The organism is Microbulbifer thermotolerans, assembly GCF_001617625.1.
Classification (GTDB): domain Bacteria; phylum Pseudomonadota; class Gammaproteobacteria; order Pseudomonadales; family Cellvibrionaceae; genus Microbulbifer; species Microbulbifer thermotolerans.
This window is the reverse complement of record NZ_CP014864.1, coordinates 1,654,925-1,712,121: the sequence shown is the minus strand read 5'-3', so window position 1 is coordinate 1,712,121 and position 57,197 is coordinate 1,654,925. Positions and strand designations below refer to the sequence as shown.

At 55.6% G+C, this 57,197-nt stretch carries 52 protein-coding genes, 1 tRNA gene and 2 pseudogenes (1 of these 55 cut by a window edge); 17 read left to right on the top strand and 38 right to left on the bottom strand.

Going from position 1 to position 57,197, the window contains the following annotated elements:
• Positions 1 to 427: 427 nt before the first annotated feature.
• From A3224_RS07240 to A3224_RS07230, 3 genes are all read right to left on the bottom strand, one after another.
• Positions 428 to 1,585: an acyl-CoA dehydrogenase family protein gene (locus tag A3224_RS07240; protein ID WP_067152979.1), complete on the bottom strand. Its 1,158-nt coding sequence runs from the start codon at positions 1,583 to 1,585 to the stop codon at positions 428 to 430.
• A gap of 34 nt (positions 1,586 to 1,619) precedes the next feature.
• Complete coding sequence (locus A3224_RS07235; protein ID WP_067152977.1) at positions 1,620 to 2,537, bottom strand: DMT family transporter; 918 nt, start codon at positions 2,535 to 2,537, stop codon at positions 1,620 to 1,622.
• Between the two features lie 70 nt (positions 2,538 to 2,607).
• The gene (locus A3224_RS07230) at positions 2,608 to 3,117 is read right to left on the bottom strand and encodes an Lrp/AsnC ligand binding domain-containing protein (RefSeq protein WP_067152975.1); all 510 of its coding nucleotides are present in this window, start codon (positions 3,115 to 3,117) and stop codon (positions 2,608 to 2,610) included.
• 142 nt (positions 3,118 to 3,259) lie between these two features.
• On the opposite strand from A3224_RS07230, the gene putA reads away from it, so the two are divergent.
• Entirely contained in the window at positions 3,260 to 6,406 is a 3,147-nt protein-coding gene (gene putA, locus A3224_RS07225; protein ID WP_067152973.1) for a bifunctional proline dehydrogenase/L-glutamate gamma-semialdehyde dehydrogenase PutA, read from the top strand.
• Positions 6,407 to 6,880: 474 nt separating this feature from the next.
• On the opposite strand, the gene A3224_RS16540 is transcribed toward putA, so the two are convergent.
• On the bottom strand, positions 6,881 to 7,147 hold the full coding sequence (locus A3224_RS16540) for a hypothetical protein (protein WP_082817433.1): 267 nt from the start codon (positions 7,145 to 7,147) through the stop codon (positions 6,881 to 6,883).
• 189 nt (positions 7,148 to 7,336) lie between these two features.
• Positions 7,337 to 7,834, bottom strand: a complete 498-nt coding sequence (locus A3224_RS07220; RefSeq protein ID WP_067152971.1) for a hypothetical protein — start codon at positions 7,832 to 7,834, stop codon at positions 7,337 to 7,339.
• Between the two features lie 290 nt (positions 7,835 to 8,124).
• Here A3224_RS07220 and A3224_RS16535 point away from each other — a divergent pair, with 290 nt between their 5' ends.
• A complete protein-coding gene (locus A3224_RS16535) occupies positions 8,125 to 8,469 on the top strand; it encodes a hypothetical protein (RefSeq protein WP_082817432.1) in 345 nt (114 codons plus the stop codon).
• An 83-nt stretch (positions 8,470 to 8,552) separates the two neighbouring features.
• On the opposite strand, the pseudogene A3224_RS17710 reads toward A3224_RS16535, so the two are convergent.
• Positions 8,553 to 8,946: pseudogene (locus tag A3224_RS17710) on the bottom strand (IS30 family transposase); the annotation flags it as partial.
• Between the two features lie 237 nt (positions 8,947 to 9,183).
• Here A3224_RS17710 and A3224_RS07210 point away from each other — a divergent pair.
• Entirely contained in the window at positions 9,184 to 9,708 is a 525-nt protein-coding gene (locus tag A3224_RS07210; protein ID WP_067152967.1) for an HD domain-containing protein, read from the top strand.
• 325 nt (positions 9,709 to 10,033) lie between these two features.
• Positions 10,034 to 10,309 (top strand): PepSY domain-containing protein, encoded by a 276-nt coding sequence (locus A3224_RS07205; RefSeq protein ID WP_067152965.1) that lies wholly within the window; start codon positions 10,034 to 10,036, stop codon positions 10,307 to 10,309.
• Positions 10,310 to 10,394: 85 nt separating this feature from the next.
• Here the strand turns inward: A3224_RS07205 and A3224_RS07200 are convergent, their stop codons facing one another.
• Positions 10,395 to 10,895 (bottom strand): lactoylglutathione lyase family protein, encoded by a 501-nt coding sequence (locus tag A3224_RS07200; RefSeq protein ID WP_067152963.1) that lies wholly within the window; start codon positions 10,893 to 10,895, stop codon positions 10,395 to 10,397.
• A 94-nt stretch (positions 10,896 to 10,989) separates the two neighbouring features.
• On the opposite strand from A3224_RS07200, the gene A3224_RS07195 reads away from it, so the two are divergent.
• Positions 10,990 to 11,865 (top strand): LysR family transcriptional regulator, encoded by an 876-nt coding sequence (locus A3224_RS07195; protein WP_067152961.1) that lies wholly within the window; start codon positions 10,990 to 10,992, stop codon positions 11,863 to 11,865.
• 147 nt (positions 11,866 to 12,012) lie between these two features.
• Here A3224_RS07195 and A3224_RS07190 read toward each other — a convergent pair whose 3' ends face one another.
• Both A3224_RS07190 and A3224_RS07185 read right to left on the bottom strand, forming a co-directional pair.
• Positions 12,013 to 12,405: a hypothetical protein gene (locus A3224_RS07190; RefSeq protein ID WP_067152959.1), complete on the bottom strand. Its 393-nt coding sequence runs from the start codon at positions 12,403 to 12,405 to the stop codon at positions 12,013 to 12,015.
• 218 nt (positions 12,406 to 12,623) lie between these two features.
• Positions 12,624 to 16,139, bottom strand: coding sequence for an indolepyruvate ferredoxin oxidoreductase family protein (locus A3224_RS07185; RefSeq protein ID WP_067152957.1), 3,516 nt, complete (start codon positions 16,137 to 16,139; stop codon positions 12,624 to 12,626).
• Between the two features lie 255 nt (positions 16,140 to 16,394).
• Here A3224_RS07185 and A3224_RS07180 point away from each other — a divergent pair, with 255 nt between their 5' ends.
• A complete protein-coding gene (locus tag A3224_RS07180) occupies positions 16,395 to 16,889 on the top strand; it encodes an Lrp/AsnC family transcriptional regulator (RefSeq protein ID WP_269454584.1) in 495 nt (164 codons plus the stop codon).
• 141 nt (positions 16,890 to 17,030) lie between these two features.
• Here the strand turns inward: A3224_RS07180 and cobN are convergent, their stop codons facing one another.
• Genes cobN through A3224_RS07165 form a run of 3 tightly spaced genes read right to left on the bottom strand, consistent with a single transcriptional unit; the run spans position 17,031 to position 21,873 of the window.
• The gene (cobN, locus tag A3224_RS07175) at positions 17,031 to 20,981 is read right to left on the bottom strand and encodes a cobaltochelatase subunit CobN (RefSeq protein ID WP_067152953.1); all 3,951 of its coding nucleotides are present in this window, start codon (positions 20,979 to 20,981) and stop codon (positions 17,031 to 17,033) included.
• Entirely contained in the window at positions 20,978 to 21,343 is a 366-nt protein-coding gene (locus tag A3224_RS07170; RefSeq protein ID WP_067152951.1) for a DUF2149 domain-containing protein, read from the bottom strand. Before A3224_RS07170 ends, cobN begins: the two co-directional genes overlap by 4 nt.
• Positions 21,343 to 21,873, bottom strand: coding sequence for a MotA/TolQ/ExbB proton channel family protein (locus tag A3224_RS07165; RefSeq protein WP_067152949.1), 531 nt, complete (start codon positions 21,871 to 21,873; stop codon positions 21,343 to 21,345). The genes A3224_RS07170 and A3224_RS07165 overlap by 1 nt, the downstream gene beginning before the upstream one ends.
• A gap of 219 nt (positions 21,874 to 22,092) precedes the next feature.
• Here A3224_RS07165 and A3224_RS07160 point away from each other — a divergent pair, with 219 nt between their 5' ends.
• Positions 22,093 to 24,279 carry a TonB-dependent hemoglobin/transferrin/lactoferrin family receptor gene (locus A3224_RS07160; protein WP_067157638.1) on the top strand — a complete coding sequence of 729 codons (2,187 nt, stop codon included), beginning with the start codon at positions 22,093 to 22,095 and terminating at the stop codon, positions 24,277 to 24,279.
• Between the two features lie 102 nt (positions 24,280 to 24,381).
• On the opposite strand, the gene A3224_RS07155 is transcribed toward A3224_RS07160, so the two are convergent.
• The 5 genes from A3224_RS07155 to A3224_RS07135 form a co-directional block, all read right to left on the bottom strand.
• Positions 24,382 to 24,588, bottom strand: coding sequence for a DUF2905 domain-containing protein (locus A3224_RS07155; RefSeq protein WP_067152947.1), 207 nt, complete (start codon positions 24,586 to 24,588; stop codon positions 24,382 to 24,384).
• A gap of 107 nt (positions 24,589 to 24,695) precedes the next feature.
• Positions 24,696 to 26,921 carry a M3 family metallopeptidase gene (locus A3224_RS07150; RefSeq protein WP_067152945.1) on the bottom strand — a complete coding sequence of 742 codons (2,226 nt, stop codon included), beginning with the start codon at positions 26,919 to 26,921 and terminating at the stop codon, positions 24,696 to 24,698.
• 486 nt (positions 26,922 to 27,407) lie between these two features.
• Positions 27,408 to 28,799 carry a class II 3-deoxy-7-phosphoheptulonate synthase gene (locus tag A3224_RS07145; RefSeq protein ID WP_067152943.1) on the bottom strand — a complete coding sequence of 464 codons (1,392 nt, stop codon included), beginning with the start codon at positions 28,797 to 28,799 and terminating at the stop codon, positions 27,408 to 27,410.
• 162 nt (positions 28,800 to 28,961) lie between these two features.
• Positions 28,962 to 30,152, bottom strand: a complete 1,191-nt coding sequence (locus A3224_RS07140) for an amino acid aminotransferase (RefSeq protein WP_067152940.1) — start codon at positions 30,150 to 30,152, stop codon at positions 28,962 to 28,964.
• 32 nt (positions 30,153 to 30,184) lie between these two features.
• Positions 30,185 to 30,697 (bottom strand): MarR family winged helix-turn-helix transcriptional regulator, encoded by a 513-nt coding sequence (locus tag A3224_RS07135; protein WP_082817431.1) that lies wholly within the window; start codon positions 30,695 to 30,697, stop codon positions 30,185 to 30,187.
• A 449-nt stretch (positions 30,698 to 31,146) separates the two neighbouring features.
• Between A3224_RS07135 and maiA the strand changes: the two genes are divergently transcribed.
• The gene (maiA, locus tag A3224_RS07130) at positions 31,147 to 31,776 is read left to right on the top strand and encodes a maleylacetoacetate isomerase (protein WP_067152938.1); all 630 of its coding nucleotides are present in this window, start codon (positions 31,147 to 31,149) and stop codon (positions 31,774 to 31,776) included.
• A gap of 161 nt (positions 31,777 to 31,937) precedes the next feature.
• Positions 31,938 to 32,411, top strand: a complete 474-nt coding sequence (locus A3224_RS07125; RefSeq protein ID WP_067152936.1) for an LEA type 2 family protein — start codon at positions 31,938 to 31,940, stop codon at positions 32,409 to 32,411.
• 30 nt (positions 32,412 to 32,441) lie between these two features.
• Here A3224_RS07125 and A3224_RS07120 read toward each other — a convergent pair whose 3' ends face one another.
• The 4 genes from A3224_RS07120 to A3224_RS07105 are packed head-to-tail and all read right to left on the bottom strand — an operon-like array spanning position 32,442 to position 34,529.
• Complete coding sequence (locus A3224_RS07120) at positions 32,442 to 32,816, bottom strand: hypothetical protein (RefSeq protein WP_067152933.1); 375 nt, start codon at positions 32,814 to 32,816, stop codon at positions 32,442 to 32,444.
• Entirely contained in the window at positions 32,809 to 33,363 is a 555-nt protein-coding gene (locus tag A3224_RS07115; protein WP_067152931.1) for a sigma-70 family RNA polymerase sigma factor, read from the bottom strand. The genes A3224_RS07120 and A3224_RS07115 overlap by 8 nt, the downstream gene beginning before the upstream one ends.
• Positions 33,364 to 33,375: 12 nt before the next feature.
• Positions 33,376 to 34,203, bottom strand: coding sequence for a DUF6249 domain-containing protein (locus A3224_RS07110; protein ID WP_231902490.1), 828 nt, complete (start codon positions 34,201 to 34,203; stop codon positions 33,376 to 33,378).
• A gap of 53 nt (positions 34,204 to 34,256) precedes the next feature.
• A complete protein-coding gene (locus tag A3224_RS07105; RefSeq protein WP_067152926.1) occupies positions 34,257 to 34,529 on the bottom strand; it encodes a hypothetical protein in 273 nt (90 codons plus the stop codon).
• A 152-nt stretch (positions 34,530 to 34,681) separates the two neighbouring features.
• On the opposite strand from A3224_RS07105, the gene A3224_RS07100 reads away from it, so the two are divergent.
• The 3 genes from A3224_RS07100 (at position 34,682) to A3224_RS07090 (ending at position 36,490) form a co-directional block, all read left to right on the top strand.
• The gene (locus A3224_RS07100; RefSeq protein WP_067152923.1) at positions 34,682 to 35,284 is read left to right on the top strand and encodes a DUF924 family protein; all 603 of its coding nucleotides are present in this window, start codon (positions 34,682 to 34,684) and stop codon (positions 35,282 to 35,284) included.
• Positions 35,284 to 35,901 carry a LysE family translocator gene (locus A3224_RS07095; protein ID WP_067152921.1) on the top strand — a complete coding sequence of 206 codons (618 nt, stop codon included), beginning with the start codon at positions 35,284 to 35,286 and terminating at the stop codon, positions 35,899 to 35,901. Before A3224_RS07100 ends, A3224_RS07095 begins: the two co-directional genes overlap by 1 nt.
• A 286-nt stretch (positions 35,902 to 36,187) precedes the next feature.
• A complete protein-coding gene (locus A3224_RS07090) occupies positions 36,188 to 36,490 on the top strand; it encodes a YebG family protein (protein ID WP_067152918.1) in 303 nt (100 codons plus the stop codon).
• Between the two features lie 191 nt (positions 36,491 to 36,681).
• On the opposite strand, the gene A3224_RS07085 is transcribed toward A3224_RS07090, so the two are convergent.
• From A3224_RS07085 to A3224_RS07075, 3 genes are all read right to left on the bottom strand, one after another.
• On the bottom strand, positions 36,682 to 37,983 hold the full coding sequence (locus tag A3224_RS07085) for an amidohydrolase family protein (protein WP_067152916.1): 1,302 nt from the start codon (positions 37,981 to 37,983) through the stop codon (positions 36,682 to 36,684).
• Positions 37,980 to 39,392 carry an amidohydrolase gene (locus tag A3224_RS07080; protein WP_067152914.1) on the bottom strand — a complete coding sequence of 471 codons (1,413 nt, stop codon included), beginning with the start codon at positions 39,390 to 39,392 and terminating at the stop codon, positions 37,980 to 37,982. Before A3224_RS07080 ends, A3224_RS07085 begins: the two co-directional genes overlap by 4 nt.
• 83 nt (positions 39,393 to 39,475) lie before the next feature.
• Positions 39,476 to 39,793, bottom strand: coding sequence for a helix-turn-helix domain-containing protein (locus A3224_RS07075; RefSeq protein ID WP_082817430.1), 318 nt, complete (start codon positions 39,791 to 39,793; stop codon positions 39,476 to 39,478).
• A gap of 156 nt (positions 39,794 to 39,949) precedes the next feature.
• On the opposite strand from A3224_RS07075, the gene A3224_RS07070 reads away from it, so the two are divergent.
• Entirely contained in the window at positions 39,950 to 41,572 is a 1,623-nt protein-coding gene (locus A3224_RS07070; protein ID WP_082817429.1) for a hybrid sensor histidine kinase/response regulator, read from the top strand.
• A gap of 39 nt (positions 41,573 to 41,611) precedes the next feature.
• Here A3224_RS07070 and A3224_RS07065 read toward each other — a convergent pair whose 3' ends face one another.
• The 5 genes from A3224_RS07065 to A3224_RS07040 all read right to left on the bottom strand — a co-directional run bounded on the left by A3224_RS07065 (position 41,612) and on the right by A3224_RS07040 (position 47,903).
• A complete protein-coding gene (locus tag A3224_RS07065) occupies positions 41,612 to 41,911 on the bottom strand; it encodes a hypothetical protein (RefSeq protein WP_067152910.1) in 300 nt (99 codons plus the stop codon).
• Positions 41,912 to 42,186: 275 nt separating this feature from the next.
• Positions 42,187 to 42,531, bottom strand: coding sequence for a GmrSD restriction endonuclease domain-containing protein (locus tag A3224_RS17235; protein ID WP_067152908.1), 345 nt, complete (start codon positions 42,529 to 42,531; stop codon positions 42,187 to 42,189).
• A gap of 581 nt (positions 42,532 to 43,112) precedes the next feature.
• Positions 43,113 to 46,214 carry an efflux RND transporter permease subunit gene (locus A3224_RS07050; protein ID WP_067152904.1) on the bottom strand — a complete coding sequence of 1,034 codons (3,102 nt, stop codon included), beginning with the start codon at positions 46,212 to 46,214 and terminating at the stop codon, positions 43,113 to 43,115.
• Positions 46,215 to 46,260: 46 nt separating this feature from the next.
• Entirely contained in the window at positions 46,261 to 47,322 is a 1,062-nt protein-coding gene (locus A3224_RS07045) for an efflux RND transporter periplasmic adaptor subunit (RefSeq protein WP_082817428.1), read from the bottom strand.
• A 50-nt stretch (positions 47,323 to 47,372) separates the two neighbouring features.
• Positions 47,373 to 47,903 (bottom strand): TetR/AcrR family transcriptional regulator, encoded by a 531-nt coding sequence (locus A3224_RS07040; RefSeq protein ID WP_067152900.1) that lies wholly within the window; start codon positions 47,901 to 47,903, stop codon positions 47,373 to 47,375.
• An 86-nt stretch (positions 47,904 to 47,989) separates the two neighbouring features.
• Between A3224_RS07040 and A3224_RS17625 the strand changes: the two are divergent.
• The 4 genes and pseudogenes from A3224_RS17625 to A3224_RS07025 all read left to right on the top strand — a co-directional run.
• Positions 47,990 to 48,172, top strand: a pseudogene (locus A3224_RS17625) (hypothetical protein); the annotation flags it as partial.
• 60 nt (positions 48,173 to 48,232) lie between these two features.
• A complete protein-coding gene (locus A3224_RS07035; RefSeq protein WP_231902489.1) occupies positions 48,233 to 48,505 on the top strand; it encodes a YchJ family protein in 273 nt (90 codons plus the stop codon).
• A 100-nt stretch (positions 48,506 to 48,605) separates the two neighbouring features.
• Positions 48,606 to 49,268, top strand: a complete 663-nt coding sequence (locus tag A3224_RS07030; protein ID WP_231902488.1) for a pseudouridine synthase — start codon at positions 48,606 to 48,608, stop codon at positions 49,266 to 49,268.
• 79 nt (positions 49,269 to 49,347) lie between these two features.
• Complete coding sequence (locus A3224_RS07025) at positions 49,348 to 49,776, top strand: DUF1810 domain-containing protein (RefSeq protein WP_067152894.1); 429 nt, start codon at positions 49,348 to 49,350, stop codon at positions 49,774 to 49,776.
• A 127-nt stretch (positions 49,777 to 49,903) separates the two neighbouring features.
• Here the strand turns inward: A3224_RS07025 and A3224_RS07020 are convergent.
• The 9 genes from A3224_RS07020 to thrS all read right to left on the bottom strand — a co-directional run.
• Positions 49,904 to 49,980, bottom strand: a tRNA-Pro gene (locus A3224_RS07020).
• A 138-nt stretch (positions 49,981 to 50,118) separates the two neighbouring features.
• Complete coding sequence (locus A3224_RS07015; RefSeq protein WP_067152892.1) at positions 50,119 to 50,475, bottom strand: MerR family transcriptional regulator; 357 nt, start codon at positions 50,473 to 50,475, stop codon at positions 50,119 to 50,121.
• Entirely contained in the window at positions 50,453 to 50,761 is a 309-nt protein-coding gene (gene ihfA / locus A3224_RS07010) for an integration host factor subunit alpha (RefSeq protein ID WP_067152890.1), read from the bottom strand. The genes A3224_RS07015 and ihfA overlap by 23 nt, the downstream gene beginning before the upstream one ends.
• 129 nt (positions 50,762 to 50,890) lie before the next feature.
• Entirely contained in the window at positions 50,891 to 53,278 is a 2,388-nt protein-coding gene (gene pheT, locus A3224_RS07005) for a phenylalanine--tRNA ligase subunit beta (RefSeq protein ID WP_067152888.1), read from the bottom strand.
• 89 nt (positions 53,279 to 53,367) lie between these two features.
• Entirely contained in the window at positions 53,368 to 54,381 is a 1,014-nt protein-coding gene (pheS, locus tag A3224_RS07000) for a phenylalanine--tRNA ligase subunit alpha (RefSeq protein ID WP_067152887.1), read from the bottom strand.
• Positions 54,382 to 54,564: 183 nt separating this feature from the next.
• Complete coding sequence (gene rplT, locus A3224_RS06995) at positions 54,565 to 54,924, bottom strand: 50S ribosomal protein L20 (protein ID WP_067152885.1); 360 nt, start codon at positions 54,922 to 54,924, stop codon at positions 54,565 to 54,567.
• Positions 54,925 to 54,960: 36 nt separating this feature from the next.
• Entirely contained in the window at positions 54,961 to 55,155 is a 195-nt protein-coding gene (gene rpmI / locus A3224_RS06990; RefSeq protein ID WP_067152883.1) for a 50S ribosomal protein L35, read from the bottom strand.
• A gap of 146 nt (positions 55,156 to 55,301) precedes the next feature.
• Entirely contained in the window at positions 55,302 to 55,802 is a 501-nt protein-coding gene (gene infC / locus A3224_RS06985) for a translation initiation factor IF-3 (protein ID WP_437180640.1), read from the bottom strand.
• A 60-nt stretch (positions 55,803 to 55,862) separates the two neighbouring features.
• On the bottom strand, positions 55,863 to 57,197 hold the 3' portion of the coding sequence (gene thrS / locus A3224_RS06980; protein WP_067152879.1) for a threonine--tRNA ligase. Its footprint extends 597 nt past the window's final position; only the last 1,335 of its 1,932 coding nucleotides appear in the window; the start codon falls outside the window, past its right edge; the stop codon is at positions 55,863 to 55,865.

The window sequence follows — 57,197 nt, the reverse complement described above, 5'->3', positions numbered from 1 at the left end:
ATATCCAACTGTGCATATAAGTGCTAAAGAACCACTGATTCAACCGACTTGCGACGGTAAAAATACGTTGAGGCCCAATGAATAGCCCGGATGATAGGCTTGGCATTTTGAAACCGTCGAATACAGGGACGGGAGCTGCAAGGATGTTCTCGTGTGGTTTTGAAATGCTCATCCCTTTGTCTGAGCACCTTAAGATTCTTTACCGTCAAAAAGTGAAGTAGCCAGGGGCACCCCGGCGCCCACCTCTCTTCCAATGGAAAAGCGCAATGCCATCAAGCATAGAAAAGATTTTCAGGGTAAAACGGAGGATGGGCGCTATGCGGATCTTTTAACTGACAATTTTCAAAAGTGAGCACGGCGGAAAGAGACCCGCCGCGCTCTCTGCTATGCCCCGCGAGCATAGGGGAAAGCCCCAAAGGGCGCGCGGTCAGCGCACCCCTTCCAGCAAGTGCCGCGCAATAATCAGCCGCTGTATCTCACTGGTGCCTTCATAGATAGTAGTGATACGCACATCGCGGGACATGCGCTCCAGGGGAAATTCTCGTGTATAACCAACCCCACCGTGCATTTGCAGAGCTACGTAACAGGCCTCATTGGCTTTCTCAGAGGCATAGAGTTTTGCCATGGATGCCCGCGGACCAAAGTCCATGCCGGCATCCTTCTGCCACGCCGCCTGCATCAGCAACAGGCGCGCCGCTTCCATTTCTGTGTACTTGTCTGCCAGCTGCCACTGCAGTCCCTGGAACTGCGCTAGCTTCTTGCCAAATTGCTCGCGCTCCTGGATATAGTTGCGGGCGCAATCCAGCGCTTCCAGCCCTATGCCCAGTGCCAGCGAGCCTATGCCTATCCGCCCCCCAGCCAGCTCTCCCGCCGCGATACGAAAGCCGCGGTTTTCCTCCCCGAGCAGGTTTGCGGCCGGAATGCGGCATTCCTCAAACACCACCTCGTTGGTGACGGATGCCTTCTGCCCCATTTTTTCTTCCGCCTTGCCGATCACCAGTCCCGGCGTGCCCGCCTCCACCAGAAAGCAGGAGATCCCCTTGCCTTTGGGCGCTTCAGGGTCGGTCACGGCCCAAACCACAAACACACCGGCATACTCGGCACTACTGATAAACAACTTGCTGCCATTCAGCACATAGTGATCACCGTCTCTGACCGCCCGGGTACGCATGGCGGCGGCATCGGAACCGGAACCCGACTCTGTCAAACAAAAAGAGCCTGCAGCGTATTCGCCGCTGCAGATTTTCGGCAGGTATTTGCTTTTCTGTGCTTCATTACCCTGTGCCTGGATGACTTCCGCCACCATATTGGTAACGGAAGTAGTAGTGGCGGTAGAAGCGCATCCCCGGGCCAATTCGGTAATAGCGAGACTGAAAGCGACGGTGCCGGCACCAGTACCACCGTATTCCGGGTCGATGTTGATCCCCATAAAACCGAGCTCCGCCAGTTGCTTGAGCTTTTCCAGCAGGAGCTGGCGATTGCCAGTCTTGTCCAACTCGGCGGCGACGGGCTTTAGTTCGCTTTCAGCAAACTGGCGCGCCGCCTCCTGGATCATCAGCTGTTCATCGGTAAGTGCGAAATCCATACAGTACCTACTTATTCTTAGTTGCCTACTGATTTCAGAAATGTAGTTTGTCGATCAGCCGGCGCAACATGCCCTGCTGAATTGCTACGCCGAGCATAATCAAAAACAGACCGACAATGGTTGCCATATGAATCCGTTCCCCGACCAAAAGCGCAATGAATAGCAACGAAAGCGGCGGCGACAGATAAATCAAGTTACTGATGCGCGCCGTATCGGTGCAGAGCGTCATTGCCCCCTGCCACAACAGAAAGGCAATCCCCATTTCAAACAACCCCACATAAAGGGCGCCGAACCAACCCGCCAACGGCGGCCACTGCCAGCTGCCCTGCACTGCCAGGGCGGCCGCCAGCCACGGCAATCCACACAGAAAGCTGAGCAGCAGATTGATCTCCGCACTGCCGCCGATACGGGTATTCAGCAGCCAGTAGCAACACCAGATCAGTGTGCTAAACAGGGCCAGCGCCACTCCCAGGGGCTGATCGAAGTGCATGCCCAGCAGGTCGCCGCGGGAAGTGATAACCAGGACACCGCTATAGCACACCAGCGCGGCCAGCAGATCGCGACGTCGCAGCTGCTGTTTCAACACCGGCACCGAAAGCAGGGCTAACAGAATGCCCCAGGTATAGTTGAGCGGCTGCGCCTGTTGGGCGGGCAATAAGTCGTAGGCATTGAACAGCACCAAGTAATAAAGGAAAGGGTTACAAAACCCCAGAGCGAGGTACCAACGCCGGTTCCGCCGCCAAGCGCCGGGCACCTGACCCCACTTGTGCCGCCAGCTAACCACTGCCGCCATCAAAAAAGTGGACGTCAGTGCGGCAATGGTCACCAACTGTAGAGGCGACACATAGCGCAGAGATAATTTGAAGGCGCTGGCAACAGTGGACCAGCAGAGAACCGCCGCCAGCGCCATCAGGTAGGCGCGGCGGCTGCGGTAGACCGGGGTATCAGTCATGGGCAGTTACTTCAGCTCGGCTAGCCGGTACGCGTTGGAGAGCGTCCGTGTACTGCCAGCGGCAGTGGGCTCAGCGCTTGCTGCCCTTAGCCTTGGGTTCGGGGTCCGGCACCGCAACAGCGGTATCCGTCTTGACCTCTTCGATCACCACATAGGTGTGGGTTTCGCGCACACCGGGAATGGAGGCCAGCTTTTCGCCGAGGAAGCGGCGGTAGCCGAGCATATCCTTAATACGAATTTTCACCAGGTAATCGAATCCCCCGGCGACCATATGGCATTCCTGCACCTCTTCCAGGTTGGACACATGCTCGTTGAAGGCCTCCAGGGCTTCAGTGGCAGTATCGGTCAGCGTCACCTGGATATAGACCACCAAGCCGGCGTGCACCTTCAGCGGGTCCAGCAAGGCCACATAGTCGCGGATAAACCCCTCGCGCTCCAGGCGTTTGACCCGCTCAAGACAGGGGGTGGGACTCAGATTCACCCGGCGCGCCAACTCTACGTTCGGCAGGCGCCCATGGCGCTGGAGGATGCGCAGTATCTGCCGGTCGATACGGTCCAGATCTTCCAACTTTCGAGACATAGCAACATACCCTACTAGCAACAAGCCAATTCGGCGCTATATTTAACCACAACTAGCGGCAAAATGGCGATTAATTCTGAGGAGTTTCGCACATAATCTGGTTTTTTCTACTGGCCCCAGTTAACAGAGTTCGGGAGAAAGTATGTCTACAAACTTCGCCGGAGATCTGCACGCAGCCCGCCAACGGGCCCGCGAATATCTGCACGCCGATGAAAACCAGTGTGTCGGTGAGCTGCTGGCCGCACCGCGTCCCGGTGACGCGCTGCGCCAGAAGATTCTGCGCACCGCCCGCGAGCTGGTTCGCCACTCCCGCCAGCACCGCAGCAAACGCGGCACCCTGGACGCCTTTCTGCAACAATTTGGCCTCTCCAACAAGGAGGGTGTCGCCCTGATGTGCCTGGCGGAATCCCTGCTCCGGGTACCGGATGCGGATACCGCCGACAAACTGATCGCCGAGAAAGTGCACTCCGGCAATTGGGCCAGCCACCGTGGCCAATCCGACTCTCTGTTCGTCAACGCCTCCACCTGGGGCCTGATGCTGACCGGCAGCATCGTGGAATTGGACCCGGACATCACAGAAAAACCCGCATCCTGGGTGAAACGCCTGGTCAGCCGCCTGGGTGAGCCAATGGTGCGCGCCTCCATGATGCAGGCAATGAAAATTATGGGCGGTCAATACGTGCTGGGCCGCACAATCGAAGAAGCCCTTAAGCGTGGCCCGGCGGAAAACCTGCCCGGCACCCGCTTCTCCTTTGATATGCTCGGTGAAGGCGCCCGCACCATGGCGGATGCGGAACGTTACTTCGACGCCTACATGAGCGCCATCGAGACCATCGGCAAAAACAACGACAAACGCGACGTCGTCGAAGCCAACGGTATCTCCATTAAGCTTTCCGCCCTGCACCCCCGCTACAGCGCCCTGCAGCGCGAGCGGGTGATGAACGAACTACTACCGCAGGTAAAAGCGCTTTGCGCCGCCGCGGCCAAGTACGACATGGGCCTCAATATCGACGCCGAGGAAGCAGACCGCCTGGATATCTCCCTGGACATTTTCGAAGCCCTGGCACGGGATCCGGAGCTGAAAGGCTGGCAGGGACTAGGCTTTGTAATGCAAGCCTACCAAAAGCGCGCGCCGCACGTGGCGGACTGGCTCATTGCACTGGGCCGCGACACCGGGCGCAAACTGATGGTGCGCCTGGTTAAAGGCGCCTACTGGGACTCAGAAATCAAACATGCCCAACAAATGGGCCTCACCGATTACCCGGTTTACACCCGCAAATGCCACACCGATCTCTCTTACCAGGTGTGCGCCAAAAAATTGCTGGAAGCCCGCGACGCCATCTACCCGCAGTTCGCCACCCACAACGCCTATACAGTGGGCCTGATTCTGGAGCTGGCCGGTGACCGCGACGATTACGAATTCCAACGTCTGCACGGCATGGGGCACCTGCTGTATGCACAAGTGGAAGCGGTACATGGCAAACGCGTACCCGTACGTGTCTACGCTCCCGTGGGCGCACACCGGGACCTTCTGCCCTACCTGGTACGCCGACTACTGGAAAACGGGGCCAACAGCTCTTTCGTCAACCGCTTTATGGATGAAAAAACCCCGGTCGAAGAGCTGGTACAGGACACCATCGAACTGAGCGAAGCCTGCAACCCCTATCGCCACCCGCAAATCCCAGTACCGGAAGATATCTATATGGGCGCTGAAGCGCTGCCTCGCAAAAACTCACACGGTCTGGAACTAACGGACCCCATCGCCACCAAGCCTCTGCTGGAGGCCGTGGAAGCCATACGCGGCAAGCAGTTTAAAGGCGGCCCCATCATCGACGGAGTGATGGGCGAAGCGGACCTGCCGGTACACAACCCGGCCACTGGGGACTTGGTCGGCTATACGGCCAACACCGACAAACATCTGATCGACCGCGCCTATACCGCCGCGGTAGAGGCGCAAACAGCTTGGGACCGCCTGGGCGGTAACGAGCGAGCGAAAATTCTCGACCGGATTGCCGAACTCTACGAAAAGCACATCCACGATCTGACCGCCCTGATCTGCATGGAAGCCGGCCGCACCCTGAATGACGGTATCAGCGAAGTGCGCGAAGCGGTAGACTTCTGTCGCTACTACGCCAACGGTGCGCGCCAGCATTTCAGCGAACCTCAGCCCCTGCCCGGCCCCACCGGCGAAAGCAACCAGCTGTACCTGTGCGGCCGCGGTGTTTTTGTCGCCATCAGCCCTTGGAACTTCCCCCTGGCCATTTTTACCGGCCAGGTCGTTGCGGCACTGGCGTCGGGCAACGCCGTACTGGCCAAGCCGGCGGAGCAGACCCCACTGATCGCCGCCCGTGCCGTACAGCTAATGCATGAAGCCGGCGTACCCGAAAAAGTGCTGCACTTGATTACCGGCACCGGCGCCGCCGTGGGCAAACCCCTGATCGAAGACCCGCGCCTCTCCGGCGTGGCTTTCACTGGCTCCACCGAAACAGCGCGCCTGATCAACCAGCAACTGGCAATGAAAGAAGGCCCGATTACCCCACTAATCGCCGAAACCGGGGGCCAAAACGTGATGATCGTGGACTCCACCGCCCTGCCCGAACAGGTAGTGGACGACGTCATCCAATCCGCCTTCCTCAGCGCCGGCCAGCGCTGCTCTGCCCTGCGCATCCTCTGTGTACAGGACGTGATCGCCGACAACCTGCTGGAAATGCTCAAAGGCGCCTGCAAAGAACTGACCCTGGGCGACCCCTCCAAGCTGGAAACCGACATAGGCCCGGTAATCGACGAAAAAGCCCTCAGCATGCTGGAAAGACACCGCGCGCGCATGCAAAAAGAGGCCAAACCGCTGTTCACCTTCGACGACAGTAAAAAACCAGCCAAAGGCACCTTCTTCGGCCCACAGGTGGTGGAAATCGAGGACTTCTCCCTACTCGAGCGAGAAGTGTTCGGCCCTTTCCTGCACGTAGTGCGCTTTAAGGCAGAAGAACTAGAAGACGTCATTCGCCGTATCAACGCTACCGGCTACGGCCTCACCTTCGGCCTGCACTCTCGCATCGAAGGCCGCGCACACGCGGTATTCAAGCGCGTGAAAGTCGGCAACTGCTACGTAAACCGCGATATGGTCGGCGCAGTGGTAGGCGTCAACCCCTTCGGTGGCCAGGGTCTCTCCGGCACCGGCCCCAAAGCCGGCGGCCCCCACTACCTGTTCCGCTTCGCCAACGAAAAAACCAAAACCATCAACACCGTGGCCACCGGCGGCAACACTCAACTGTTTACCCTGGGCCAGTAATCTCCCAGGGCTCTGCCCTCTGCGGGCAAATCCAATCCATGGGGCGAACCTTGTGTTCGCCCTTTTTTATTGGCAGCACAGCAACCGTCACATCAAAAAACTATAACTAATCTGCTTTCAGGAGGCAGACTCTTCACTCCCAGACCTGAAGCCCACCCCATTATCTGGCTCAGAACCAACTACCATTATCAAATGAATCCATCAGAGCCCCATTAACTATTTCCATCTCGCAACCACAAATATTTATGGGGCAAAATATTATGGAGCCTCTGGTTAATGACTCCTGGACGACAAAAAGGTATATCACCCAAATGAAAAGCTCAGGTGGTGGGATGGATATTTCGAAACCGCCGGATACAAGGAGGTATCCGGCGGAGCTACAGAGAAGTACTCGTGCGTTTTCGAAATATCCACCCCATTACCTGAGCGCCCCGGAACCAACGACTATACTCAGGTAAATTAATCAGAGACTCCCTAAGCCTCTTCAAATTCCAATGAAATTCCAGACCTGGATTCTGACCTTAACTTTATTTTATCTTCAAAAGGCCACTTTATTGAAATACACCTAACAAAACTACCCGCATCACAGAATGCAACCACCTCCCCCTCTATGCTTTTATCCCACGAAGATCCGTTCCAATTTGCAAAATCATAACATCCCGCCTCAGGACCCATTCGAACAGCAATAAAATACAAACCCTTCAGAAAAGGAGTACCATATTTCCATTCAATTTCCAGCATAAAACCCTCAATTTCTTCTGAAGAATCTAAAAATCACACTGAACTGCCTTGAGGCTCTTCTCTTTTAAATAGCGACAAGACAGCCACAACCGGCATTCAGCAAGGGCTACCAATCCAGGAAAATTCAATATCCTTGCTATGCAGATACCATCTCGATATCACCCAACCATTTGCAAAGAGAGGATAGAATTAAGATTTCTCATTAACCTTGAGCACCCCACCCTGATCCTCCCACCGTACTTGCACTTCAAGCGGGCTGAATTGATAGAGGTAATCGGAGATATCTCGCCCCTCAAACTTTCGTTGAACAAAGTCGTACACCTGAGGTTCCAGAATGGGGCCGAGGTGGATATAACCCTGGGGTTCCCCCCGCTTAACAAAGAGCACAGAGCAAGGCGTAGCGATAACGTTGAGCTCGATCGGCAATTCGGAAGAATCTGCCAGTGAATTCAGGACAAAAAAGGCCCAGTTGTCCCCTGCTGAGACCGCGAAGTCATTCAGGTAATAGGAGAAGTCACCGTAGGTTTCATCAGTCTTATTGAGACTACTATTGAGGGTAACTACGATGGCTTTACCGGACGCCCAGGCTTCCGCCATTGACCGGCTGGCGGTGTCGGCCGAAGCGCAGGCAGTTACCAAAAGCGCCAGACTCAGGATAATTGATGAATGCAGCATTTTCATAGTCATTTCAAACTCTTTAGCGGGATCAGCTGGCCTCAGATACCCCCCCCCAACTTCATACGCCGACTCCAAAGGGGGCAGCCGAGATATTGTATATTCAGCAGAACACCTTGACCGGGACACTAGTCTCACCTTCTGCCAAGATTGGGATGATCAGCTTTTCGAAAGATTGTCTCTTCATACCTATCACCTTCACTGGTGATGAACATTACTAGGATCGAGATGGATTAGAAAGTGGTGAGCAAATCATGATTTCCTGTCTTTTTTCTACATCTCTCTTATGCGACAATTAGGCGATGAAGAAATTAATAACTACATTCCTATTTCCGATTGCAGCTTCAGCGGCAGATTTGGAAACAAAAAGCTTCCTTGTCAGCATAAAGTCAAATTGTGGCGAAGGCGATGTTTCTTGCAACCAACTGATTTACAAAGGTACCAGCAAGAAAAGTGGAAACACCATTACTTTAAAAGGAAGCTCTTGGCATACCTTATGCTCTGATGGCGTTACCCCTTGCCGCTTTCTCGGCTATAAGTTCAAGAACGGAAACATCACTTATTATGTACATCAAGATGGTTTGCTGGAAGTGGTACATGATCGAGGCAAAATCTTAGTTAGCGAGCAAGGGAAGTGGCAAGAGTAGCGTCATCAAATAAAAAGCAGCCAAAGACACGCTGGTGCGTAAAGAAATTATGGCACATGCTTTCAAGCAATAAGTGCAATTTTTTATGCAGCGAGCAAATCGTCTCGCCGCCTAATAAATAACTCATCCGGAGGCCGGCCGCCTCTACTTGCTCTTGGTCTACCGTTTAACCACTCCATAACGAATTGAACTTCCTCATCTGTCACCTTGGTAAAATCTGCATCCTTCGGAAAGTACTGCCGAATGCGGCCATTGATACTTTCGTTGATCCCCCTCTCACAGGATGCATAGAGGTGAGCCAAGATAGATGTCCGCTTCTAATCCTTTCGCTATCACACCGTACTCAGAAAACTCTAGCCCATTGTCAAACGTGATCGTTTTGATCTTATCTTTCAGGTGTATCGTGTGATCAACTGCGGCCCCGGATAACAGACCAGCTCTTTTCCCAGTTAAGCGAACAACAACTGTGTAAATAGTATCCTCCCTGTCCAGTGTTACGGCGTAGACCACGGCTGATTGTGGAAGGGTGTCACCCCAGGTTTTTGGCAATCTCAACTTGAGAGTGCCCGGCTGTTTTCAGGCTGTAGATCTGCTATCGTTCATTCTCGGCCAGCTGGTTGTAGTTCATCAGTGCTTTTCTCGTGGTGGGGAAAGGCGTAGCTCTACCAACTGGCCGTTCCCTTACCAATTGCACTTATTATCCGAAAGCGAGAAATGATTAATTCAATAGAAGAGGCTTATCAGCTGTTAGACAGCATGAATGCCCCAAACCGCCTGAAAACTCATGTAAGGCTGGTTGGAGAAGCTGCAGAGATACTAATTCAAAAATGTGAAGATCTCGGTTTGAATCTAGATTTCAATTTTATTCACATGGGCGTAGCCATTCACGATATTGGAAAAATCGTTCACCACCAAGAAATGACAGGCCCAGGATCTAATCATGAGCCGGAAGGCGAAAGAATTTTACTAAACAAAGGTGTTTCACCTAAACTGGCTAGAGTTTGTTTATCCCATGCCAGGTGGCAGGAAATGGAGTGTTCCACGGAAGAGCTCATTATCGCGCTTGCGGATAGCCTGTGGAAAGGTAGGCGCGCTGAATTGCTTGAACTCGAAATCATTGATCGGTTTGCCAGAAAATTAAATCTTGACCGCTGGGAAATTTTTTCAGAACTGGATTTGGCATTTGAGGATATTGCATCCGGTGGACATGAGAGATTAGAGCGTAGTATTAGTGGTTAATTAAATAGCCTTTGACGAATTCGAGAGCGAATATAGTAAATTTATGAGTGCACAGACAACGAGAGAAACAACGGGAGCATAAACTGCTCCCCGCATCGACTTATTCATATTTTGGCCACTTCTAGTCTCTTACCGATTTTTGGCCACTAACGCATCTTTAGCTATCAGGGCATTGACGCAGGTGTCGTGGAAGTCCCAAAGTGTAAGGTCAAATCAACTCACATAAGCTCCAAAGAGGCAGCTTTCTATTATCCGCTTTGATAATCTGTGGCGCTTGTATCTGCTAAACTCTTCTCTGCTTTGTATTTAAAACGAGGAAATTCAGATGAGAGCCCGACTACTATGCAAGATACTTGTTATTACCTTCGTTTCTTTCGTTCTCACTATTCCCCAGGCTTTCGCAGGCGAGCGTCCTCCGGCAGGAGCTAAGCCTTTAGTTGAAATCATCCAGAAATTGGAAGCGGAGGGGTACTCGCCAATCACCGAGATATCGATGGACAACGGGGTTTGGGAAGTGGAGGCATACAAGGGTAACGAAGCGCGTGAGCTGAAGGTTAACCCCCTAACTGGTCAGATTGTTTCAGACCGAAAAGACGACTGAAACTCCACAAGTGCCAGGAAGCGCTGATTGAACCGCACGAACACTACAGCAGCTTCCTGACACTCAAGATCGAGTTACCCCTCGATCAATATGCACCCTCGCTATAAATCAGCTCATAGCTATGGCTATAGATTTCTACGATGTTTCCAAACGGGTCTTCCATATAAATCATACGATAGGGCTTCTTTCCGGGATAATAGTAGCGCGGTTTCTCCATACGTTTTTTTCCACCAGCAGCGACGATGCGTTCAGCCAGATCTTCAAGATTCGGGTCTTGTACACAAAAGTGGAAAACGCCGGTTTTCCAATATTCGAAGTTATCATCTGGGTTGGTCTGATTTTTAAACTGGAATAGCTCCACGCCAATACGGTCTCCCGTAGACAGATGCGCAATTCGGAAGCTTTCCCACCCTTTACCGAATACATCTGTGCACATTTCGCCAATAGGACTGTCGTCCTCCACGATATCTGTCGGCGCCATAATCAGGTACCAGCCCATCACCTGGGTATAGAATTCAACCGCTTTCTCCAAATCCGGGACCGAGATTCCTATATGTGAAAAGGTTCTTGGATACACATTGTTCATCGCTAGTCTCCCTGTATTGACAATAAGGGTAGGCTACGCGCAGTATTTGATTACGCAAAATTATTATTGCTTATTTAAACAAGTACATTATGTGATGCTAAATACCACTTGGTTACGCACCTATTGCACCCTGGTCGAGGTAGGTCATTTCACTCGTACTGCTGAGCGGCTCCATATGACGCAGTCGGGCGTGAGCCAGCAGGTGCGCAAGCTGGAAGAGCAATTAGGTGTCGAGTTGCTGGTTCGGCGAGGAAAAGGGTTTTCTCTTTCCGACGCTGGAGAGCGGTTATATAACGAAGCACGAGATATCTTGTACGCCTTGTCGGCACTGGAGCAGCGCATTGGTGAAGATCCCCCGTACAAGGGCCTGGTGCGCCTGATGTCTCCGGGCAGTGTAGGGCTCAAGCTTTACCCTCATTTGCTTGCACTGCAGCAGCAGCACCAGGAACTCATTATCGACTACCGGTTTGCACCGAATTCCGACATCGAGCACGCGGTTGCCGACTCCAAAGTGGATATTGGACTTATGACTTCATGCTCCAACCTGGCTGATGTCACTTGCCAAGCTGTTGCCACTGAACCGCTGCTGCTGGTCACACCGGAAGATGTAATGGAGCCGGATTGGAAGACCTTGATGGCACTGGGTTTTATAGACCACCCGGACGGCAGCCACCACGCTGGACTACTGCTCAGCGCCAATTACCCTGAATTCCAACACTATGGGCAATTTCAAAAGAAAGGGTTTTCAAATCAGATAAGCCTGATTCTTGAGCCGGTTAGTATGGGGTTGGGTTTTACTGTGCTGCCCGCTTATGCTGTTGAGGCCTTTCCCAAGCCCGGCAGGATAAAGGTCCATAGTCTAGCCCAACCTGTCAGCGAGACGCTCTACCTTTGTCTTCAACGCCGTAAAACCCTACCGAAAAGAGTGGAAACAGCAATCTCTGAAGCCAAGCAGTTATGGTCTTTCTAAGGAGCTTCTGATTCATTCACACGGGACCAGCAATTTCAACGCACACAAAAAAAGCCGGGGCTATACCCCGGCGCAGACCAGATCCTGTGAGGTTGCCGAATATCAAAGGAGGCTCGTGTTCCTTTGACCTCCCGTGGTCGAAAAAGATCAATTCAATACGCGATATCCGCGACTGAGCAGACAGTTTTTGGTAATCCGGTCTGCTTCGACGTGCGCACTGCCCACACCGGAGACGCCACCGAGTACTGCGCCGGCACCGGCACCGGCCGCAGCTGCACTGCTGGTGTCACCGATAATGGCCCCCAGGGCACCGCCAAGGAGGGCACCGCCGGCGGCCCGTGTTATACCCCGGCGCCCTTCATCGGCACGGGTGGCATAAGCCAAGCTTTTGCAGTCCGCCAGGTCTACCTGATACTGACGCATATTCACGCCATAGGTGTCGATCACTATGCCTCCGGCACCAGGCACCTGCTCCGGTTGCGCGGCACAGCCGATGATCAATGTCGCACTGAGGCCTAAGGCGGCAGCAACAAACTTCATCTGATACTCCTCTCAAGCTCAATTTTTCAGCGCAGTGGGCGCGCCGCTGAATGTCGCGTCGTTCTTCATTAGGTTTAGCTGCTGGTTGAAGTTGGCGCCAGCTGAGGAGAGGAAAAAGATTGACTGAAGGTCCGCAGACGAATTGCTGGAAATGTCAGAATGGATCGGTGGCCGCACAGCCTGTCCATAAGCCGCGCGGCCCCGACGTTACCGCAACGCTATGAGGAAACGGTAGCCAGTGACACCCCGCCATCTCCATCGGCGAAATAGCTCGCCAATTGTTGCCAACGCGCCCGCACCTGAGCCAGTTTTTGCGCGCGCACATGGCCGTAGCCACGCACCTGAAGCGGCAGTGCGAGCAATTCAGCGGCGAGCCCGGCGTTGTCGCTGTTCAGGCGCTGGGCCACGGCGTTGACCGAGCGGTGTACCTGTCGGGCCCAGTCGCGCTCGACACGCCGCTCACGGGTATAGCCAAAGGGGTCAAAGATAGTTCCGCGCAGCCTTTTGCCCTTCGCAAGCAGAGGCATCAGCTTGCCCATCCAGGGACCGAATTGCATTTTCTTCACGCGGCCACTGGCATCCGGGCGTGCCAGCAGCGGCGGTGCCATATGGAATTTCAGTTTGTAATCGCCGGTAAAGGTCTCTTGCAGCTGATGCTGAAAATCCTCGCCACAATAGAGGCGCGCAACCTCGTACTCATCCTTGTAGGCCATAGCCTTGTAGAGGCTGTTGGCGGCAACCCGGGTAAGCGACCCATCGCAGTTCGGCAGTTTTTTCTCCGATTCATACAAGCGCTCGATACTGCGGGAGAAATGGCGCGCGTAAGCGGCGCTCTGGTACTCGGTCAGCTCCGCACTCAACCGCGCAATCAATTGTTCGACGGTTTCTTGCGGTTCTACCAGCTTCACCGGCTGTGCCGGTACCGCCAGCTGCTCCACCGTCTGAGGATCGACTGCCAGCAGGCGACCAGCGCGGAAAGCGCGCAGGTTGTTTTCCACCGCCACGCCATTTAACTCTACTGCCCGCTCCAATGCCGCCGCACCAATGGGCAGTAGGCCTTTCTGGCATGCATAACCCAAAATCATTAGGTTACTGGCAACGGTATCGCCAAACAGAGCCTGGGCGTATTTGTTCGCGTCGAAAGCGAAATACTCCGCACACAGGGATTGGATACTCTGCTGGGTGGCATCAGCGGGAAACGCCAGCTCATTGTCACGAATAAAGGCGGCCACCGGAACTTCAGCGGTATTGACCAGCGCGCGCATTCTGCCGGAAGCAAACTTCGGCCGCTGACTGGCTGCGGTGACCATATCGCAACCCAGCAGCAGTTCCGCGGCACCGTCGCGAATGCGCGCAGTGGTGATTTGTTCCGGGCCCGCAGCGACCTTCACATGCGCCACCACTGCGCCGTTCTTTTGCGAGAGGCCGGTGAAATACAGGGTGGTACTGCCCTTCTCTTCCAAATGCGCCGCCATACCAAGCAACGCGGCTACGGTCAGCACACCACTGCCGCCGATGCCGGCCACGAGGATACTGAGGGGTTTGTCCAGATCCGCCTGCGGCGCCGCTGGCAGGCTGGAGATGGCTTCGTCCAATGACTCCGCCAAAGACTGCACCGGCGGCTTTTTCAGTTCTCCGCCCTCAACCGTGACAAAACTCGGACAAAAGCCATCTGCGCAGCGCATATCCTTGTTGCAACTGGACTGGTTCACTTGGCGTTTACGGCCAAAAGCAGTCTCCAATGGCTCGATGGCTATACAGCTGGACTGCACACTGCAATCGCCGCAGCCTTCACAGACGCGATGGTTGATCAGCAATCGGGTGGGCGGGTCGGCCATCTGCTTTTTCTTGCGCCGGCGGCGCTTTTCCGCCGCGCATACCTGTTCGTAGATAATCGCCGTCACGCCCTGGGTTTCACGCAGGCGGCGCTGCAGGCTATCCAGTTCCGAGCGTGGCTGTATTTCCACCGCCGCAGGCAGCTGGTTGCGATGCTTGTGCCAGTAGCCGGGATTTTCACTGACCAGTACCACTTCGCGCACGCCTTCGGCGAGCAGCTGCGCTGCCAGGCTGGGGGCAGTCACTTCGCCATCGGCGGGCTGACCACCGGTCATCGCCACTGCGTCGTTGAGCAGAATTTTGTAAGTGATATTGACTTTACTGGCCACTGCCTGGCGGATCGCCAGCAGGCCCGAATGATTGTAGGTACCGTCGCCCATATTCTGAAAAATATGGCCCGCGGAGGAGAAGCGGTGTAGCCCCACCCATTGGGCACCCTCACCTCCCATATGGGAGTAAGTGTCGGTGCGCAGGCCTTTGCCTAAAGCCATGATATGGCAGCCGATACCGGCGCTGCCGAGGCTGCCCTCTGGCAGTTTGGTGGAGGTATTGTGTGGGCAACCGGCACAGAAAATCGGCTCGCGGGCGAGCAGTCCCTCGGCTCTGGCAGGAACATCGCCGCCGAGCTTTTCCGCCAGGGGCACAATTCTCTCCGCCAGTTCGGTGTCCGCCAGCCAGCGGGCGATGGCCTTGGCCACCTGATCCGGGCCGAACCCCCAAATAGCCGGCAGCAGGTCTGCGCCATTGAGATCTTTTTTGCCCACCACTTTGGGGCGGCGGTTGTCTTCCCAGCTGTAAAGAAGGTTTTTCAGCTGGTCTTCCACCAGCGGGCGCTTTTCTTCCACAACCAGCAATCGCTCCATTCCATCGGCAAAGGCACTCATGCCCCTGGACTCCAGCGGCCAGCTCATGGCGACTTTGTAAATGGAGATGCCTGCATCCAAAAGGTCCTTTTCTCTCAACCCCAGTAATTCCAGCGCTTCCAGCAAATCGCCGTGCGCCTTGCCCACTGTGACTATGCCAAAACGTTTTCGCGGGGCGGAGACGATGGTTTTGTCGAATCCGTTGGCATAGGCAAAGGCCTGCGCCGCCGGCAGGCGCTCTTCCAGCATGCGCCGCTCGTACTCAAGGCGCTCTGCGGGCCAGTTCAGGTGTGGATCGTAGTTGAGGCCGTGGGCGGGAATCGGGAAATCTGCCGGAACCGTAAACCGCGGTAGCGTTGGCACCATTAGGGAAGCACCGGCCTCGACGGTTTCGGTGATCGTCTTGAAGCCAACCCAGAGGCCAGAGAAACGCGACAGGGCTATCCCCGCCACACCGAGAGTCAGATACTCGTCGATGGTGGCTGGGAACAACAGGGGCATCATAACCGATTCAAAGATTTGATCGGTGTTATGAGAGAACATAGAGGACTCGGCGGTGTGGTCGTCCCCACACAGGGCGAGAACACCGCCCAGTCTTGATGTGCCCTGGATATTGGCCTGGCGGAATACGTCGGCGCTGCGGTCCACGCCGTGGCCCTTGCCGTACCAGATGGCAAAGACACCGTCCCGGGTGGCCTGTTGGCGGTAGTGATCCAGTAACTGGGTACCCCAGATATTGGTTGCGCCCAAGTCTTCGTTGATGCCCGGTTCAAAGTGGATGTCCCGCTCCGCCAATAGCGCCTTGTGCCGCCAAAGTGCCTGGTCGTATCCGCCCAGTGGGGAACCCCGATAGCCGGAGATAAAACCGGCAGTGTTGTGTCCGTCCCGCTCGTCCATCTGCTTTTGCATTAAGGGCAAGCGCACCAGGGCATCAATACCGGTCAAAAACACCCGGCCCGCTTCGCGGGTAAACGCGGCCTTTAGGGAGTATTCGTTATCGAAACCCAGTTCCTGATCCGTTTCGACCATTGCCATGGGTGCCACCTCGTCAGCGTATTTATTATCCGTTTGTTATACGCCGGTAAAATTAACACCCTCCGACCAAGCAGGTCATACCAAAATAGGCACCAATAAGGCATAATACCGGCATAAGTCACCAAAGACCGGCCTAGAACAGCAACGAATCACTCAATTTGCACCATTTTAGGGAATGTAGCTCAAACCCGGTTTTCCGCTTCCGGCCCCGGGCCACCCTGGCAGCAAGCCCGGTGCCCTCACCCAACGAGAGAGATGAATAGAACAATGGCCTATATATTGGATGCCACTGATAAAAAGATTCTGGAGATACTGCAGCAAGACGCCACCATCCCCAATATCGAGCTCGCGGAGAAGGTTTGCCTTTCGCCCTCTCCCTGCTCCCGCCGGGTGAAGAACCTACACGAACAAGGCTTTATCAAGCGTGCCGTGACCTTGCTGGAGCCGGAGAAGGTGGGCCTGCCAGTGAGCGTGTTTATTCAGGTAACCCTGAACCACCAAGTGAAGCGGGAGCTGCAGGATTTTGAGTCGGTCATCGCCCAGTGGCCCGAGGTGATGGAGTGCTATCTGATGACCGGTGACTTTGACTATTTATTGCGCGTAGTAGTGCCGGACCTGCAGGCCTATCAGGAATTTCTGGATAAAAAGCTCACCGAATTGCCGGGTATCGACCATATCAAGAGCAGCTTTTCCCTCAAGCAGGTGCGCTACCGCACCGAGTTGCCTCTGGACCAACTGCTGGGGAAATAGTTTTCTGAAGTTCCGCAACGTACCGCTTAGCGCGCAGGCGGCGTAGCCATTGCGATCCTACACGGGCAAACCCGCGCATCCGGCATAAGCACCACAACCGGTGCACTCGGCGCCGATTGTGGCCCAGGGCCTGCCGGGGAATTAGGCCGCGGCAGGCCGCCGCTCGACCAGGCCGCTGATAAAGCCGGCGAGCAGAATTCCGAGCAACAGCAGCCACAGATGAACCCTGGAATCACTGTCTGCCGAGGGCTGCGCCACCTCTTCCAGCTTTTGTCCACTGACCTGCTGGGTCGGCGCCGCGGCCGCTTGCGGAGCCGGGGACACATCAGCTGCCTGAGCGGTCGCCAGGGGCGCCAGGCCGAAACCTGCAGCCTGCGCGTCGACAAATGCCTTGAATTTCTCGTTGTCGGTGGCCACGTCGAACGCTTCCGCTAACTCTGCGTAAGTTTCCACCATTTTCTTGACCGTCTCCGCGTCCGCTGCCCAGTAACCTTTGCGCACGGATTCCAGCATGCGCTCCAGAATTTGCGCCAGGGCTTCGGCATTGTGGGTCTCGAAAAACTCGCGCATCTCCAGCTGGTATTTGTCGTTCACGTAGACTTCAAACATTTCCTGCCACTGATCGTCGCGCACCGCTTCCGGCGTCATGACTTCCCAACCCCACATGTTATTAACCCTGTCCAGTATCGCCGTGGCACCGGCGTAGCCGGATTCCTGCATGGCCTGAATCCAACGCGGGTGGAAATAGCGGCTACGCATTTCCTGATTGATAAACTCATCCAGTGTCTGGGTTTTGATGTCGTCCGTGCGACGCAGGTTGGACACATACATTTCCGGTGTTTTGCCATCCAGGTTGCGTACCGCCAGACCGACGCCGCCAAAATACTGGAAAGGGTCATCGTTAGTCATCAGCGCGTAAAGGTTGGTGGAGCGGGAAAAAATCACCCCATCCGTGCCAGACAGCACTCTGCCGTAAAGACCTGCGTCTCTTTGGTCTTCGCTCCAGCGCGACTCGTCTTTGCCGTAGGCAAAACCCATGCGACGCATATAGAGATCCGCCAGCTTGTCGTCCGTCTCCCAGGTATCGGAGGCCAGGCTGGCACCGCTCAGGCCAGTACCGTAGGCACCTGTCTCATTAGAAAAAATACGCACCGACGACAGGTACTGCGCATCCTCCTCGCTCTTGCCCTCTTGCAGCAATTCCTTCTTCAGGGACTGGCTGTGTCGATAGACAAAGTTGTTGTCGTCTTTCATCTGCGCCACCTTGTCGATGGCCTCTGCCAGCCACAGGATCACGTTGGGAAACGCATCCCGGTAGAGCCCTGTGGCTGAGATCACCACATCGATGCGCGGCCGCTTCAGCTCTGAATAGGGAATGACCTCGGTACCGATCACATTGCCCTGTTGATTCCACTTGGGCTTTAAGCCCAGGGCGTGCAGTATCTGCGCTTCCAGGGCGCCCTGGTGACGCATGGTTTCCAGGGACCAGAGCGTAAAGGCCAATTTATCCGGGTAGCGGCCGTGTTTGGCACGGTAGTCGGCAATGGTTTCTTCCATCAGTTGCACCCCGGCTTCATAAGCCGCTTTGGACGGTACCTTGGCCGGGTTGAAACCGATCAGGTTGCGCCCTGTGGGTACTGCCTTGGGGTTGCGTATCGGGTCACCACCGTGGCTGACCGGGATATAGCCGCCGTTCAGAGCCGACATCAGGTTTTCCAGCTCGGCAATACTGGCGAAGTTGTCTGCGTACTCGCGACCCGCTTGCAGTTGATTCCTCAGATTTTCCGACAAGTGCGGCAGTTCGCCACCGGAAAGGTAGGTATCCAACAGTTGATAGCCGGGCTGGGCTTGCAGCGCTACCACATTGCGTTCGTCCCTGGCCCTCTCTGCGGGCAGACTCAGACCATTTGCCCGCTCGTATTCGGCGGCGGCCTTGATATAGCCATCCCCCAGCATCTGCAACAGCGTACTGGTGACATGCTCGGGCTTGGGCAGTTGGCCAAAGCGGTGCACCCCCAGGGGCTGACTCATTTCCGCCAGTTGATTCAGATAATCCTGCAGATGGTTGAGCTGCGTATCGAAGTCTTTATTTAAGGCTTCCTTGGACAGCCCCAAGTCCGCGAGCATATTGAGTTTTTCTGCCAGGGCCGCGATCCGGTTGCGGGTATTTTGTCTCGTCTGCCCTTCCCCCAACACCTGATAGCTGCTGATCAGCTCCGAAAGCTCCGCCACCTCGGCGTACAGACCGGCCTTGGCAAAACCGGGCGTCAGGTGGCTGATCATGGTGGCGCGCCCGCGTCGCTTGGCCTGCATCGCCTCGCCCACATTGTCGATGATGTAGGGGTAAAAAACCGGAATATCACCCACGGCGAGGTTGGGGGCATCGTACACCGAAAGACCCCGCTCCTTGCCCGTCAGCCACTCCTGGGAACCGTGTGTGCCAAGGTGAATATAGGCGTGGGCACCAAAGGTCCGGCGCGCGTAGAGATAGACCGCCAGATAAGCGTGATTAACCGGAGTTTTCATATCGTGATACAGGGAGGCATGGTCTTTCGCATTGTCCGCGCGCAGCCCCTGTGGCAGAACAATCAGGTTGCCGAGCTTCATGCGCGGTATCACGAAAGCCGGCTCGCCGTTGTGCTCGGCGAGCATGGCGTTGTCTTCTGGTTTTCCCCATCGTTCGACAATGGGATCACGCACCTGCGCAGGCAGGGTGTCAAACCATTCCCGATAGGTGAACAAGGGCATCCAGTCCGCCAAGCCCTTGTCAACGAGGGCGGTGGTATCTTCGCGGCGATAATAAGGGCGCAACAGCTGCCCAGCCCAGTCAATCAAGGTGTCTGAATCCCGCAATTCGATCTGGTAACCGCGCGCTTTCATCTCTCTGGCAATGGCTTCAATTGACGACGGCACGTCCAAAAAGGCAGCGCCTATATTCTTTTCCCCCGGAGGGTAATTCCAAATAAAGGTAGCCACCTTTTTCTCGGCGTTGGGAATATGCGCCAGACGCGCGTGGTTCCAGGCGCGCTCCACCAGCGCGTTCAACTGATCCTTCATTACCGCCTTGATGCCCTTGTCGTTGGCGGCGATCAGCACCGGATCGATGCTGCCGGTATCTTCCGGCATGACCAGGAAAAACGGCGTCAAAGAGGGGGATACACCGCTGTTATCCGCCGCATAAGCCGCTTCATCACCCTGTGTGTAGTTGAGTGCGTGGATCACCGGCACGCCGAGTTTCTCAAATTCGGCGCGGCGTTTGGTCACATAGTGCAGCGCCCGATAGTTGATCATCAGATCGATCCGGGTCCGGCCTTTGTCATCCTGCAACAGTTCCGGATAGTTGAGCGGCAGGTCTTCACCCTCAAAGAAAAAGCCAAATGCTTTGGCGCCCTTATCTTGTAGCCCGGCAATTAGTGCGTCCACCACTTGCCGCTGCTCGTAGTCAATAACGGAACGGTGAATGGCGACGGCAATCACCGGCTGTTCATCTCCGGCCTTGAGCCAGTTGAAGAAGGCGGTTTCCTTGTCTGTCATCAGATTGGGGTAGTCCGGATGGTAAAGTCCCACCTCCGGGACTTCTATAGGGACAGGCACCGATACGTCCGTAAGAGCAAAAACCTCTGATGACAGGTAGCGCATCAGATTGCGGTAATTCTTGCGCCCCGCATTGTTAAAGTAACCACCGATGCGACTGCGCTGTTCACCATTCAGGCCCTGATTCATCGCACTGTTTTCCAAGTCACCCAGGGAGATGACCGGAACCTGCGGGTACTTTTCCAGCAGCGGTCGGAATTTGGCAAACAGGTACTGGGACAAGGCTGGATTAATGCCATCGAGCATTATCAAGTCCGCAGAAGACCAGGCTTGCTCAATCTGTTCCTCACTTTTGCCCTTGCTCTGGAATACCTCGAGCGTAAATGGCTGGTCCGCCGATACTTCCTTCAGCAGTTCCCCTTTGGCCACCGCCGTGTGGCCGGACATCATCAGCAATACTTTGATTGAATTGGCCGCGCCGGATTCATTCGCCTGGGCCAACAGGGGCGACAGCAGTCCAAACAGTAATCCCAAGCAATACAGACTGTATTTTCTCATTGCGATTTACCTCCAGCGCCCTGGGATGTACCAGCCCCCGCACTTCCCTTTTTATTGTTTTCCGGTACATAAACCAGGCTGCCGTCGGCCATCTGGTAGGCAACTCCGGCACGAGTGCCTTCGCCGGAGCCAATCTCTCCTGTGGACTTATACTGTTTGATCTCCTTGCCGTCCTTAACGATCACTTCCATTTCTGGCTCACCGGCATTTTTAATAACCGTAACCTTTTCGCTGGAAAAGATATTGAGCGGATTTTGTGCAATGGCGATCAGTAGTGCGGCAATGATCACCAGAAACACATCAATCAAATTAACCGCGCTCAGAATCGGATTCAGCTCCTCATCCTCCTCCAGAAAACGCATCAGGCGGCCTCCTTCAGTTTGCGGATGTTGATCAGTTCTGAGGCAAACCAGCGCTTTTTCACGGACGCCGGCCAGAAGGTCAAGGTAGAAATGGCCAGTCCCCAGATCACCGCGGCGAAGGCGATAATCAGATTTTCACTGATCCCCTGTATATTGCCGTCCGCCAGCGCGCGCAGTGCCGGCCCCATCGGGACCATGGTCGCAATCAGGCCCAGCATGGGCGCTATGCGTGTAGCCAGGCGCAGCAGTTCCAGCCTCTTCAATGCGAAAACTTCCAGCTCATCTTCGCTCGCCTGGGGATTGCGCACATAGTAATTGTGTACTTGGTAGCCGGGCAGCCATTGCGCCTCCCCGCGCTGAAGAGCCCGTTCATAGGCCACCGCGTTCTTCCTGCGCAACATCCAAAGGGAGATGAAACGGCCGCAGGCGTAAAGGGAATAGACAAATAACCCCAGAATGGCCAGTAGTACGGGGGCCATAAAGAGGTCGGCCACGCTGGCCATCAGATTTTCAATTGCCTGAATGTTCAAAGAGCACCTCGCCAGCTTTATTGGTATGCATTGGACGGGGGCGCAACTTACCGAAAGCTACACGCCGGGTCAATCCAAATCTTTTTGATAATTGTTCTCATTTAGCTTTACATTGGTATACGCATATCTATAATTCGCCGCTATCGGGGCCGCAAACTGCGACTCTCTGCCGCAATCGGCCTCCAAAACGCTCACATAATGATCAACAAGGACCTGACCATGAAACGCCATCCCCTCGCCGCAGCCCTGTTTGGGCTGCTCTCCGCCCCCGGCCTTTACGCAGAGGAAACCAGCTCGGCTGACGATGATCTGGAGCTGGTTGTTGTCAGCGGTCGCGCGGAAAAACCGTTGAAAGATGTCACCGGCAGCATCTCTGTCGTCACTGGAGATGAGATTGAAAAGCTGCAAATGAACGATATGAACCAACTGTTCAAATATGAGCCGGGAGTGGAAGTCACCGGCCGCACCGGCGGCGCCCAGAATATTTTGGTTCGCGGCATGGGGGCCGACCGGGTATTGATGATCAAAGACGGTATGCGGATGAACGAGGGTTATGGTGCCAACGGCCTTAACGATGTCGTGGGACGCGGCATGATCGAGACGGACACACTGAAACAGGTTGAGGTCGCCAAGGGGGCTGCCTCTTCCCTGTACGGCTCCGATGCCCTGGCGGGCATCGTAGTCTTCACCACCAAAGATGCCAGCGATTACCTGGCAGATGGGGAGCAGTTCGGCGGCGCCATCAAAACCGGTTATGACGGTATCAGCAGCCAGACACACGTGTCCCCGACCCTGGCCTTCCGCACAGGCAACTTCGAACAATTGCTGCACCTGACCTACCGCGACGGTAGCGAGGAGCAAAACTACGCGGAAACCCGCGATCCCTTCGAAATCGAATCCGACAGCTTACTTTACAAGGCCAAATACCACCTCCAGGGAGAGGACTTTCTCAGTTTCAGTGCGGAGCAATGGAAGCAGGAAAGCCTCGGTGAGGCGGCGGACGGGTTACTTTACTATTTCCGCGGCCTGGCCGATTACGGATACAACATTGTCGACGAGCACTCAATATCTGAGAAAGAAACCCATGCATACCAGCTCCGCTATCACAGCGAAACTGCAACACCACTATACGATCAACTGAATATCAGTCTGTACCGGAACAAGTCCGAACAGACAGACGAGCAGTACGGTCAACTGGACATCAATGCACCAATGTTTGGCGTGATGGAGCTGCGGGACATGTGGGAAACCGGTGTTTACACTCAGACAACCCACGGTTTCCTGTCGAATGCCTTCAAGACCCTCAATGAAAGACACACCCTTGGTTATGGGTTAGACCTGGAAACCACAGAGAGCATCCGCGAAGTGCACGAATTTCGAGAGGCTCTGACTACCGGCACCTCCACACCTCAAATCACCTTGGATGAAACCTCGGAAAAATTCCCAAAGAACGATGTCGATAGAGCCGGACTGTTTGTGAACGATGAGATCACTCTCGCTGGCAGCGCTCTAACCGTAACACCGGGCCTGCGCTATGACTGGTACGAAATGGACCCGAACGGCGCCCTCAAGTCCGACGGCACCCCCTATGCCACCATCGAAGAAAGTAATGTTTCGTTTAACCTCGGCGCACTCTACCGCCTCAGCCCAAGGCTCACCGCTTTCGCCCAATACGGCCAGGGCTTCAAAGTCCCCGCCTATGACTTGGCGTACCTAGAGCACTACCTGCAACCCACGGCATCCTATATTTATGAAGTCGTGCCGGCGGACGACCTGTCCCCGGAAACCAGTGATACTGTCGAGCTGGGCCTGCGTGGCCATATTGGCAATATCGCTTTCAGCTCCGCCCTTTTCTACTCCAGTTACGACGACTTTCTAGAAGTCCAGCTGATCGACAGTGACACCTTCTTCAATAGTGACGGTAGCTTTTCCCACGTCTATGAAACTTATCAGTACCGGAATATCGACTCGGTAACCATCAAAGGCATAGAGGTCGCCGCCACCTGGTATTTGACCCCGGCAGTAGAGCTGTTTGCCAACGCCAGCTATCAGCGCGGGGAGAACGACACAACTGGTGAATACCTGCAGTCCATCAGTCCCCTCTCCGGGGTTCTGGGCGCAGCCTACAGCGGCGACCAGATCTCCAGTCAACTGATTCTGCGCTGGGCGGACCACATGGATCGGGTCAACGAGGGCGAAGCGGAAACAGCAGGGTATGGAGTAGTGGATTGGACCGTCGGCTATCAGCCAACGGCACAGCTCTCCTTCCATCTAATGGCCAACAACTTATTGGATAAGGAATATGTGCCCTACCTCAATGTGGCAGGATGGGATGAGGATGCAGATCTGTCCGTCAACTCGGCTGCAGGCCGCACCTTTGCCGCTTCGGTGAAGTACGAGTTCTGATTCCGGGCGACAGAAACGAGAGAGGGCCAACTAGACGGCATCTCCATGCCGTCGAAGTGGCCCTCACAAAATGGGTTGAAATGGTAAAGCGAACGCCCGGCGTCAGCGCCGAAAAAGATTGATAATCACGCTCAACACCAAGCTCAGCACAAGCATTGACACTACCGGAAAATAAATCCGACTGCGTCCGGATTCTATCCGCACATCACCCGGCAGGCGCCCAAACCAGCTGAAGAGACCGGGAAAAAAATGCAGTAACACACCGGTGGCGAGCATAACGCAACCGGCAATCATCAGCCATTTCGCCATGTTCACTCCCTGTCGAATGCGCTGTGCAAGAACCGCTGATCTCTACCCGCGAGCGCCCCGAACCAGTCGTGGCGCCCACAAGGCTGTATCAGCGATTTCCTAACCCATTATTCCTGGGCGGCAACCGTATCGGCCTGCTTCTCCGGTACCGGAAAACCGCGGTCCCGCATCAATGCGTCAATACGGGCATCCCGGCCCCGGAATGCGCGGTAGGCTTCCGCCGGATCTATGGCGTTGCGTGGAGCAAAGAGGTATTTCACCAGTTTCGCAGCCACTTCTTTGTCGTAGAAGCCACCTTCAGACTCCGCAAAAGCTTCTGCAGCATCGGAGGTCAGCACATCCGCCCACAGATAACCGTAGTAACCGGCAGAGTAACCTTCACCAGAGAAAATATGCCCAAAATGCGGGGAGCGGTGGCGCATCACCAATTCGTCCGGCATACCGAGTGCCTCCAGAGTTTCACGCTCGAAGGCATCCGGATCGATATCTTTGGGATCGGACGTATGGAACTTCATATCCACCAGCGCGGAAGCGAGGTACTCCGTGGTTGCAAATCCCTGGTTGAAAGTCGCCGCCTTCTTAATTTTGGCCACCAGCTCAGACGGAATCGGCTCGCCAGTTTTGTAGTGCACCAGATACTTGTCGATCACCGCATCGGTAGACAGCCAGCGCTCCAACAGCTGCGACTGAAATTCCGTGTAATCCCGCACACCGCTGTTGAGGGTCGGATAAGCCACGTTGGAAGAGAGGAAATGCAGAGCGTGGCCGAACTCGTGGAAAAAGGTTTCCGCGTCGTCCCAGCTTACCAGCACCGGCTCCCCCGGAGCACCTTTGATAAAGTTGGAATTGTTGGAGGCCAGTACGGTTTGCTTGCCGTCGAAAGTGGTGTGATCCCTGTACATGGTGGCCCAGGCACCGGAACGCTTACCGGCACGGGCGAAGGGATCGAGGTACCACAGACCGATATGCTCACCGCTGGTCTTGTCTTTTACTTCCCAAACTTTAACGTCTTCGTGGAACACCGGTACACTGCCTTCTTCTACCGGCGTGAAGCTGAAATTAAACAGTTCACCGGCAACAAAGAACATAGCTTCGCGCAGTTTATCCAGTTGCAGGTACTGCTTGACCTCGTCCGAGTTCAGATCGTACTTGGCCTTGCGGACCTTCTCGGCGTAGTAACGGTAATCCCAGGGCTCGATGGTAATATCAGCACCTTCCGCATCTGCTACCGCCTGCATATCGGCAACTTCTTCCTTAACGCGGGCAATCGCCGCCGGCCAAACCGCCTCCATCAGTGCCATGGCGCGTTCCGGAGTCTTCGCCATGCGATTTTGCAGACGCCATTGGGCGTAGTTGTCGAACCCTAACAGCCCAACGCGCTCATCGCGCAGTTTCAGAATTTCGGCAATGATAGCGTTGTTATCGTGCGCATCGCCGTTATCTCCCCGGCTGTAATAGTTCTTCCACACCTTCTCGCGTAGCGCGCGGTTGTCAGAATATGTAAGGAAGGGGTCCATTGAGGAGCGCGTATTGGTGATCGCGTATTTGCCCTTCTGACCTTTTTCCTCTGCCAACGCCGCCGCCGCGGCGACAAAGGATTCGGGAAGGCCGCTCAACTGATCTTTAGTGAGAAAAATATCGTACCCCTCTTCGTCTGCCAGCACATTGTTGGCAAATTGGGTATACAACTCCGCCAAGCGTTGGTTGATTTCCGCATAGCGCTTTTTCGCCTCCCCCTTCAGGGTCGCGCCGTTCATGGCGAAATCGTCGTAAATCAACTCCACCACACGCTTCTGCTCGGCGTTCAGATCGAGATTTTCCCGCTGGTCATAAACTGCTTTCACACGTTGGAACAGCTGGTCATTCTGCGTGATTTTTGATTGGAACTCCGCCAACTTAGGCGCTATTTCACGCTGAATAGCGCGGAATTCCGGAGACGACAGATTGGAGCTCCAAATACCGTAGTAGACAAATACCCGGTCAAGATCCGAACCACTGCGCTCCAGTGCTTCAATCGTGTTGGCAAAAGTCGGCGCTGAGGGATTGCTGACAATTGCCTCAATATTCGCCAGCTGATTCGCCATTGCGATTTCCAGTGCCGGTTTCAAATCTTCCAGGCGCATGGTGTCAAATGCCGGCACGCCACCGTATGGCCCCGTCCATTCCTTGAGCAGGCTATTAGCGGCAACGGCGCCACCATCGGCCTTGGCCCCTGCAGTCTGCTTAGTTTGTACTTGGTTATCCGCGGACGGGTTTTGACCTGTGTCCTTGCCACAACCCGCGGCAGCTGCCAAAGCGGCGGCGATAGACACAGCGATCAGCGTCTGGCGCATCGACAATCTCCTCTCAGATATTTTCTTTTGAAACTGTTAAACGACCGAGTGTAACCCCAGTTATGGCGCCGTGGTCAATCCCCGCCGCCAATCTCCTTCTCCGATAACGGTATAAGGACTGTTTTTGTCGATAAACGCCCTGCCCTGATTAACGCGTTTGGCAAGGAAGTTGCTAATGGGATTGAATGCGCCAATTGATAACGACTTTTTAAGTGTATTCTTTTTAGGGGCACTGAATACCGCTACTAGCCGATCAACGGTTATTCACGGCGCGAGAAATAAATGAGGCTATTCGCAGTGTGTACGACTGCTGGAGCCGTATGCGTGATGTGATCTATCGGCAGGCTTGCCACTGGTAAGTGAATGAATCGCTTGATCTGACCCGCCCCGCGCGCCCCGGCCTCCCCCAAGATAAATCTGAGTTTTCCCGACAGTGCTCGAAGCGGCAGTCACTCGCGGAGCCGAAGCTCCGCGCGGGTTCAATGATCAGGTGTTGCGCCCATCTCTCAGCCACTCGGCCACATTGAAGGCCAGCTCCAGCACCTGATCGGCATTGAGGCGTGGATCGCACTGGGTGCGGTAGCAGCTGGCCAAATCGGCCTCTGATATTTTCCAGGCCCCGCCGGTGCACTCGGTGACATGCTGACCAGTCATTTCCAGGTGAATCCCGCCCGGGTGGGTCCCTTCGGCGCGGTGCACAGCGAAGAAATCGCGAATTTCGCGCAGTATTTTTTCAAAGTCGCGCGTCTTGTAGCCACTGCTGGCTTTGACTGTGTTGCCATGCATGGGATCTGTACTCCAAACCACAGAGCGCCCTTCCCTCTGCACCGCCCGCACCAGGGCCGGCAACTTCTCTCCGAGAGTTTCCGCGCCCATCCGGGTAATCAAGGTCAGACGGCCGGCCTCGTTATTGGGGTTGAGCTTGTCGATCAGCCGCAGCAACTCGTCTCCGTCCATCCCCGGCCCCACCTTGACGCCGATCGGGTTCCAAACACCGGAGAGAAATTCAACGTGAGCGCCGTCCAGTTGGCGCGTGCGCTCACCAATCCACAGCATATGAGCCGAGCAGTCGTACCACTTTCCGGTTAGGCTGTCGGTCCGGGTCAGTGCCTGCTCATAATCCAGCAGCAACGCCTCATGGGAGGTGTAGAGTACTGTCTCGCGGATAGCGGGCGTGTTTTCGGAAGTAACACCACACACCGCCATAAATTCGAGTGCTTCCTGCAGCCGCTCTGCCAGTTGCGCATATCTCGCCCGCTGGGGATTGTTTTCGAGGTAGCTCAAATTCCAACCGTGAACCTGATGTAGATCCGCAAGGCCACCTTGGGCGAAAGCGCGCAGCAGATTAAGCGTGGCCGCCGATTGGTTGTAGGCGGTCAGCATACGCCGGGGATCAGGAACCCGGGCATCGGCGGTAAATGCAATATCGTTGATAATGTCGCCGCGATAACTGGGCAACTCAACACCGTCGACAGTTTCCATATCCGAAGAGCGCGGCTTAGCATACTGGCCGGCCATGCGCGCTACCTTGATCACCGGCATGTTGCCCGCAAAGGTGAGCACCACTGCCATTTGCAGCAAGACTTTGAAGGTGTCGCGAATGCGATTGGCATTGAAGTCCGAGAAGGACTCAGCGCAATCGCCCCCTTGTAGTAGGAATGCCTTGCCCTCGGCGACCTGTGCCAGTTGCCGGCGCAGCTCACGGGCCTCGGCCGCAAAAACGAGGGGCGGATAACCGGAGAGTTCTTTGGTGATTTCCGCCACCTGCTCCGGAGATTGGTAACTGGGTTGCTGCCTGGCCTCGAATTTACGCCAACTGTCGGGGCTCCAGCACTGGGAGGGGGATTCAGACACGGGGGTATCTACCTCAATATCCATTTTCGGCTCTTTGTGTTTACAACTCGTCGATGCCTGCTCGGCTAAGTGTTAAGTGCCTTTCCGCCGCCCTCTGCAGTAATGGCAGCACCGCGCGGGAAGTACCGCGCGGGTAGTAGGGCCAGCCTTTCAGCCAACGGCGGGTATTCGGCAATAGGGCCAAGTTCAGAGTATGCTGGCCACCGCCTTACAGAAATAGTCCATGTTGTGCTGACTCAAGCCTGCAATGCTGATGCGGCTGGAATCCACCATGTAGATGGAGTATTCCGTCTGTAGACGCTGCACCTGCTCGGGTGTGATACCGAGGAAGGAGAACATCCCCTTCTGACGCTGAATAAAGCTGAAGTCGCCGGAAGCGCCGGCTGCCGCCAAGTTCTCTACCAGACCCGCGCGCAGGCCGTTGATGCGCTCGCGCATCTCGGCCAGCTCCTCCATCCAATTGGCTTTGAGCCCGGCGTCAGTCAGAATTGACTCGACGATGGCCGCACCGTGGGATGGCGGCATGGAGTAGTTGCCGCGAACAACGTTGAGCATCTGGCTCTGCCCCTTGTCCGCATCGGAGCCATTATTGTAAATCGCCATCGCCAGACCAACGCGCTCCCGATAGAGGCCGAAGTTTTTGGAGCAGGAGGCCGCCACCAGCATTTCCGGCACCGACTCTGCCATCAGGCGCAGACCCCAGGCATCATCGTCCAGGCTGTCGCCGAAGCCCTGGTAGGCCATATCGATAAAGGGCGTGAAACCCTGCTTCTGCGCCATTTCGGCAATCACCTGCCACTGCTCCCGGGACAAGTCGGCCCCACATGGGTTGTGACAGCAGGCGTGCAACAATACCAGATCACCCTCGCCCACCAGCTTCAGGGTTTCCACCATCCGGTCGAACTGCAGGCTGCTGCTGGCGCGATCGTAGTAGGGGTAAGTTTCGATCTTCAAACCGGCATTGCCGAGCAGTGGCACATGGTTGGCCCAGGTGGGATCGCTGACCCATATGGTAGCGCCCGCTTTCGCGCGGTTAACGAATTCCGCCAAGACCCTCAAGGCACCGCAGCCACCGGGTGTCTGCGCTGAGCGCACGCGTCCAGCCCGCAAAACCGGATGGTCGGCTCCGAGTATCAGCTCCTGCATTGCCGCATTGAAACCGGGGGTTCCCGCCGGGCCGATATAGGCCTTGGTCTCCTCACTCTGCAACAGGCGGGTTTCGGCTTCCTTAACCGCCTGAAGCACCGGCGTATGACCAGCCTCGTCTTTATAAACACCAACACCCAGATCGATTTTGTTAGGGTTTTCATCAGCGCGGTAGCTGGCCAACAGGCCCAGAATGGGGTCCGGCGGCAGGCTGTTCAGCTGCTCAAACATCGCAAACTCCTTCAATAATCTTCGCTCTTTTGTCAATCAATCAGACCCCGCTCGGCCCATGCCTGAGCGCGGCTCATCAGCTTTTCGATAATGCCATCCAGCTGCTCGCGCTCTTCGACACTCAGCGATGAGATCAAATCACTCTCGTACTGCTGCGCCAGTGGCACAATGCGCTCGTAGACCTTCCACCCCAGCTCTGACAAGTTCAGCACTTGGCGGCGGCGGTCCGCCGGATCCTCGCTGCGGGTAATGTAGTCGTTTTTCAGCAGGGACGATACCGCGCGGCTGATTGCCACCTTGTCCATTGCTGTCTGCTCCACCAGCTCAGCCGCAGACAGCCCGGGATAACGCCCCAAAATTGCCATCACCCGCCAGGCGGGAATCGTCAGATCGAACCGCGCTCCATAAGCCTGGGCAATGGCATTGCTCACACGGTTGGACAACACCGACAGGCGGTAGGGCAGAAATTTTTCCAGATGCAGATCGCCGCGCGCAGCGGTTCCAGTCTCCATTTGCATTTGGGGCACATTATTATCAGTCGTCATGGCTGTTTTCTAACCTGTATTACTCTGGGGAGTATCCACCAGTGTCACACCCGGACAGAAGCCCGAGGTTGTACCGGGTTACAAATGTAACTAACATTGGTTTCAATTGTAACCACCGCCGCCAGATATTTTCCCTAGGGAAGGCGCAGGTCATCAGGCAAAATCGACCGCGCATTATACGGCTTTACGCGCCATTTTTGGTATCGAAAACGCATTATGACGATAACTATTTGCGCGGCGAGCGAAACATATCTCCGGACCTTATGCGGCACCTCGGGTCATCAGTAGACGGGAGTGGCTTATGAAGCACTGGATTCACTTCCCCCGCGTCGAGGGCGACACCAGTCGTCAAGCCGCTGCGGACGCCCCCGCCAATACTCTTCGCGGCCGGAACAAAAAACTCCTATTGCCCGACCGCTTGCCTCAAAACAACAGAAAAAGGAATCAAGATGGAACTTCACGGCTATTTCCGCTCCTCCGCGAGCTACCGGGTACGTATCGGCCTCAATTTAAAAGGGCTGCAGTACGACTACACACCAGTAAATCTTTTACAAGGTGAACAGCGGGGAGATACGTACCGAAAGCTCAACCCCCAAGGGTTGGTACCGGCGCTGGTGGATGGCCGCACTGTGCTCACCCAGTCTCTGGCAATACTGGAATGGTTGGACGAACAATATCCGGAGCCGCCTCTGCTGCCGGGCGACCCGCTGAAACGGGCGAAGGTCCGCGCGCTGGCCTATAGCGTCGCCTGTGATATACAGCCTGTCCAAAACCTGCGCGTACTTCAGTACCTGCAATCGGAGTACGCCATCAGCGATAAGCAGAAGATCCACTGGATTCAGCACTGGATCCATGAAGGATTTACCGCGCTGGAAAAGCAGCTTGATCCGGCACCTTTCGCGGGCGGGGATAGACCGGGACTCTTCGAATGCTGCCTGATACCGCAAATTTACAGCGCGCAACGCTTCGGCATGGATATATCCGAGTATCCCGCCATTCACCGCATCATGAACGCCTGCAGTGACATAGCGGCGTTTGTCGATGCACGACCGGAAAACCAGCCTGACAGCACGCTATGAGCTACAAGCGGGGCGTCAGCGCGCCCATGTGCCGCGCCCCGGTCTCCCCTTGAACAATAGTGCTCCCGGTGTTGTCAAAACGCCATCGCTTGCACCGCTCGCCGGTCCGCGGACTCTTTTCGCTGGGAGTGATATGTTCAGAGGCGCCCAAAGGATAATTTATGACCAAACTCTACCGCCCTTTTTTGTTATTTTTTCTGCCCCTGCTAATCGGCGGTTGTGCCACCCTCTCTCCCGGTTTCCAACAGCCGGAAGTCGAGGTAACTGCGCTCGAACCCATGCCGCCCGGCCCCGGCAGTGATCTGCGCTTCCGCATTCACCTGCGGGTATTCAACCCCAACGATACGGAACTGGCATTATCCGGCCTTTACTACACCTTGAGTTTGGCCGGGCATAAAGTGATCACCGGAACTTCCAATGATCTCCCGACCATAGCAGCCTACGGTCAGGGCGATATTGCGGTGGATGCGACAGCGAGTCTGGTGGGATCACTATTTGCCGCCGCTGAACTGATCGGCGGCCGCAGTGATAGGGTGCCTTATGAGCTGGAGGCGAAACTGGGACTGCGCAGGTCGATCGTGCCTTCGATCAAAGTGCGCAGAACCGGGGAGGTGCGGCTGAGCCCTTACCTGTGAGAGCGCAGCCGGCCGATGGGAAAGGGCTCCCTACCGACGCGCGGCGAGAATGCCCCCGGTCATGGCGGCAAGGGAGGACAAAATACCCAGGCCGATTAGGCTGTAGAGACTGATAGACTGCCTAGCCGCCTCACTGAGGACTTCACCAAAGGGGAACTGCCAGGCAACAATCGCGGAGGCGGCAACAACCGCTGCGTATTGAATGCAGGTGGCTCGGCGCTCGGCGCGCCTGGAGGGCGCCGGTAGCTGCTCCATCACGCGTTCGCAAAAACCGTCGTCATCCAGGTAGGGCTCATTGAACTGCAGCTGCTGGCTGAGCCAGCTGTCGAAGTCCGGATCTTTGCTTTGAAAGGTTGAATCGCTCAAGGTGTCGGTACCGCCTTTCCGCTGTTCAAATTTATCCATTGACTAGATCCTCCCGCCACGCCTGCAACATCGTCTGCAATTTGGCCCGCGCGCGATTGACATGGGATTTTACCGTACCCAGAGGCAGCTTCATAATGCTGGCAGCCTCCTCGTGCGAAAAGCCCCGCTGCATGCACAGGTGTACTGCCTGGCGCTGGGCCTCGCTCAGCGCGCTCATTGCGGAATTTAAATCCCGCGCCATGCCGAGCTGATGAGATTCCTCAACACTTTCCTGGGACCTCGCCCGGTCCACCGCTTCCTGATCGACCTCTGGTGCATTCTTGCGCTTATGACTCATGACGAGATTGTATGCGATGCGGTACAGCCAGGTACTGAAGCGCGCATCCCCCCGAAAGGCCGGCAGCGCCTTGTAGGCCTTGATAAAAGCCTCCTGGGCCATATCGTCGGCCAGAGCCTGATCTCCACCACATAGCTGGCGAAGAGAAAAGCGCAGCTGGGACTGATAGCGGCGAACCAGCTGAGCATAGGCCCGCTGGTCCCCTTCGTCGACGACGCGCCGGATCAAATCCTCATCAGAGAGGTCCATACACCCCTGCCCTTACGCCTGCTTGTTATCCAGTTTCCAATTGATAAAGCGGGCAATACCGATAAACAGCGGTATCAGGCCAAGGCTGCCAACCTCGGGACCGGCAGCGACGGTAAGCCAGATAAAGATTGCCAATCCCACCGCGATCAGGGTGAAACCTCTATCCTTCATATTGCGGGGAGACTCCCCTTCCATGGCGTCCAGCAACTCTGGCGGGATATCTCGGCCCTCGGCCACCATGCGATTGATATTGTCCATCAGCAGCTGCTTCTTGCGGTAGCTGTTGCGGGTCACCAGCCATACGATCATTATCGGCGCCCCGAACACTGCGAGGATCGCCACCACACCGGTCAGCCACTGCATGCTACCACTATAACTGCGGTGATCGTGCAGATCTTCCAGGTCGCCACTGATCCCGATACTGATATTTTTCGGCACGCTCTCCAGCGCATCCTCGACGACCAACCCCTTCTCATCGAGAACGCCCTTGCTTTCCAGCCGCTCAATAATGCGCCGGCTCAAGGCGCCGCCGAATTCCTCGCCCAAATCCACCCGCACTTCACTGCGCTCGCCGTTTTCGTCCCGGGTCCTGATGGTCAGGTTACCGTGCTCGTCGCGCAGTATACGTACCTGCTTTTCAACCTTTTCCACTTCCGAAGCATCGGCGGCCGGCACCCCGGCGGCCGGCGCCCCGGCGGCTGCCGGCTCAGGGGGCTTGGGTACGTCTGGATCCGCAGAAGACGTGTCCTGCGCCCAACCAGTGGCAACGTGCAGCGCCACCACCAGAACCAGCAACCAGCGTGCGCAGCCGCGCAAGGGGTAAATGACTCTCGCTCTCATTTTCTACTCTCGATGCAGTGCTCTTGTTCAGTGAACTAACGGACAAATTTCATTCATATTACCGTCAGGCGCGCTCGCGGTAGCAAGCCCGGCGCGCAGGACTCCCGTTTTTCAGCGGTATACGCCTGACAATCTCGCGTATGACGAAGCCGCTCACGGCGCTCCTTTAACTTCCGCGAGAAGATTTCATCGCTCAGCTCGGTCAGCTGCTGCCGCACCTCCTGCAACGGTAGTTGCAGCTCTCCGGCTCCCACCGGCATCACCCCCAACAACAGAGCCAAGCCGGCACAGAATTGTATCTTCTTCAGCGATCCAGCGGTTACCATAGTCCCCTCCAGACGGATTGTCCTTGTATGCTCGTTGGACGATGGCAAAGCGGCATTTGGATGCAGTGGCCAAAACAATCTTTCCCGAGCTGCCCCAGGACCCGCCGCAAAACAGGTCGCAATACCCCTTGCCAGCGGAGGAATGACGAATCATGTCAACGCCCAATGAAATACTGACCTTCTGGTTCGGAAGCGCACAACTTAATGCCATGCCCGGCGACGAGCTCCGCCGACGATGGTTCGCGGTTGACGAAACATTTGACCAGACTATCGCCGACCGTTTCCAAAACACTGTGGAAGCGGCCGTGAACGGAGAGCTCTCCCAATGGCGCCAGACACTGGAGGGCGAAATGGCCCTGGTACTGGTCTGCGACCAGTTCACGCGCAATATTTATCGGGGAACGGAACGCGCCTTCGCCGGTGACCCGCAGGCGCTGGAGACAGCCCGGGGCGTTATAGAACGGGGCGATGACCAAACAATGGGGCTCTATCAACGTGCCTTTCTCGGCCTGCCGCTGGAACACAGCGAGGACCCGGAAATGCAACACCACTCAGTAGCTTATTTCCACCGGCTGCACGCCGATTACTTGGATGACGCCGAGACTGCAGTTCAGTCGGAACGCTTTCACCAATACGCCCTGGCCCACCGGCAAGTCATCGAGGATTTTGGCCGTTTTCCGCACCGCAACAAGGCCTTGGGGCGCGCGTCTACAGCGGCGGAGCAACGTTGGTTGGAACAAGGCGGAGGCTTCTGATGGACTTTATATCCTGGCTTTCCCTCGCGGGAATCTGTGCCCTGGGCGCCATGTCCCCCGGCCCCAGCCTGCTGATTGTGCTGCGTTGTGCTGGTGCTGGCGTGCGCCATGGATTCGCCTGCGCCCTGGCCCACGGCTTTGGGGTCGCTATCTACGCCGGTCTCACCGCCTTTGGCCTGGCCGTGCTGATTCTTCACTCGCCGCTACTGTTCAACATCTTGCAGTGGGCCGGCGCAGCCATGCTCATTTATCTGGGATGGAAGGCACTTCGCGCACCGGCACCCACTACCGAGGGCGAAAGCTCCCCGGCCCAAGCGCTGTCAGTCGGCCGCGCGGCGATGCAGGGATTCGGGATTACCTTTTTCAATCCGAAGATTGCGGTCTTCTTTACAGCACTTTTCAGCCAATTCGTTGCCGAGCAACAAGCGTTCTCAGTCAAGCTGGGCATGGTATCCCTGGCTGCGGGAATAGACGCCGGCTGGTACTGCCTGGTGACCCTGATCGCAATCGCCGGGCGAAACCGCGGCTGGGTGCGCAGTACAACCGGCCACAGGATGCAGCAGCTGTTTGGCGCCCTGTTGATCGGCCTGGCGGCGAAATTGGTATTTTCCATTTAGCCGCTACCGAATCCGAATAAAAAACAGGCCCGCTTTGCGGGCCTTAAACGTCTTACTGCGGGGTCGGAGCTAACTGCCCGATGGGGGGAGTAAAGACAGCTAACTTCCGCATCTATTATGACAGCTTCTCCGCTTTCGCACAGGCGAGCCACCGCAAACGTCGCTCCACTTACCGCACCCCACAGTCCCCTCCTATTCCCTCGCTTTAGTTGACACTGAATATCTATACAGATACTGTATACTCATACAGATCAATCAACTGCCGCAAAATAACCGGAGACAAACTATGGCCGTAGTAGCTGTATGGAAATGCGATAGAGACGGAGCAATGTTCGACAACAAAAAAGACGCCGAAGAACACGACAAAATGCTGGAGCTGGCCGCCAATATCACCTCTTTGATCGAGCGCCATATCGACGGCATTCCGGAGCAAGCCGGAGAGGAAATCGGTCTGCTCTTGGCCAAGCGCCGCGAGGACCTGGCAAAAGCCTGCAAGGGCAAACCAGAGTTACTGCTGGAAGAACAAGAAGAGAGTGCAGCGTCCGAAATGCAAGACGACCGTGTCACTCCTTTCGCCGCAAACCAGTAAGTAAGAATTCCATCCCTGTACTTTGTGCCCGGAGAAATACCGGGCTTTTTTATGCTGCGAATTCGCGCAGGGTGATGGGATAGGCACTTCCAAGCCGCCGGATAGAAGGGCCTACTTGTGCATTTTCGATATGCCCATCCCATTGCCTGAGGGCCGCGAAACCGATTACTGCAAGATTAAATCAGAGGGTGCTAGTGTTTGTAACCCACCTGATGTCCCTGCTGCGGCTTCAAGTAACGGTCGCGCAGACGGGTTGAACGGGTTACCAGGGATTGCGGCACCCCATCGATCAACACCTCCTCGGCATAGCTGGTCACCTCCAGCGGGTCGCCGCTCCAAACAACAATATCCGCCACCGCACCCGGATCCAGGGTTCCGCTTTCAAGACCAAAAATTTCTGCCACATTGGCACTAATTGATCTGAGCCCTTCTTCATAGGGAAGACCGTAGGCTACCGCGTTGCCAGCGGATTGACGCGCGAGGTAGAGGTTGTGCGTCGCGGCGTACTCCGGTCCACTAATCGCCACTTTGACCCCCGCCTTTGTCAACAGCGCTGCATTGTCCAGACGGGCTCCCAGAGTGGAGAAGGAAATGGGCAGATTGTTGATTGCATCGATGATGACCGGCACCTCGGCAGCTGCCAACTGCTCCGCCACCATCCAGCCTTCCGCCGCACCGGCGATCACCAGTTTGATATTGTACTCATCCGCCAGCTCAATAGCCCAGAGGATATCACTGGCACGGTTGACGGTTACCAGCAGGGGCTCCGCACCACTGAGTACCCCCTGCAGCGCTTCCAGGTCATCAATGCTGTGATTCAGTTCGCGCCAGTCGCCACGGCGAATTGCCGCCCTGTTATCGCGATACTCCCGAGCCTCGAACAAGGCCGTCTCTATCTTGGCGTAGGCGCTTGCTCTGCTCCCGCCGGCAAGCCGTCCGCCAGCCTCCCCGAGGTACGCTTTTTGCGCCAGATTACGCTTCACCACACTGTCAAAGGCCCCATTCAATTTGATAGCGAAGCCCCGGCCCGCAAACACCCGCTGCAGGCCATCGCTGTCCCCGCCCCAGAGGCTGATGCCGGGAAACACCAGGGCACGGGTGACGCCGCCAGCACGGTTGAATGGAATCAATGTGGATTTTGGGTTGTAGGCCGGCAGCGGGTCAAAGGCACTGCCGATACTTGCACCGTTAACCGCATAGTCATTGGTGGCGCTCGCCGCGCCAATTTCCACCAGCCCCAATTCTGAAACCGGAGCGATCACACCCGGCGTCACCACCTTGCCGCGGGCGTCGATCACGCGGTCGGCATCCTCATCCAGTGACAGGCCCACAGCGACAATGCGGCCGTCGCGAACCAATATATCCGCCGCATCGAAGCTGCCCTTCTCCGTCAGGGTGTGCACCTTGCCGCCCTGGATTAATACAGTTTCTCCCCGGACCACGCCAGTCGCCAGGCCCAGAGTCAGGACGCAAATTGTAAACAATTTCTTCACAGCCGTTCCCCCTCTGCGTCGAGAATACCCAGCTCAAAATCACTGCGCGGTTGGCGCGCCCTGTCGGCGCGGTCGTACATAAGTTCGCCGTCGATAAACACCTTTTCGGCCTGGCTGTATACACTGAAAGGGTTGCCGGACCAAACCACGACATCGGCCATCTTACCCTTCTCCAGGCTGCCCGTCTGGTCGTCAATACCCAGTGCTTTGGCGGGATTCAGAGTCATCCAGGCGACCGCGTCTTGCGGCTGGATATCGAAGCCAGCGCGCTGCCCTGCCGTCATGGCCTTTGCCACCTCTTCGTTGAGGTGTTGAATGCCGATGGCGGAATCCGAGTGAATCATTGCACATGCACCGGCCTGGTCGACAATGGCGATGTTGGCCTCCGTCATATCGAAGGCTTCGTGCTTGAAGCCCCACCAGTCCGCCCACATAGCCGCGCAAACGCCCCGCTCTGCCAAGAGGTCGGCCACTTTGTAGGCTTCAACGGCGTGGTGGAAAGCGGAAATCTGGAAATCAAACTCCTCGGCGATGTCCATCATGATGGCCATCTCTTCGCCGCGGTAACAGTGGTTGTGCACCAGAATTTCCCCGGAGAGCACACCAGCCAGTGTCTCCAACTGTAGGTCACGCTCCGGCATGTCACCGCCATTTTCCCAATAGTTCTCCCACTTCTTTTTATAGGCAGTGGCCTCGATCCAGGCCTTACGGTAGCCGGCCACATTGCCCATGCGCGTGGAGGGCGCGCTGCCCTTGCTTCCGTAGACGCGCTTCGGGTTCTCGCCGCAGGCCATCTTCAGGCCGTAGGGTGCGCCGGGAAATTTCATCTCCTGCACACTGCGGCCGGGTACGTTTTTCAGCGTAACACCGCGGCCGCCGAACAGATTGGCAGAACCCGGCAAAATCTGCAGGGTGGTCACGCCGCCGGCAAGCGCCAGAGCAAATTGCGGGTCTTGGGTCCATACAGAGTGCTCCGCCCAAACCTCCGCAGTGTTGGGCGCCGTCATCTCGTTGCCGTCCTGAGTGGACTCAATTTCCGGAGCCGGGTAGTCCCCCAAATGGGAATGGGCATCAATAATACCCGGAGTCACCCATTTACCCGCACCCTTCACCACCAGTGCATCCTTTGGCGCTTCCAGGTTATCGCCGATCCTTGCGATTTTGCCGTCTTCCAGCAGCAAGTCGGTGTTGTCCAGACGCTCACCAGTGCCAGTCAGCACCGTTGCCCCCTCGATCAGCACCGGACGGGACTGTTTAACGGAATAGGTGGACGGGAAAGCGTTCTGGCGGGCGAAATCGGTGGATCGATGCCCCTCCGCCTGCTTGCCTCCTCCGCACCCCGGCAGCAGTACTGCAGCGCAAATCAGGGCAGCGATACAGCGCCCGGCCGCTCGAGAATAAAGCTGCATAGTCAGACTTCCTTTGTATATCACCGAAATAATTTCGTTAAATCTTATCAGCTCGCGATCACTTTTCCATTGCCAGATTACTTTCAGGGATCGACCGCCTTGCGCGGTGAAGATGCGCGGCTTCTAATCGCGGCCCGGCTGCCAGCCACATCCTCCGCGAGTTGCGCAAACAAAACATCAACTTTGTCGTCACAGTTCAGCGCGACCAACAGTTGCACCAGAGCGGCCAGATTACACCCCTGACCGTTTTCCAGCCGCTTTAATGTACTGAGTCCGACGCCCGAACCGGATGCCAAATCTTTCTGGGAAATATTATGCGCAAGGCGCAGGTGACGGACCTGCTTCCCCAGCCGGCACAGCAACCGTTGCTCCCGCATTTTTCGAGTGTTAACCGATTGCATTTGAAACAATATCCAACGTGATTTGGAGATGGATTATAGAGTGCCAAGAAACGGCAAAAAATGTGTTCTGACTCGCAATTGCCATCTGGACTTTGTCACTACTTCATGGTGGAATCCTGACGAAAAAATACCCAGGAAGGGGGCCAAGGGGAAGACATGAATAACAAAGTACCCGTATTGAGCTGCGAGGCTTGGGGATCCGCTCCTCCCCCGGTCACACTGCAAGATTCCCGGCAAATTTACGAGGCGCTGCGCAAGAGTGAAGAGCGCTATCGCGAGCTGGTGGAACATGCGAATTCCATCATTATGCGTTGGGACAAGAACGGGATTATCACCTTCTTTAACGAATACGCCCAACAGTTCTTCGGTTACAGCGAAGAAGAAATCATTGGCAAACATGTTGTCGGCACTATTGTTCCCGCCAACGAAAGCACCGGACGCGACCTGCGCCCTCTAATGGAGCAAATCTGTAACCACCCGGAAGAACATCACTACAACGTCAACGAAAACATCACCAAAAACGGTCGCAGGGTATGGGTCGCCTGGACGAACAAGCTACTCACCGACGATCAGGGTAACGCCATCGGCGTGCTCAGTATCGGCACCGACATCACTAAACAACGGCTCCTGGAAGAGGAACTGCGCCAAGCGCACAAAATGCAGGCAATCGGCGAACTGGCCGGAGGTATCGCGCACGATTTCAACAATATGATCCACGGCATTATCGGCTATGCCGAGGCGATACAACAGCTTACTGACGACCCGCGTCTCGGTGAGTACAGCACCCATATTCTGACCACCGCGCACCATGCGGCGGAACTCACCAAACAACTGCTCACATTCGCGCGCAAAGGCAGCTATCAGTTGACAGAGTGCAATACCCACGAAATTATCCGCGATGTGTGCGCCATACTGGAACGCACCATCGACCGGCGCATTCGCGTTAGCCAGCAACTGGACGCCAGCCGGCCACACGTGATGGGCGACCCGGCGCAACTGAAGAGCGCCCTGCTGAACCTGGGTATCAACGCCAAGGATGCCATGCCTAACGGAGGATCGCTCCGTTTCTCCACCCGCAATATTTCCATCGACAGTCCCACCAAAATTTACGATTTCGAGATTGAGGCTGGAGAGTATCTGCTGATCACCATCTGTGACAGCGGCACAGGCATGTCCGCAGAGATACGCCGCCGTATTTTCGAACCTTTTTTCACCACCAAGGAAAGCGGCCGTGGTGCGGGCCTGGGACTAGCCGCGGTCTACGGCACCACTCACCTGCACAAAGGTGCTATCCGCTGTCGCAGCAGCGAGGGGCAAGGCAGCAGCTTCGATCTCTACCTGCCAATCATCAGGGATTGCGCCAAGCATCTACGGCAGTCCCCCAAACCATCCGGAAAAGAGAGGAAAATCCGCATCATGGTTGTGGACGATGAGGCCATAGTGCGCAACTACTCAAAAACGCTATTCGAAATGCACGGCCACCAGGTACGGACTTTCGCGGGTGCCGAAGAGGCGATCAATTTCTACCGCCGCTCCTACATGAATGTTGACCTGGTATTATTGGATATGATCATGCCTCGTATGGATGGCCAGCAGCTGTTCAAGATTCTCAAAGGCATCAACCCGGAAATTAAGGCGATACTGTCCACCGGGTACAGCGTCGACAGCAAAGTGCAGGAAACGCTCACCGATGGCATTCTGGATTATATCCAGAAGCCCTTTACCTATGAGCAGCTCCAGGAAAAAATAGATGCAATGGCCAGCGCCGGACATCTGTAGCATTAACCGGTATACCAGACACCCTGGTCGCAATCCGGATCAGTAGTGCAATAATTTGATGACCGGTTCCCCATCATCACACTCGCCGACTACTTCCGGTTCAGACAGCTTGGCGCCGGCTTGAATCACTTTATTACTCGGATAGGAGACAAAACAGGCATAGTTGAAGTTGACCGCCCAGTTGCATAGCAGGCGGCCATCCTCCTCTTCGTAAAATCGTTGCTGGCAAAAACTCAAATAAGGGCTCTGCCCTTCCCCCGGCTGGGGTCCGACGATTATCGTCTGAGTATCAAAAGAAACCGGCACCAGCAGACTGGTGGCGAGCAACCACTGCCACATAAGCACACCACAACTGCATCCACTCACTCCCGATAAGCGTAGCAATAGCCGGCGTAGTTTTCCTCCCGAACCTCCCGTCTACTCTAGTCCCGAGTCCCTATAACCCATTCGGATACGCTCCTGTATCCGAGAGATGCCCTCTGGAGAATCTCTGATTAATTCACACGATAGCCGTATTAGACCGGGAGGCACTCAGGCAATGGGATGGGCATTTCACAACCGCACGAGTACACCCCTGTAGCTCCGACGCCCCCTCTATCAGAAACAAGATATCGTTAACCGGAGGTTCTCTGTGAATTTGCCGCAAGTGTTTCGAAGTGGCGAATTTCTGCCAAAGTGGGCTTGAGCCCGTATTTCTGTACTATGGCCATAAACCTCTGCACATAGATTTGGGCAACCGGCTCATAGGGCGGCATCCATTCATCGGGGCCCCGATCGCCCTTACTCTGGTTGTGACCGTCGTCCACCAACCAAAGATTATCTGGATCTTCAGCGAACCGCCGCTTCTGCGCACGACTCCAGCCGGCACCGCCGTGGTCATGAGCCCATTTCAGCGGCACTATGTGCTCCACATCCAGGTCCGATGCCTTGGTAAAAAAATGGCCGGTGTAGGGGTCCATCCACAGGCCCGTAGCCACCTTGCAATTATCGACGCGTGTGAATGTAACCGGAGCCAGGGAGTAACGAATCAGAAGTTCGTGGCGGGTGTCCTGACAATCACCGTCGAAATCCGACCAACGGGGTAACCACTCGGATCTTTTGTAGGACGCCGCTGATGCCGAAAAAACAGAAAAAAAGAATAAAACAAAAGCAAAATGCCGACAAATTGATCGAATGCGCATACCACTACTACCAATCAAAAAAGTGGCACAATCGTACGAAATTTCAATCTATTTGGGTATCGATCAATTCACCGGACAGGAAGGTGGCAAACGAAAATTCACTGTGTCCTACGGACTAGGAAAATGGATTACTCTTTCCTTTATAGGGAGCCTCTGATTAATTGGCTCCTGGACGACAAAGAGACATATCGCCCAAATGAGAAGCTCAGGTGGTGGGGTGGACATTTCGAAACCGTCGGATACCAGGAGGTAGCCGGCGGAGCCACAGAGAAGCACTCGCGCTTTTTCGAAATGGCCACCCTATTGCCTGAACGCCCCGAAACCCACCACGGCACTCAGGCAATTTCATCATAGATTCCCTATGCCGGCTGCGGGGATTCTTTCCGGATTTCCTCCGTTTGCCGAGAATCGCGTGAGGAAACCACTTCGTCTGCGCGAACCTTGTGAAACATTGCATAGAGCACCGGCACTGCAATCAAGGTGAGCACTGTCGCAAAACCGAGCCCTCCCATTATGGTTACCGCCATATCTGCGAAGAAGGCATCAAACAGCAGTGGGGACATACCGAGAATTGTAGTAGCCGCGGCCAGGAATACCGGGCGCAGACGACTGACACTTGCCTGCTGAATCGCGGTTAGTCGCGGCAATCCCGCATGGGTCTGTACCTCAATTTCGTCTACCAGCACCACCGCATTCTTAATCAACATACCGGACAGACTAAGTACGCCCAGCAGTGACATAAACCCGAATGGCAGACCGGACACAAGCAAACCGACCACTACCCCCACCAGTGACATGGGCACCACCAGCCAGATAATCACCGGTTCCTTTACAGTACCGAACAGCAACACTGATGTCAGAATCATGACCAGGAACCCCAGTGGCAAACCTTTGCCCAGGGACTCTTGCGCATCCGAGGAACGCTCGTACTCACCACCAAACTCCATCTTGTACCCTTGGGGCAGAGCTAATTCCTCTATTTCCGCACGAATGCGCGCAAAAGCCGCCATCGCAGTGACCCCATCCGGCGCGTTACCACTAATAGTAATCGTCGGCACCCGGTTACGACGTTGAATCAATCCCTCTTCGGCTGTGGTTTCGAACTGGTCCACCAGCTGCCCGGCAGGAATATAGTTGCGCTCATTCGGGCTCCAAACCAGGCGATCCTGCAGGGCACCCGCCTGATTGCGCTCCTCCTGGGACAGGCGGGCAACAATGGGGATAATGCGATCGCCCCTTTCAAAATCACCAACACGGTAGCCTTCAGTGGCAAATTGCAATGTGCGGCTAATATCAGTCGCCGTTACCCCCGCCACCCGCGCCCGCTCATCGTCGAGGTGAGCGCGTATGGTCGGCTCCCGATCGCGCCAGTCGTGGCGGATGTCTTCCAGTCCCTTGCTGCGGAAAATCGCCTTCACCTCATCAGCAGCGGCCCGGAGCGTGTTAAAGTTGGGGCCGGAAATACGCACCTCCACGTCCGCGCCCCCACCCGGGCCAAATACCAGTCGTTTAAATGTCACCAGGGCTTCCGGATGCGCGTTGCGCAATTCCACTTTCGCCCGTTCGATCACCGCAGGGATCTGATCGCGGTTTTCCGTGCGTACGATCAGCTGTCCGTACGAGGGATTGGACGGCTCCGGTGCATAGGTGAGCATAAACCGGTCCGCGCCCCGCCCTGCAACCGACGTCACGGAAACCACCTCGTCCTGAGCCAGCAGATATTCCATCGCCTGCTGCAGTGCTTTGTCCGTGCGGTGGATATCACTGCCCTGGGGCATAAAGTAATTCACATAGAACAGGGGCGCGTTGGAGTTGGGGAAAAAGCCCTGCTTCACAGAACCAAAAGCAAAATAACTCACCAGTGTCACCACCACGAGTGCAACTACCGTGCGTCCCCGGTGACGCAAGGCACCGGAAAGCGCCTGCGCGTACATCCGGTAAAAGCGACCCGCGTAGGGATCTTCTGCGCCCGCGTCAGTGCCGGGCTTAAACAGGTGATGCGCGAGGTAAGGCGTGATGGTGATAGCCAGCACCCAGCTTAACAAAAGGGAGATACCGATCACGGCAAACAGGGAAAACAAAAATTCGCCGGTGGCATCACTGGACAGACCAATACCGGAAAAGGCCATGATCCCGATCACCGTGGCACCCAGCAGGGGCCAGAAAGTCTGGCGTACCACGCGCGCTGCCGCACTTTGCGCGGTTTCTTTTTTCTGCACCCCCATTAGTATGCCTTCGGCCACCACAATGGCGTTGTCCACCAGCATCCCCATGGCAATGATCAGGGCACCGAGGGAAATCCGCTGCAGATTGAAACCAAACAGGTTCATGATCAATACCGTTCCGAGAACAGTAAGCGCCAGCACCGTGCCGACGACAACGCCGGAACGCCACCCCATAAACAGGCACAAAACCAAAGTGACAATCGCCACCGAAGAGATCAGGTTGAACAGGAACCCATCGACACTATCTTCAACCACCCGGTGCTGTTCATAGACCGGCTGAATCTCGATTCCCAGAGGCAGACTTTGCGCCAGTTCTTCCAGTTTCGCTTCTACGGCTTTGCCCACGTCCACGATATTGGTATTCATCGCGCCCGCTACGCCGATCAAAATGGCCGGCTCGCCATTGAAACGGGCAATAAAATCAGGATTCGTATCGTAACCCAGCGACACCCGGGCGATATCCCGCACCGCCAGCATGGAGGTGGAACCGGGAACCCCGAGCAGAATATTGCGAATTGACTCCAAATCGCTGGCCTGGTTGTCCACCCGGATCCTGGTACGCAAATCCCGACCTTCTAATTCGGCCACCGGCTGGGTGGCGCTTTCGGTCTGCAGAACCTGCGCCAGATCGTCCAGGGAAAAGCCGAATTGCGCCAGACGCGCTTCGTCGATATCCAGATAGGCGACTTCATCGATCACTCCGGAGCGCGACACCTTGGCGACGCCATCAACGGTGAGGAGCTCCCGGCGAATCACCTTGGTGATATCGCGCATCTCACTCTGGGAAAAGCCCACCCCCGTCACGGCGTAGTAAATCCCGTAGACTTCTCCGAAGTCGTCGTTGACAATGGATTCCATGGCGCCGCTGGGCAACTCAATTTGGGCATCACTGACCTTGCGGCGCAGCTCATCCCAGATTTGCGGCAACTCATCGGAATCGTAGTGATCCTCAATTTCCACCCGGATTTCAGACATCCCCGGACGGGACGTGGAGGTAATCCGCTTCAGCTGCCCCAGCTGCTGGATGGCAACCTCGAGCTTTTCGGTTACCTCTTCTTCGACCTTGCGCGCACTAGCACCGGGATAGGCGGTAAAGACACGAGCTTCTTTGATAGTAAAAGCGGGGTCCTCAAGGCGGCCGATATCCACCACACCCCACAGGCCCCCGATCAAGCAAATCAACATCAGCAACCAGCTATAAACAGGCCGCTGAATGAATACATCAGAAATTTTCACAACGCTTTCCCACTCTTATCAGTGACCTGCAGAAACATCGCACGAGTTACTGTGCATAGTTACGCACCTTTGCACCTTCGTAGAGGTGCTGCCCGCCAGCGGCCACCAGCTTCATGGATGTATCCACGCCGCTCTTGATTTCCACCACCTCGCCATCGGTACGCCCGAGTTGTACAGGCGTTTTTGATACAGATTGATCTTCGTTGATTCGCCAAATATACGGCGAGCCATCCGCACTGCTCTGCACAGCGGATAAAGGTACCCACAGGTCATCCTGCGCCTGGTTAAGTTTCAGGTTCACACGGGCAGTCATGCCCGGCAAAATCTGCACATTCTCTGGTTGTGGCATACCCAGCTCCACAATGTAAGTCTGGGTCACGCTGTCTGCTTCGGCCTGGTGCTCTCGGTACTCCAGTGGGAATTCTCTACCAGGCAGAAATTCAAATGTCGCACTTACAGAATTCACCCGCTCGCGGTTCACTGTGGCCAGCAGGTTCTCCGGCACCGATACCTGAATCCGGACTTCCGACACATCTTGCAGCCGCACAATGCCCTGCCCAGCCTGCACGTTAGTATAATTTTCCACCAACTGACGCGTAACCAGTGCATCGAAGGGGGCCTTCAATTTTGTATAAGATAAATTCTGTTCCGCTTTTTCGAGCGCAACCTTGGCAAGATCGTAATTGGTCTCAGTTTCGTCCAGCTGTTGCTGGGAAATCACATTGCGCTCGGCCAAAGAGCGCTGGCGGGCTAGCGTTTTCTGTAACAAATCAAGATTGACACGCGCCTGTTTCACCTCGCGAACAAAATCGCTCTCATCAAGAGCTGCAATCAGCTTACCCTTTGGAATAATTTCGCCTTCACGGAATTGCAGGTAGTTGAGTTTACCTCCCACCTGAAATGACAAATCCACCGTCTGCACCGCCTTGACCCGACCGGCGAACTGGCGCTGATCGATTGTGTCGTTGGTGGAAACCGTGGCGACTTTTACCGGCCACTCGCGCTCGACCTGCTGCTCATCCTCAGCGGAGCCGGAACAACCAGAGACAACCACCGCAAATGCCAACAGCAAAATTAAAGGGGAACGAACATTACCAGGGATATTCATATGCAATACTCAGAACATCGAGTGGGGAGTTAACAGAACTTAATCAGAAATTATTCCAGCTCGGCAGCAAGATTCAGCAAGCGCTCTCGCAGCTGATTGAAAATTGGGTCATCGGGGTCCAGCACACCAAATTGGCGGCCGAGAAACAGACCGCGCGTTGCCAAAATCAGCAGGAGCGCCAGCTCTGGGTCTCGACAGTGCTCAGACAGGGTCGCGCGAATCTTTGCTTCTTTGGCCTTGATGGGCTCCAGTAGAGCGGGATCTTCCGCCACCGCGGCAATCAAAGCGCGAGGGAGCTGTTTTTCGTCCTGCATTAACGCAAACGCAGAATAAATGCGGGATGCGAGAACGCTGTTTTCGTGGTTCGCGGCGTACTCAGCAGCCAGAGCCTCTTCACTAGCGATCGCGGATTCGAGCATCGCCTGCAGCAGGGATTGCTTGCTCCGGAAATGGTGCAGCAAGCCGCCTTTACTCAAGCCACACCGCGCTGCCACCGCATCGAGGGTCAAGCGGCGCGCCCCCTTCTCGCGCAGCACCTCTTCTGCTGCACGGATAATGTCTTCTTTGTCGACCTTCGACATGTGACTCTCCAGAGAACCTTAGTCATAACCGACCAACTGGACGGTATGTTAACAGCCCGCGGGACCGCGTCAAGAAGTAACTTTCAATGGACAGTATTCAGCACTCGAAACCGCCCACCTGCCCGCCGACGGACGAGACAGCAAGTCCCAGGGGCTTTAGAATCTGCCGCAGCCCATCATCAATAGCGAATGATGGGCTCCGCAACACCACAACCTGTAATACAACTATGTCAGACGTAAAATGCCCCTGCGGCTCCGGATTGCCCCTTAAAAGATGTTGCGGTCCGTTTCTCGACGGAACAGCCTACCCTGATAGCGCCGAAACCCTGATGCGCAGCCGGTTCACCGCCTTTACTCGCGGCAACTTGCCCTATCTGCGCAAGACCTGGGACCCAAACACCTGCCCCGAATTAACCCCCGATGACCTGCAAACCCAGTGGACACGTCTAGAGGTTCTTAGGAGTACGCAGGCAGCGGATAAAGCAATTGTGGAGTTCCGAGCTTGGTACCGAGACAACGGCACGGAACAGGCAATGCATGAGATCTCCTTGTTCAAACTGCACAAAAAGCGCTGGGTTTACGTCGCCCCATTGCAGGGTTGACCGCACAAGCAATCCCAAGCGGAATATAAGCGGCATGCATCCTGAAATCCTCTTCGAAGACACCCAGCTCATCGCGGCCTACAAACCGGAAGGATGGCTTGTGCACAGATCAAACATAGATCCCCGCGAGGAGCGAATCCTATTGCAGCACTTGCGCGACCGCACCGGCAAACACCTCTATCCTGTCCACCGGCTGGACAAACCCACCTCCGGGGTTATCGTCTTTGCAAAGAGCGGAGAAGTTGCCGCAAAAATACAAGTGCAGATGGAAAGTGAGGAATCCTTAAAAAAATATGTCGCCGTCTGCCGCGGCTACTGCCCGGAGGAAGGTGTGATCGACCACCCCTTACCACCAGTCGCTGACTTCAAGCATCAGCGCAAGCGCCGCAGAGCCGAACTGCCGCGGCAGCCTGCTATCACAAAGTTCCGCAGACTAGAGACCGTCGAACTGCCCTACGCCGTGGATCGCTACCCAAGCAGCCGCTACTCCCTGGTAGAGATAACTCTGGTCACAGGGCGAAGACATCAGATACGCCGTCACTTCAAACACATTCACCACCCGTTGATCGGCTGCCCCAAATACGGTAAGTCAGTCCACAACCGCTTCTTTGCTGAACATTACAACTGCAAACGGTTACTACTACATGCATTGCAGTTACGCCTCAGCCACCCACTAACCGGCGAGCCTCTCAATTTGCTGGCACCGCCGCGCGGGCAATTTCACTCTCTGATCCAGGCTTTTGGCTGGCAGCTGCCGCAATAAACACTCCCGGAACAACTAACTATACTGCTATTCGGCACAGGCCGATTTCTTCCACGCGACTCCTTCCACGCATAGAACCATGAACGATCCGTTTAACCTAGAGCGATTTGTCTCAGCCCAAGAAAAAAATTACAACTCGGCATTAAAAGAGCTAACGGAGGGAAAAAAGCGTTCCCACTGGATGTGGTATGTATTTCCGCAAATTGTCGGCCTGGGTCACAGCGCCATGGCTCAGCACTATGCGCTCAAAAGTCTGGATGAAGCGCGGGCTTACCTTGATCACCCGCTACTGGGGCCCAGACTCAGAGAATGCTGCACACAGCTGCTGCAACAAGAACGCACAGCCCAGCAAATTTTTGGCAGCCCGGATGATTTGAAACTCAGGTCTTCCATGACCCTGTTTTCCATCGCAGAAGGTGGGAAGGGGCTGTTCAGCCAGGTTCTGGACAAATTCTATAAAGGCCAGCCGGATTACCGCACACTGGAAATTTTGCGCAAACCCCAGTGAGATGGCAGACAGCGTGCGTATCGTGACCGCAAGCCCACTACACTGGGAGCGTTGCGCTATACCCACCACAAAAACAAAAAGCCCTTGTAATCTGAGAATTACAAGGGCTTTCTGCGTACTGAGTATATGGTCGGAGCGGCCGGATTTGAACCGACGACCACCACACCCCCAGTGTGGTGCGCTACCAGGCTGCGCTACGCTCCGATTGAGCAAATCGCACACTAAACAACATAAGTGCTTGATTTATAAGGGGCACCGAATTGCGATGAGGCGCAAATCATACATGAGTGACAGGGGAATGCAAGCCTGGATTTACGCCTTTTTTGAGTTGCAATAGCCGGCCTAGGTCTCCAGCAAGCTGAGAACACTTTCAAGCTCGGCGATAACTTGTGGAATCACCTGCTGTAACTGGACAGTCTCCGCCTTCTGGCTACCATTCTCCATCTGCAGGCGGGCGCCGCCGATGGTGTACCCCTCTTCGTACAGCAACGCTCGAATCTGGCGGATCAGAATGACGTCCTGATGTTGATAGTAACGGCGATTGCCGCGGCGTTTTACCGGATTCAGTTGGGGAAATTCCTGTTCCCAATAGCGCAGAACATGTGGCTTGACCGCGCACAGCTCACTGACTTCACCAATGGTGAAATAGCGCTTGCCGGGGATGACGGGCAATTCGCTATTGTTGCTCGCTTCCAGCATCTTCTTCTACTCGTGCCTTGAGTTTTTGTCCCGGTTTGAAGGTGACTACCCGGCGTGCGGAAATGGGGATTTCCTCGCCGGTCTTGGGGTTGCGGCCAGGGCGCGGGCTCTTGTCGCGCAGGTCAAAGTTACCGAAACCGGACAGCTTGACCTGCTCGCTGTTTTCCAGCGCGTTGCGGATCTCCTCGAAAAAGTACTCGACGATCTCTTTGGCTTCGCGCTTATTAAAGCCCAGCTCTTCGTACAGCTTTTCAGCGAGCCCGGCCTTGGTCAGTGCCTCTGTCATTGGTTCCTACCAACAGATTCAGAGGCGTCGACTCCAGATCGGAAGCGGCCCAAACCGCGGCGGCTTTCAACCCGGAAGCAGACGCTCTCGGGATGCCTACCGCCCGCACCCCGGAGCTATTCGCCGGTATCAGCGCAGGCTGGCGTTGTATTTTTGTTTTAATGTTCCGACCACCGCATCTACCGCGGTATTGATTTCTTCGTCATTAAGGGTGCGCGACGGATGCTGAAACGTCAACCCCAAGGCGACACTTTTTCTATTGAAATCAATACCTTTGCCCTGATAAACATCAAAAATCTTGAGGTCCGTCAAGGTTTCACCCGCAGCCTCAAGGGCACTCTGCACTAGGTTGGCGGCGGGCACATCTGCATCGATCAGAAGGGCCAGATCGCGGCGTACTTCGGGGAACCTGGACAGTGGCCGGAAACTGGGAAGCACCGCCTCTCCCAGGGCCTCCAGGTTCAACTCAAACACCAATGCAGACCTGGGCAGATCCAGTTTTTTCTGCAGCTGTGGGTGCAATGTCCCAACTACACCGACTTCACGATCACCCCGATAGATTCGGGCGCACTGTCCCGGGTGCAGAGCGGGATGTTGGCCAGCAGCGAAGCGGAACTCCTTCTCAGCTGACTCTCCTATAGCATAGTGAGCCAGTAATGCCTCCACATCCCCCTTGATATCGTAGAAATCGACGTCATCCTTGCTGCCGGTCCAGTTCTCGGCAAAACGGGCGCCGTAAGCCAGCCCCGCCAGCATCGGCTCCTGACGCAGCTCACTTCCCGGCACAAAGCGCAAACCCGATTCAAACAGGCGCACACGGTTCTGCTGACGGTTGAGATTGTACTGTAGTGCCTTGCACAGACCTGGGATCAGGGAAGTGCGCATTACCGCCAGATCAGCACTGATGGGGTTCTGCAGGGCCACCGGCTGTGTATCCGGATCAAAGAGCTCGGCTATCTCACGATCGATAAAACTGAAGGTAACCGCCTCGGAATATCCGCGGGCCAACAGTGTCTGCTCCAGGATGTCCCGGGAAAGCGCTCTCTCCGGCCGAGGTTCAATATCCAGAGCCGCAGTGAGACTGATACTCGGAATACGGTTGTAGCCATAGACCCGCGCCAGTTCCTCGAGCAGGTCTGCCTCTATCGCGATATCGAAGCGGAAGCTCGGAGCGAGGAAGGTCCAGCTTTCGGCATTTTCATCGATTTTCTCCAGGCCCAGACGCGTCAGGATATCCACTATTTCGTCGGCAGCCAGGGTCACGCCAAGACGCTGGGACACACTTCGTCTGCGCAGAGTAATATGCCGTTCAGTGGGCATCGCTTCACTCAGTTCGCGCAGGTGTACCGGGCCAGGCTCCCCGCCGACAATTTCCAGTAACAGCTGAGTGGCGCGTTCAACAGCCCTCTCCTGCAACCGGTAGTCAACCCCTCTCTCGAAACGGTGCGAGGAATCAGTGTGTAGGCCATAGGAGCGCGCTTTACCAGCAACGGCCAGGGGGTTGAAGAAAGCACTTTCCAGGAAAATATCCCGAGTGTCCTCTGTTACCGACGACTCCAACCCTCCCATAACGCCCGCAATAGCCAGCGGCTTATCCTCATCGGCGATCAGCAGGGTGCCCTCTTCCAGCTTCACTTCCTGGCCATCGAGCAGGGTCAATTCCTCCCCCTTCTCCGCCATACGCACCTTGATTCCACCGGACAGCTTGCTCAGATCGAAGGCGTGCATCGGCTGCCCCAACTCCAGCAAGACATAGTTGGTCACATCCACCACCGGATCAATAGAACGCAATCCGCTGCGCCGCAGCCGCTCCTGCATCCACAGGGGTGTAGGGGCAGTAATATCGATATTGCGGATCACTCGGCCGACGTAACGTGGACAGGCGTCACCAGCGAGCAGGGAAACCGGCACACTGTCGTCAATCTGTGCGGCAACCGGAGCAATTTCCGGCCCCTTTACCGGGCAGCGGTTGAGAACACCCACTTCGCGGGCAATGCCGGCTATGCCGAGGCAGTCTGAGCGATTGGGGGTCAGGTCTACTTCGATAGCAACGTCGTCCAGCTGCAAGTATTCCCGCAGGTCTTTGCCTGTAGGAGCATCTTCCGGCAACTCCCAGATGCCATCCCCGTCTTCGCCCAACTCCAATTCCGTTTGCGCACAGAGCATGCCAAAACTCTCAACACCGCGCAGTTTGGCCTTTTTGATTTTGAAGTCTCCCGGCAACTTGGCTCCTACCAACGCAAAGGGGACCTTGATACCGGCACGGGCATTGGGGGCGCCACAGACCACCTGCATCTCGCCGTCCGGATGACCGGCAACGGTACATACGCGCAGTTTGTCCGCGTCAGGGTGCCTTTCACAAGCAACGATTTCTCCCACCACAACACCGGTGAATTCACCCGCGACGGCCTCAACACTGTCCACCTCGAGGCCGGCCATGGTGATTTGATCGGCCAATTCTTGTGGGGTCAGCTGCGGATCTACCCATTCCCGCAGCCAGGAATTGCTGAATTTCATAGTGCTGTCTCTTTTTGAATTCTGTTTTGCGCTGTCTGCCTTTCTCTATGGGGCGAGCCACTACCTAGAGGCAGGCCCCGATGCCCCAGTCAAAACTGCTTGAGAAAGCGCAGGTCGTTGTCAAAAAACAGTCGCAAGTCATTGACCCCGTAGCGCAACATTGCGAGGCGCTCAACGCCCAACCCGAAAGCAAAGCCCGAATAACGCTCACTGTCGATATCACATGCGGCAAAGACGTTGGGGTGCACCATGCCGCAGCCGAGGATTTCCAGCCAGCCCGTACCGGAACAGACACGGCAACCTTCACCACCGCAAGCGGTGCATTGAATATCCGCCTCCGCCGACGGCTCAGTAAATGGAAAATAGGAGGGGCGGAAGCGCACCGGCACATCGGCTTCAAAAAACGCGCGCAGGAATTGGTCGATACACCCCTTCAGGTGCGCGAAGCTGATGTTCTCGCCTACGACCAAGCCCTCAACCTGATGAAACATCGGCGAGTGAGTGACGTCGGAATCACAGCGATAAACCCGGCCCGGACAGATAATACGCAGCGGCGGCTCTTTCTTTTCCATGGTCCGTATCTGCACGGAAGAGGTGTGCGTTCTCAGGACCGTCGTCGGATCTATATAGAAGGTGTCATGCATTGCCCGCGCCGGATGGTGTGCGGGAATATTGAGCGCCTCAAAGTTGTAATAGTCCTGCTCAATCTCCGGCCCCCTTTCCACGGAAAAGCCGATTCGCACAAAAAACTCCTCGACGCGGCGCAGAGTGCGAGTGATCGGGTGCATTTTTCCCTGCACCTCTCCACGGCCCGGCAGAGTGACATCAATGGTTTCCTCCGCCAACTTGGCGTTAATAGCCTCTTCCTCAAGCTGCTTCCTGCGCGCGTTGATCTTTTCCTGAACTTGCTGCTTTGCTTCGTTAATCCTGGCACCGGCAGCAGGGCGCTCTTCCGCCGACAGCTTGCCAAGACCTTTTAGCAGCGCGGTGAGCTGACCCTTCTTCCCCAGGTAATCCACGCGCACCTGATCCAGTGCCGCCAGGCCTTCGGCCTTCTCCACCTGCTCCAGCGCCTGTTCGGTAAGGGACTGCAAATCTTGCATCGAACTGTTCCCGTTCAAAATTAACTCTGGTTGTTTATGCATCGCTCTACCGGCGTTCAGTGCACCGGCGGGCTGCTCCACCCATACCACGTAAAAGTAGCGGAATCTTTATAAAAAAATAGGGAAGGGCCACCACAGCCCTTCCCTATTTTTAATACCCAGTCTTGCAACTGGAGCGACAACTTACGCTGCCAGGGCTGCCTTGGCTTTTTCAACTACGGCAGCAAAAGCGGCTTTGTCGTATACCGCCAGATCAGCCAATACCCGGCGATCCAGTGCGATACCCGCCTTTTTCAGACCGGCGATCAAGCGGCTGTAGGACAGGCCTTCCGCACGGGATTGTGCGTTGATACGAGTGATCCACAGTGCGCGGAAGTTACGCTTCTTAACACGGCGGTCGCGGTAAGCGTATTGACCGGCTTTGATCACTGCCTGCTTGGCGACACGGAATACGCGTGAACGCGCACCGTAGTAACCTTTTGCCTGCTTCAGAATTTTCTTGTGACGACGACGCGCCTCTACACCACGTTTTACACGGGCCATAATGCTATCCTCTTAAATTCGTTGCGAGTGAGCCAATTACTTGGCGCGCAGCATGCGATCGACCAGAGCTGCATCAGACTTATTCATAGTCTGAGTGCCGCGCAGCTGACGCTTGCGCTTGGTGGTCATTTTGGTGAGGATGTGGCTCTTGTTGGCGTGCTTGTGCTTGTAGCCCGCAGCCGTCTTTTTGAAGCGCTTGGCAGCGCCGCTATGGGTTTTTGCTTTCGGCATTTTTTACTCCAAAAAATTAAAGGTTTACCTGCAAGCAGGCACCTACAACAAAAATAACCGCCGGGTAACGGCGGCATGTTACGGGAGTGAAGAGGCAGCCGTCGCCCAATCACTTCCCAAAGAGATTCCGCGGCTCAGCCGCGGCCTCACTTTTTCTTTTTGATAGGAGCAATCACCATGATCATCTGGCGGCCTTCCAGCTTTGGCCGCTGCTCCACAGTACCCAGCTCCGCCAGATCTCGCTCAATGCGCTGCATCATCTCCAGACCCAGCTCCTGGTGCGCCATCTCTCTTCCGCGGAATCGCAGAGAAACCTTGGCCTTGTCACCCGCCTCCAGGAAGCGGGTCAGATTGCGCAACTTGATCTGGTAGTCACCAATATCAGTGCCCGGGCGGAACTTCATCTCCTTGATTTGCTGCTGCTTTTGCTTCTTCTTGGCAGCAGCTTTGGCCTTCTTGGCCTCAAACACATGCTTACCGTAGTCCATGATTTTACAGACTATCGGCTTGGAGTCCGGCGCAATTTCAACGAGATCCAGATTGGCCTGCTGCGCAGCTTCAAGCGCCTCATTGAGGGAAACAATTCCCACTTGTTCGCCGTCGGCGCCAATGAGGCGGACTTCCGACGCCTCTATCTGATCATTGATGCGGGCCTTTTTGGACCGTCCCTTGCTGTCTCGTTTAATAGCTGTCGTCTCCTGTCAGTTTCACTTCTGAGAACCAATAGACACACGGCCGCGGCGATCCACGTCCTGCTTGAGGATCTCCAGGAATGACTCGAACGTCATAGTTCCCAGATCTTCCCCACTGCGTGTCCGCACGGCGACTGTTTGGTTCTCCACTTCCTTATCGCCGATCACAAGCAGATAAGGAACACGCTGCAGCGTGTGCTCGCGGATTTTAAAGCCGATCTTTTCGTTTCTCAAGTCGGCTGCGGCTCGGTATTGGAGGGCCCCGAGTTGCGCCTCCAGATCACGGCAATAGTCCGCCTGGCGGTCCGTGATATTCAGTATTGCCACCTGCTGGGGAGCCAGCCAAGTGGGGAAAGCGCCTTCGTAGTGCTCAATCAATATACCGATAAAGCGCTCAAAGGAGCCCAATGCCGCCCGGTGCAACATTACCGGCGTCTGCCGCGAACCATCTTCCGCCACATACTGAGCATCCAGACGACCGGGCATGGAAAAATCCACCTGTATGGTGCCACACTGCCAGACTCGTCCAAGGCAGTCCTTCAAAGAGAACTCTATCTTGGGACCATAGAAGGCGCCCTCACCCGGCAATTCCTCCCAGGGCAGGCCCGCAGCGTCCAGCGCATCAGCAAGCGCCTTCTCCGCTTTGTCCCAGCTCTCGTCGGAACCAACCCTCTGTTCCGGGCGGGTAGACAGGCGGTAAATAACTTCCTCGAATCCGAAGTCCTTATACACAGAATGCAGCAGGTCCATAAACGCGGACACTTCTGACTGGATCTGCTCTTCGGTGCAGAAGATATGGCCGTCATCTTGAACAAAACCACGCACCCGCATCAGACCGTGCAGCGAGCCGGACGGCTCGCTGCGGTGACAAGAACCGAACTCTGCCAGACGCAGAGGCAGGTCGCGGTAACTGCGCAACCCCTGATTGAACACCTGGACATGGCAGGGGCAGTTCATCGGCTTTATTGCGAACTGGCGCTCCTCACTGGTGAGGGAGAACATGTCGTCAGCAAATTTGTCCGCATGGCCGGACTTGCGCCACAGGGTAAAATCCACCAACTGCGGGGTCTTGATTTCCTTGTAGCCATATTCCCTCTGACGGCGACGCATGTACTGTTCAATAGTACTGTAGATGGTCCAGCCGTTCGGGTGCCAGAAAACCATACCGGGCGCCTCTTCCTGGATATGAAAGAGGTCGTATTTTTTCGCCAACTTGCGGTGGTCACGCTTCTCCGCCTCTTCAATACGGCGCAGATATGCTTTGAGATCCTTCTTGTTTGCCCAGGCTGTCCCATAGACACGGGTTAACATCTCATTGTTCGCATCCCCGCGCCAATACGCACCGGCAAC

What these genes read in the sequence shown, in the direction of transcription:
- A3224_RS07240 (WP_067152979.1), bottom strand. Translation starts at nt 1,585, where the DNA reads ATGGATTTCGCACTTACCGATGAACAGCTGATGATCCAGGAGGCGGCG.
- A3224_RS07235 (WP_067152977.1), bottom strand. Translation starts at nt 2,537, where the DNA reads ATGACTGATACCCCGGTCTACCGCAGCCGCCGCGCCTACCTGATGGCG.
- A3224_RS07230 (WP_067152975.1), bottom strand. Translation starts at nt 3,117, where the DNA reads ATGTCTCGAAAGTTGGAAGATCTGGACCGTATCGACCGGCAGATACTG.
- putA (WP_067152973.1), top strand. Translation starts at nt 3,260, where the DNA reads ATGTCTACAAACTTCGCCGGAGATCTGCACGCAGCCCGCCAACGGGCC.
- A3224_RS16540 (WP_082817433.1), bottom strand. Translation starts at nt 7,147, where the DNA reads ATGCTGGAAATTGAATGGAAATATGGTACTCCTTTTCTGAAGGGTTTG.
- A3224_RS07220 (WP_067152971.1), bottom strand. Translation starts at nt 7,834, where the DNA reads ATGACTATGAAAATGCTGCATTCATCAATTATCCTGAGTCTGGCGCTT.
- A3224_RS16535 (WP_082817432.1), top strand. Translation starts at nt 8,125, where the DNA reads ATGAAGAAATTAATAACTACATTCCTATTTCCGATTGCAGCTTCAGCG.
- A3224_RS07210 (WP_067152967.1), top strand. Translation starts at nt 9,184, where the DNA reads ATGATTAATTCAATAGAAGAGGCTTATCAGCTGTTAGACAGCATGAAT.
- A3224_RS07205 (WP_067152965.1), top strand. Translation starts at nt 10,034, where the DNA reads ATGAGAGCCCGACTACTATGCAAGATACTTGTTATTACCTTCGTTTCT.
- A3224_RS07200 (WP_067152963.1), bottom strand. Translation starts at nt 10,895, where the DNA reads ATGAACAATGTGTATCCAAGAACCTTTTCACATATAGGAATCTCGGTC.
- A3224_RS07195 (WP_067152961.1), top strand. Translation starts at nt 10,990, where the DNA reads ATGCTAAATACCACTTGGTTACGCACCTATTGCACCCTGGTCGAGGTA.
- A3224_RS07190 (WP_067152959.1), bottom strand. Translation starts at nt 12,405, where the DNA reads ATGAAGTTTGTTGCTGCCGCCTTAGGCCTCAGTGCGACATTGATCATC.
- A3224_RS07185 (WP_067152957.1), bottom strand. Translation starts at nt 16,139, where the DNA reads ATGGCAATGGTCGAAACGGATCAGGAACTGGGTTTCGATAACGAATAC.
- A3224_RS07180 (WP_269454584.1), top strand. Translation starts at nt 16,395, where the DNA reads ATGAATAGAACAATGGCCTATATATTGGATGCCACTGATAAAAAGATT.
- cobN (WP_067152953.1), bottom strand. Translation starts at nt 20,981, where the DNA reads ATGAGAAAATACAGTCTGTATTGCTTGGGATTACTGTTTGGACTGCTG.
- A3224_RS07170 (WP_067152951.1), bottom strand. Translation starts at nt 21,343, where the DNA reads ATGCGTTTTCTGGAGGAGGATGAGGAGCTGAATCCGATTCTGAGCGCG.
- A3224_RS07160 (WP_067157638.1), top strand. Translation starts at nt 22,093, where the DNA reads ATGAAACGCCATCCCCTCGCCGCAGCCCTGTTTGGGCTGCTCTCCGCC.
- A3224_RS07155 (WP_067152947.1), bottom strand. Translation starts at nt 24,588, where the DNA reads ATGGCGAAATGGCTGATGATTGCCGGTTGCGTTATGCTCGCCACCGGT.
- A3224_RS07150 (WP_067152945.1), bottom strand. Translation starts at nt 26,921, where the DNA reads ATGCGCCAGACGCTGATCGCTGTGTCTATCGCCGCCGCTTTGGCAGCT.
- A3224_RS07145 (WP_067152943.1), bottom strand. Translation starts at nt 28,799, where the DNA reads ATGGATATTGAGGTAGATACCCCCGTGTCTGAATCCCCCTCCCAGTGC.
- A3224_RS07140 (WP_067152940.1), bottom strand. Translation starts at nt 30,152, where the DNA reads ATGTTTGAGCAGCTGAACAGCCTGCCGCCGGACCCCATTCTGGGCCTG.
- A3224_RS07135 (WP_082817431.1), bottom strand. Translation starts at nt 30,697, where the DNA reads ATGACGACTGATAATAATGTGCCCCAAATGCAAATGGAGACTGGAACC.
- maiA (WP_067152938.1), top strand. Translation starts at nt 31,147, where the DNA reads ATGGAACTTCACGGCTATTTCCGCTCCTCCGCGAGCTACCGGGTACGT.
- A3224_RS07125 (WP_067152936.1), top strand. Translation starts at nt 31,938, where the DNA reads ATGACCAAACTCTACCGCCCTTTTTTGTTATTTTTTCTGCCCCTGCTA.
- A3224_RS07120 (WP_067152933.1), bottom strand. Translation starts at nt 32,816, where the DNA reads ATGGATAAATTTGAACAGCGGAAAGGCGGTACCGACACCTTGAGCGAT.
- A3224_RS07115 (WP_067152931.1), bottom strand. Translation starts at nt 33,363, where the DNA reads ATGGACCTCTCTGATGAGGATTTGATCCGGCGCGTCGTCGACGAAGGG.
- A3224_RS07110 (WP_231902490.1), bottom strand. Translation starts at nt 34,203, where the DNA reads ATGAGAGCGAGAGTCATTTACCCCTTGCGCGGCTGCGCACGCTGGTTG.
- A3224_RS07105 (WP_067152926.1), bottom strand. Translation starts at nt 34,529, where the DNA reads ATGGTAACCGCTGGATCGCTGAAGAAGATACAATTCTGTGCCGGCTTG.
- A3224_RS07100 (WP_067152923.1), top strand. Translation starts at nt 34,682, where the DNA reads ATGTCAACGCCCAATGAAATACTGACCTTCTGGTTCGGAAGCGCACAA.
- A3224_RS07095 (WP_067152921.1), top strand. Translation starts at nt 35,284, where the DNA reads ATGGACTTTATATCCTGGCTTTCCCTCGCGGGAATCTGTGCCCTGGGC.
- A3224_RS07090 (WP_067152918.1), top strand. Translation starts at nt 36,188, where the DNA reads ATGGCCGTAGTAGCTGTATGGAAATGCGATAGAGACGGAGCAATGTTC.
- A3224_RS07080 (WP_067152914.1), bottom strand. Translation starts at nt 39,392, where the DNA reads ATGCAGCTTTATTCTCGAGCGGCCGGGCGCTGTATCGCTGCCCTGATT.
- A3224_RS07075 (WP_082817430.1), bottom strand. Translation starts at nt 39,793, where the DNA reads ATGCAATCGGTTAACACTCGAAAAATGCGGGAGCAACGGTTGCTGTGC.
- A3224_RS07070 (WP_082817429.1), top strand. Translation starts at nt 39,950, where the DNA reads ATGAATAACAAAGTACCCGTATTGAGCTGCGAGGCTTGGGGATCCGCT.
- A3224_RS07065 (WP_067152910.1), bottom strand. Translation starts at nt 41,911, where the DNA reads ATGTGGCAGTGGTTGCTCGCCACCAGTCTGCTGGTGCCGGTTTCTTTT.
- A3224_RS17235 (WP_067152908.1), bottom strand. Translation starts at nt 42,531, where the DNA reads ATGGACCCCTACACCGGCCATTTTTTTACCAAGGCATCGGACCTGGAT.
- A3224_RS07045 (WP_082817428.1), bottom strand. Translation starts at nt 47,322, where the DNA reads ATGAATATCCCTGGTAATGTTCGTTCCCCTTTAATTTTGCTGTTGGCA.
- A3224_RS07040 (WP_067152900.1), bottom strand. Translation starts at nt 47,903, where the DNA reads ATGTCGAAGGTCGACAAAGAAGACATTATCCGTGCAGCAGAAGAGGTG.
- A3224_RS07035 (WP_231902489.1), top strand. Translation starts at nt 48,233, where the DNA reads ATGCGCAGCCGGTTCACCGCCTTTACTCGCGGCAACTTGCCCTATCTG.
- A3224_RS07025 (WP_067152894.1), top strand. Translation starts at nt 49,348, where the DNA reads ATGAACGATCCGTTTAACCTAGAGCGATTTGTCTCAGCCCAAGAAAAA.
- A3224_RS07015 (WP_067152892.1), bottom strand. Translation starts at nt 50,475, where the DNA reads ATGCTGGAAGCGAGCAACAATAGCGAATTGCCCGTCATCCCCGGCAAG.
- ihfA (WP_067152890.1), bottom strand. Translation starts at nt 50,761, where the DNA reads ATGACAGAGGCACTGACCAAGGCCGGGCTCGCTGAAAAGCTGTACGAA.
- pheT (WP_067152888.1), bottom strand. Translation starts at nt 53,278, where the DNA reads ATGAAATTCAGCAATTCCTGGCTGCGGGAATGGGTAGATCCGCAGCTG.
- pheS (WP_067152887.1), bottom strand. Translation starts at nt 54,381, where the DNA reads ATGCAAGATTTGCAGTCCCTTACCGAACAGGCGCTGGAGCAGGTGGAG.
- rplT (WP_067152885.1), bottom strand. Translation starts at nt 54,924, where the DNA reads ATGGCCCGTGTAAAACGTGGTGTAGAGGCGCGTCGTCGTCACAAGAAA.
- rpmI (WP_067152883.1), bottom strand. Translation starts at nt 55,155, where the DNA reads ATGCCGAAAGCAAAAACCCATAGCGGCGCTGCCAAGCGCTTCAAAAAG.